The following is a 57,671-nucleotide window of genomic DNA, read 5'->3' as shown; positions in this document are numbered from 1 at the left end:
TTGTCCAAAATTGACAATCTATTTCAAAGGCAGTAAAATATAAGTCAATTGTTTCTCCTGATCTTCCATATCATCTGCATACCTTTCATATTTCTCTATGATAGGAGTATGTGAAAACTCAAGTCCGGAATTAAAAATCCATCGGGAATAAATTTTTGTATAAGTCTCATCTATTGTTTCATAGGTTCCGGAATGGATAAAACGAGCATATTGACCTCCCAATATGGGTTTTGAAGGGAGTTTTTTATTTTGAGCTTGTCTGGTTGAACAGGCGTCATATCGGCAGTTTATTTCAGTCTTGATTAAAGGCTCATCTGCTATAATTCCAAAATATTCTGCATCGGAACTGAGAAATTCATTGCGGATAAAGCTTTCCCAGAGCAATTCAATTTCCTCATTGTTATAATAGGTTTGAATACTCTGATAATAGACCTGTATTGGTTTAAGGTATACAATTTCGGGTTCCAGCAAAATGTCAGAGGTTACCGGAATCAGATCTGGTGCACAAAGTAACTGTTGCTTACTTCGTTTCGCTTCTTTAGGAGATATCCCAAAATGCTGTTTAAAAGCTTTTGAAAAGGAAGCGATCGTGGAAAATCCTACTTCAACCCCTATAGATGTAAGACTTTCTTGAGTATAAAGTATTCGTTTATAAGCATTTTCTACTTTCAGCCTTTGTTGAAAAGCGCCTATTGTTTCCCCACAACTATACTTAAAGATACGCTGAATATTTCTATAAGAATAATTTGATACATCTTCCAAATCTTTTACAGAAATCTGCTGATCAAAATTTTTCTCAATAAAATTGATGACTCTATAAATACAGTTCAGGTTGTCTTCCATAAACAATGGTATTTTGGGAGGTAAATGGTCTGAAATAAATTGCAAATAAAAGAAATAAAATACAATTATAATGGTATAGAAAATTTCTCCTTTACTACAAAAAAAGCCTTAAATTGTTTGATTTAAGGCTTTTTTACTAATGGTATACAAGCTATCAGCTTAATATATCACAGGGTGCTACACAATAGACCCAAGGACATCTTTTTATTCCCGGAGGAGGGCAACATGCTTCTGAGCAGCTTAATGCACCTCCATTGATGCTCTTCAGCTGATCTCTTGAAATTTTTTTACAATTTTTCATAGTCAAGTCAAATTATTAGGTTACACTTAGAATCTAGGGCTGATTTCCGCCGCCACATCCATCGTATGGCATACATTGCCATTTTCCGTTAATCAAACATATTTGGCCACCAGGGCAATTGATACCACCTTTAATTGTTTTCATTTCCTGTCTGTGGATTTTTTTTAAATTTTTCATACTATTTAGATTTAATGAAAATCTAAATTAATCAATTTTCCTCAGGTTAAATGAATTTATTTTGATAATATTTCTATAAAATTTACTTTATGTTGTGATTTTTTAATCATATAGCAACTTCTAAGAATGTGAAGAGGAAAAATTAAGTGTTCAATTATGGTCTTTCCATTTTCGTAAAAAAGCTTTAGAAAATCTATTCTAATGCTTTTCCTTTGTGGATAATCTTAAATGCCTTGCCTTATTTATACTCTTAAAATCTTGGTTTCTGACCTCTTCTCAACTATTAATACTATAAACATAACGACTACAAAAGCTGCATACACGTACTGAGTACGAGATACTCCTACGCCATACGGAAACCAGATCCCCTGAACATGAAGAGCTGATACTTCCTGCGAAAATAAGCCTATAGAAACCAGTACTGCAGCAGGCAGATAAATCCAGCCTTTTATTCCCTGCTTTTGAATACTCTTACACAGTGTGTAGATCATTAAGAATACAAAAAACAGCCTTATGTATTGAGAGATTTTTTGAAATGAACTATGAGGAACAGATTTGAACAGCCAGGGAAGACCTAAAAGCTGCGAACCTATATACATCAAGGTGAGCACTACACCAATGTTGGCAATCCAGTTTAATTTGGATAATCCATACCAATCTCTCCATGCCATTACCCAAGAAAAAAGGACTAAGGGCATCAGAATTACCGTTGTGACAATGTCAATTCCGTGGGCAGATTCGAATTGAAACCAATAGAAAAAAGCCTGATTAGCGCGTACCAAAGCTAACAAAATCAAAGCAATAATAAACCATAGATACTGTTTGACAGGTTTCAGAACAAAGACCATGATTGCTAATAAAATGAAAAGTATAGGTTCAATAACTTCTACAATATAGCCTTTTATGGTCTGTCCCCATTGATGTCTGTATTTCGCTTCGATACTCCTTTTATCACCAAGCTCCGGAACAATATGAATTCCTCCTGCATCAGGTAACTGGCTTAATGTAGCTTCACTCATCCACACTCTGAATACAATCGTCATCTGGTCTTCTTTCTTTACACTTTCCGGCAGCACAAACATCCGTGGCTGTATACTGTAAGCTGTGGGAACCGGATCTGAAAAATCTCCCGCACTGCCTAATAAGACTCCGTTAACGAATAATTGATACGCATCATCAACAGCAGGCGGGCCGGCTAAGGCCAGTATATTTCCCTTAACTTGTTTTAACGAAACTTTCATCCGATACCATGCATAGCCTGAATATCCCGAATGACCTCTATGAGTCCAGCCCGAAACGTAACCGGAAAGACCTACATCTCCATCATGTGCTCCAATAGGAGCTGTAAGGTCAACCGTTTCCCATTCCGAATCATCAAAATCAGGGGCAACCCATTCCATCTGGTCACCTGTCTTGAATTTCCATGGACCATTGAGGGTTATTATCGTTGGAGTTGAATCTTCTATTAAAGTGGCGCTAGCTTTATATAGGCTATAGGAGCATAACATAACCAACAAAAGCCACAATCTGACGGAAATGCAATTATTTTTAAAATTTGTCATCATCACTAGATCTAGTTTGTTAATTCTCAACAATATAAAAATACACAAATTGATAAATAATACATCAAAATAATGATTTCAACACTTATTTACAATATCATAATAGAATCTTGTGGAAATTGATTATACCAATCCAGAGATCTGATCTGATTCGATTCATAGCATCAGATTCCTGTTGTATGAGGTCGGAAATTCCTTTGTATCTTAAAAACCAATAACCATGTTGTCCTGTAAAATTAGCGTATCGAATTCTGCCAAATTTATGTACATTAGCCTCTTAAAAACATAGCCCTCCTGTAGCACAAATAACTTTAAAACTTTATTAAATGCTACTGGAAAATAATAAACTAATAATAAAATGAAACATGCTATTCTAAGCCCATTGACTCTTCTCAAAAATTCCATGTATACGAGACTTTTTTCAATGAACTTCCTTCTTGTGTTATTTCTTTTTGCAAACACTCCTTTATCAGCAGTTTTACCAAATTTCACGACTAAGAATATAACGTTCAGCAGTGAAGGGATATCGCTTTCAGGAACCATTTTCAAGCCCCAAAATGCTTATGCAGCTGTTGTAATTGTTCATGGGTCGGGGCAAGAAAAAAGAATGACAGAATTCGCAACACTTCTGGCAAACAACGGTATTGCTGTTTTAACTTATGACAAACGTGGTGTAGGTGAATCCGAAGGGGTGTATGCAGGACCTGAGGTGGGTACCAATAATGTAGATGCTTCAAATCTTAATCTATTGTCTTTAGATGCAAGTGCCGCTGTAAATACATTATCTAAGGACTTACATAATAATAAGATACAGATCGGTCTGATTGGTGCCAGCCAAGCCGGATGGATAATTCCTTTGGCCGCAAAAAAAAATAAGAAAGTTAAATTTATGACGATATTCAGCGGTGCCCTTATTACGGCGAAACAGCAACTTCGCTTTCAATTTTACACCAATGGAAATTCAAATTTTTGGGCTACACATACGGAAGATGATGCACGAAAGCATACCATGACTGATCCGGATAGATATGAGTTTACAGACACTGATCCCTGCACTACCCTTGCGGAAATATCAATTCCAGGATTATGGATTTTTGGCAGTAAGGACATACAAGTTCCTGTTAACCTATCCATAGAGCATCTGAATACATTAAAATCCGGTAATAAACAATATGAATATAAGCTATATCCAGCCTTAGGTCATAATACGGCATTTTCAAACTCTAGTGAACCTATTGATTACGCTATTAAGTGGATAGCAAATAGGAAATTATCGAAATAGAAAAATCTAAAATAAAATACTCAGATAATGCATTAGTATTTAAAAGTGAATTTCTGCTTTACTACTCTACAAAAAGTTAATAGAAATAAACAACGGCTATTCTTCTACTCTTTTGGAAAAAGCCCTCAAAACCAACAGGCTTATAATAATTAATATAGGTCCAAAGAAGATATTCCCGGCTGATGATCTTGAATTACTAACAAACTCTTCATAATGTTCTTCTGGATGGCTATTCGTTTTCATAGCAGCATAATGACAACAATAGTTCTTAATTTCAATGCAGCTTCTATTTACATGACTGCTCTCTTCAGCTATATCAATTACACTCTCAAGGGATCTCCCCTGCCCGTTAACAAGTTGGAATGTAAACGTTAGAATCAGAACAAAAATGAAAGATAGTCTGCTCATAAAAAAGATAGTCATGGTTATTCCTCTAAAATAGAAAATTTTATGATAAATAGCAGCATGTAAAAGAAGGTAAAAATATATTAAAATATTGCCTTACTGCTTCACCTGAAAATTTTTGAAATCAAAAGGAACTTTCTGTACAGACTTTTCATTTTCAATGAGCAGTTCAAGAGGAATATCCCCTCTTTCCTTGGTGGTCATTGATTTTTTAATTTTATAAAACTTATAGACAGTCCCCGTTTTAGGATCTTTCAGTGTCATATTGTTGTAGCCAAAATCCAGTTCATCGTTCATCATAGGCACCACAGGTACCATCTCATGCTCTTTATCATCTATTATTGCAATGATAAGGTCGTAGTCATTAAAGTCTATCTTTGTATTTTGATTGGCCTTGTAACTAATAAAGTCCTTAAATATCTTATTCGCTATTTCTATAGACACAAGACCAAAATAAAGTCCTGAATTTTTAGCTAGAATACTTTTATCAATAAGGTTCACATCTTTTTTTAAATCCTTTACGTTACCCAGGATAAAGTAGGAATTATTTTCCTTTGAGGGTTTAAAATATTTAACGATTCCTTTAGCATTTACAGTTTTTAGCTGTTCTTTTGGCAGTTCATAACGTATCAGTATGTTAGCTCTTCTATAGATATTCTTTGCATCATGGGTATCAATCAATAGGTTTCCTTTTTTATCCGTGGCTGTAAGGGTATCAAATTTTATTAAATGAAACTTATCACTGGGCTTATTATCCATTTCAAAGCTCAACTCTATAAAGTCAAAAAGCTGAGTAGCCCGTTCAAAAATAATATTTTGCTGAGAATATAAACTTGTGGAAAGAATGATCCCTGTTAAAAGAAATAGTTTTTTCATTTTTAAAATTTAGATTTATACATAGGATACCAATACTGCTGATATGGGTATCAATTTGCTCCAGAACCTGATAATCTTTACCTGTATTCCCCAACCTATTGAAAGTGAAAATATAACAGCTGTATACAAAAAAATATTAATTAAATTTGAGAAACAACTTTAAACTATAACCAGATGAATGATCTTCACAATATAAAAACATTAAATCCGGCTTATCAGTATCATAAATAAATTTACATTTTATGGATTTCAAAAAAATAAAATACTTCTTTATTACCTTTTTGATTGCAGGGTTTATTTTCACAAAAAACTGGCTACCTGTAACTTATCAGACTCGCCCCATCATTGGACTGATTTTATTAATAGCCTATGCTTATGGAATCTATACCCTGATTTATCGTCCTATCATTCCGGAAAACAAGCTTAAAAAACATTTATTCTTAAGACTGGGAATTCTGACACTTTTCCTGCTCAGTGCCACTATTTCTATGTGGCTTCTTAAAGATCAAAACTCTGGTATGGGAACAGCATATATACTCTTTTTGGGAATGATGGTCTTCGGCTATGCGATCCTGATCTATGGTATTATTGAATCCCTCTTACTATATACCAAGAAAAAATATGAACAAACCTCTATTAATCTGGCTTTGGCCTTAGGGATATATTGTTTTATAATGTTCAGTGGATTATTCGGATTTTAGTTTCTCTGTTCTATCCTTTTCTATAATATGAATATTTTTTTGAACAGCTCTAAAAATAAAATCGTAAAATTTCTATGGTCAATTAAAATAATATGTTGTCGTAAGATCGCCGTTAAAATCCGGTCTGTTTTCCTGTTTTTTTGCATTCAGCTCAAAGAGTTTTTCTCCATTTTTATTGCCGGCACGTATTCTTAGTGAAAACCATCCGTTTTCCAGATTCAGCTGTATGCTGTTCTCATCGTTAATTGTTGAAATATCTTTTAAATAACCAATACCTACAACTCTCAGTTCATTATTAGAAGTCTGAAATATCCAGCCATCAGATTGTGCAGCAACTTCTTCATTTCCTAATACCTGATCTTCATTGGCAGAAATACAGAATGAATAAAAACCTTCTTCTACACCTATCACGGGAATGGCAATTCCTGATCTTGTTATTTCATCTCCGTGCTCATTTTCCACAAAATATTTTAGGATATTGTTCCCCGGAAGATTATGATCCTGCAGATATTTCGCTAAAAGCTCAGGACTGTATATAACAAAGCCTTTGAGTTCTGAAAATATTTTCTTCATATTATTTTTATTAGATTGGTTTAAATATTGTTTACCAAAAATGGCTGTATTTCTTTTTCTATTAAAGCTGACAGACCTCATCTTCTGAAAGGATCAACTCCTTACGCTCAATAATCCATGATTATTGTTAAAAATCAATCCAGTTCTGCTCTTGAAAACAAATCTCTTATCACAGCTTCGTCTTCACAAACTTTTTTAAAATCCAGAATAAAATCTTTCAGCGGGCTTTCTTCAGAGGAATAGGCACAGAACATTCCGGCTTCAGGGTCAAATCGTATACTTTCGCTCAGATCCGGTCTTTTCTCATCCAGAAAGACCTGAGCTAACGAGCCCCAGTCATAGCCGTTTCCTTCAAAACCTTCCTCTGCTCTTACCTCAAAGATTTCCTGTTTATAACTTCCCACATCCAGACATACCGAAAAGCTGTTGGCATGTTCTACCCAGAAAAAGGGTTTAATGGTTTCCTTAAAATGATTACTGTCCATATTCTTAGTATTTTATAAGTTTTCTTTTTCGGCATTAACCAATACCCCTGAAACAAAAGTCTCAGAAAATATTAAAAATGAATTAGCTAATGGATAATGGCAAGCTTTATGAACTGCTGCGGACCAGATGGTACTTTAACAGCTTTTGTTCTTTTCCATTTTTGAATGTTAGGATTTCTCTTTAATTGCCGTCATAGTCTGTAAATTTTAATCGTTATTAATACTTTGTTATTGTGTGATGGTAAAACAAATATAAAACGGTTATTTATATTCAAAAAATTTTAAAGCACCAATCTGAAAAATTGTAGTAGTTCTACGACTTTTTGATAATAATTCCATCATTTTGGATATATTAAAACCAACAACTCCCTCTGTTTTAAAATAATACAAGCAACACAATAAATTGATAAAAATCTTAAATTTTACACTAATAAGAGAAATAATCAACCTTTTTATCTTTATTAAAAAAAATAGTTGCAAATCAACCTTTTGCAACTACTCTTCCTTTACTTATTAGTGGGTTTCTGAAGTTCCAGCACTTTTTTCAGATAAACATCAGACTGGTCCAAAAATTCCTGAAGGGTTGTCCGTATTTCATAATGAGGAATAATTCCCTGCCCTTTTTTCTGATCCGGAAGGTTTTGAGCATCCTGGATCACATGAACGATAGAGAAACCTGTTTGAATTCCTGTATTGGGAAGTTCATACACTAACGGAAGATGTCCATTATGTTCGTAATATCCACCAACCGTTTCTTTTCCAATCACAATCGCATTGGTATAAGATTTTATTAAAGAAGCTAAATGAGACGCAGCAGAAGCTACCCGTTGATCTACCAGAAGATAAATCTGTCCTTTAAAAGTTCTTTCATTAGGTAAGATCGAAGTATTTTTGTCATCTGCCCAATAATATTTTCCCTGGACCTGTTTGGGATAAAGCTGTTTCAGATAAGCATTGATTCCATTTTTATCCTTTACTCCGTTGGAAAGAAAAAGAGGAGTAATCACCAGTTTTTCTTCCATAGGAACTTCATTGAACCAGGTATAGGCGTAATGACTGTCACGAAAAGGTCTTTGAGTAAGGTAAGAGAAAACTTTTTCATAAAGTGCTCCGGTTCCGCCGGTATTTCCTCTCAGGTCAATGATAAGATTTCCTACCTTCTCATGCTCCAGAGTATCCATCATCTGATTAAGGAAAACACTGAATTTTTGGTAAGCCGGATCTTCCTTACCTGTTGCAAAATCAAAACCTCTTACTGACAAACGGTACCTATTATCACCTTCTTTGGTAAAACTGTATTTTTCAGCCATAAGCTTTTTATCAAGGGTAAGTGAATGCCTTGATTCTTGGAGTTTTTTAAAATTCTCCAATGATATTCCCGACATGGTTACCTCATCAATCCGGCCATTCCATTGATACTTGATATCATATTGTTTATGAGTACCGAATTCTATATAAAATTTATCCAGCATTCCCCTTTCAAAACCTGTTGTTTCCCTATAAGGCATAGAATATCCATCAGAAAAATAATATTGGGAAAAACGATTAATTATCTCTTTTGCAGAGATGCCATTAATAGAAATAATTTCAGCAGCAAGTGGAATTTTATTATCCTTTGAATCCTGCAATAAACGACCATCAATATTTTTCAACGTGATGGGCAGATATTCCGGCCCTTGTGTTAAATAGTAAGATGCATGATTAGGAAGGTCTGTATAATTATGGCAGCTGCCTTCAAAGCCTGTAACTTTAGCGATTATCTTATAAAAATCAAAAATATTTTTACTGTTAGCGGCTGCTTCCTCTGCCTTTTGATAGATACTGTCTATCTGTTGTTTGCTTCTGTAAACATATAATCCCGAATTCGCCTGTTCTCTGATGGAGCGAAAAATACGCAAATCTTCTACAAACTGAGCTGGCGTGAACTGCCCATTCAGAATAGGAACATTTTTGGACTCACTGATGGAAATTTTCGAGGCTTTACTTTTTTCAACATAAGATTTACCCCAAATCTTAATTTCATATTTCTTCCCTCTTTCAGGGGTATACAACAACCGTTCTATGCTTTTTATCCCTCTGGAATCATCCTGTTCCTTTATTTTTTTATTATCCATAAACAAAGCGACAGCAACATTGGCATCGCTTGACTGAACGGTTACCCATACCGGTTTCTGAGATTGTGGTGAATATTTTAGGGTATCTCCCGGTTTTAATTCAATATTACTCTGTGCATATACAGAATTTACCAGCAGTAATAAAGGGATAATAAAAGGTTTGGTCATTATTAATTTTTGGATGGCAATATACAAATTAACATTGCATCATTTTAATGACCGTAAATCATCGATTGTATTGAGAACTATAACTTAACACTCAAGTCCTGCACTTCTTCTGCTGAAAAGCCAAAAATCTGCGGGGTTTTAATATCTAAAAGATTAAGATAAATATAGAGTTCGGCCCTGTGATGGATTTCATGCTCTACCATCGCTCTAAGCCATTTCCATATAGAAATTGGATTATTTCCGGGGGGCAGGCATTTACGATTAAGATCCTCATCTGAAAGGCCTCTAATAATTTCCAGGGTCTGCCTGTGCATTTCATTGAAAAAAAAGATGATATTTTCATACCCGTCCGCCAGCTCTTTTCCACATCCCGCATAAGCACTTTTTCTTCCTGAAATGGTTTCACCATACATATACCTTTCTATAGAAGCGATATGTCTTATCTGGTCCCCAATAGTAAATTTCCCTGGTTTATAAGAAAAATCAAGATGTTCAGGGGGGACGATTTCAATAATCCGATGAGTTCTGGACCTGATTTTTTCATAATAATCAATAAATGATGCTACAGAGGTAATTTCCATTTCAAAAGGTTTATAATCTTTAATAATTATGATTTTCCGTATGGTGAATATAAGAAATCCAGGAACATTTATTTCGTTTCATAACACTTATTTATTAATGATATTAAAAAAATCCCTAATAAGTGATTACAAAACTTGCCAACCTAACAAATAACAAATATTTTAGTTATTAAAAAATGAACAATGATGAAAATATGGTTTTCTATCCTGCTTATTGGACTCAGTTTCAAAACGGTTGTGGCTCAGACTGTGAAAATTGATACTGAAAAACTGCTTGAATATTACGAAACTCAGCGCTACGCAGAGGCCGCTCAATACCTCCAAAGCCTCTACCCTACAGACACACAAGACGCAAAAGCATTAACTCAGATTGCTTATTGCCAGATGATGGCCGGTAAACTTCCGGATGCAGAAAAAAATTATATGAAAATCAACACCCTTCAACCCAACACTATTCCGGTTCTCTTTAGTCTAGCCAGCATTAGTTCAAGAAGAGGAAATAGTGCGAATGCAAAGACCTATCTTCAACAAATCATTCAACTAGACCGTAAAAACTTCAGTGCTTACAAACAAATGGCGACGTATGCAGATACTCCCGAATCAAAGCTTGAATACCTTAAAAAAGCCCATAGCCTGAATGCTACAGATCCAGATATCTCCTATGATTTGGCCACCGTTTACAGCGGACTCAAACAGTTTCAGCCTGCTTATGATGTATTGAAAACCGCCATCGCTGCTGATCCGGAAAATTTCACTTTACAACAGATTCAATTACCGATCACCAATCGATTGGGAAAATATGAGGAAGTGATTGAAACAGGTGAGAAATTATTAAAGGTTCATGCAGATGCCAATATCATGAACGAAATGGGACAGGCCTATTTTTATGTGAAGAATTACCAGCGATGCATTGACCTCTTTAAAATGCTGGAAGATATGGGAATGCAGAATGAAGGGACCTTATATTACATGGCTTTAAGTTACCGGGAACTGAAAGATTATGACAAGGCTGCTATCTATGCACAGAAAACAATTGATGAGGCCATTTCAGACCACACCACTCTTTATTATGCTGCACTGGCAGGGATTTATGAAGCTAAAAAACAGTACAACGATGCGGTAATAGCTTATAAAAGAGGTCTGACCTTTGGAAACAGCAATATTATTCATTATCGTTTGGGACTTTTATATGATATTAACCTGAAGCAGCCTAAAAATGCAGTTACTTATTATCGTTTGTATCTCAAGAACATTCCGGATCAGAAAAAGGAAAAAGAACAGATTGCTTATGCCAGAGACAGGATTACTTTGCTTGCTGTAAAATAGGGTTTCAGATTAAAATAAAATGTAAAGACCAGCCTTAATATACCATTTTCAATTCGTCAAAATCCTGGATTTCTGTAAGGTTCAGCAGTTTTTTGATTTTTAGAGTAGATTTACAGTCTTTGTAACTTCTGAATTACAGCCGGTATTTGAAAATTTTCAATCAATTGTTCCTATACTTTCACACACTTAAGATCAGTAGATGAAGTAAAATATTTATGATAATCCAGTTTTTGTATGCTCTTTTGTGACGATAGTCACAAAGATAACTGCTCTTTATACATTAATTTTGCTTTTATAAAACAATCTATATGAGCAATATAAACCAAAATGTGGCAGAACAGTTTATTCAGTACTTGAATGAAGAAGATTTCGATAAGGCAGAAAGCTGTCTTGATCCTGATTTTAAATTTATTGGAGTTTTGGGTACAAGAGAGAAAGCTTCAGTGTATATGAAAGACATGAGGCAGATGAAATTTAAATATCAGATTATAAAGACCTTTACAGCCGATGAAGATACTTGTCTCTGGTATACCATTGATATGGGAAACAAGACTGTAGAGGCTTCAGGATGGTATCAAATCATTGAAGGAAAGATCCATTCCTTTAAAGTATTATTTGATCCAAGACCGTTGCTAAACGATCAGTAATCATCTTTCAAATATCATATTAGCCATCAAACCCTGTTCAAATAAACAGAATGAGATGGGTAATCATTATTCTGAATTAAAGATTTTGAATCCAGAGTAGGTATCAAATGGGTTATAAAACGGGCTTTGGTCCGTTTTTTTTAAAAATATAAGCTAATATAAAGAGTAATCAAAAATGCCCCAATACCTTTAAAAACGTTAAGTTTTGAACTTCGAATATTGAAACTTATGTCCACCCCACTTTTTTTCTCCAGGATACATATTCCTGATCCCTTCCATCAATTTCCGGAATTTCTTCCGGATCAGGAATCTGATTTATTTCTTTTTCGGATAATGGCAGCAAATTCATTTCCTCCCGTTCTCTGTTCAGGTTTTCTTTATGTTCCACTGGAAATGGGATTCCTCCGGCAATAAGCTGAGTTCCATATTTTTGAGGTTTTCCCTGAAAAAACTGAATCCGGTCATACAAATAGGCTTTATTTTTTAGATTAATGTCATGACTGTATTCCGACATCATCTTGTAACATTCCTTCATAAATTCTGGTTCACCAATGGAATGCTGAATAATAAGCCATGCAGCATCACTTGCTGTTGCCCCAACTTTTGAAATCGTTGGAAACCCTATTTTATCCATTATTTCCCGAAGTCTTTTAGCATTGGCTTTATGAATACGCTCCATTTCCGGATGATATCCTCCTGTTAACTTTCCTTCAGCAGATAGTTTTTCCCTTACTGCAAGATCATGTTCTGCAAGATCTATTAATTCTTTTTCAAATTTGAATTCCATTCTATTCTCAACTAAGGTTAGCTTAGCGGTCTCTCAAAGCTACAAAAATGACTTTAAGAGATAAGCAACTTTGTATTTTATGAAATATTTTTAACAGTATCAAGAATAAACCTGATTCGTTTTTCTACCGTTACTTTGGGAACTTCAATGAGATGATAGCCAAATTCCCGATAAGTTTTATCCATGCATTCAAAGGTATATTGAGCCACTTCCAGCGTTTGCTTTCTTTCCGGATCATTTTCATAGATTTCTTTCCAGGGCGGAAGGATAAAAACGTTGCCGTTATAGTTCATTTTACGGGCTGCAATTTCCATTTCTTTAGGTACAGGAATCTTTTCCAGCTTCAGATAACCGATAGTATCTACTATTCCCCGATCGAAGAAAACAGGACCTGCACCAGCAATTGAATTCATTTTCTGAAAAGTTTTTACAGAAGCATCAAACATTAATTCAGCAAAAAGCTTTTTATTGAGCCATGGTAAACCTTCCCCATTGGAACTTTGCTGTTCTTTGATAATTCTCCGCCCTTCTTCAGGTACGGTAGTGAAACCAATATCATCTAGCCTGTTCAGCAAGGTTGTTTTACCGGCTCCCGGACCTCCCGTGAGGATATAGAAGTTTTGAACGGTATTATTATTTTTCATTTTTCAAATTGTATTGGGTTTAATCATTAGTAAAGATCAACATTTGATAGGGAGATAAAATCAGAAAAAAGATCTTGCTTTACAAGTCTGTAGATCGAGGAGTGATAAAAAGTAAAATCAGGAAGAAGTGAATGTCCGAACAGACAATGGTTATAGAAAACCAGAATATTGTAGAGGTAATATTATAGTTCCAATAGAAACTCAATAAAACCTTGAATCTACCGGAGCTTCTACTTGTAAAGATAATTTATTTTTATGAAAATGAAAACTGAAGGATTTATTATTTCTTAGGTGGAAAAGTAATTCCCGCATCCTGAATCAGATCATACCCATACGTCATAATGATTTCAATAACAGGAATTGCTTTTTTACCTTTTTCGGTAAGGCTGTACTCTACTTTTGGAGGAACAACAGGATATACTTCACGGTGAATCATTTCCTTGCTTTCCAGTTCCCGAAGCTGGCTGGTCAACATTTTATCTGTGATATGAGGAATATCCTTTTTCAGCTCACTGAAACGAAGCGGTTTTTCTTGTAATCGCCACAAAATAGGCATCTTCCAGGTACCGCCAATATGACTTAAAGCAAATTCAATAGGAGTATAATACAATCTTTTATCATGGAAAAACTGAGGCATATTATTATTTTTTATCATTACACTTTCTAAAAGGTACGTATATAACTTTCTAATAGTCTATTCTGCAAATTTGCACAAAAAATTATGAAATTGAAAAGCAATCTTTATGTGCTTGATAGGGAAGCTAAAAGAGGGAGCCTGGATGCTATTTTTCAGCCTGCAATTTCTAATAGACATACAAAACCCTCGCTTTGGCAAGGGTTTGTTTTTAGTATTGTATTTCAGTTAAAATGATTGGACAGTTATTTATTCCTGCATAATTTTTTTAACTTCATTAAATTCATTTTCAATGATCGTATCAGGCTTATAAGTTAATAAGGAAACAATAATATTGGTGATTAAAGAAAGAATAAATCCAGGGATTATTTCATACCAGTCTTTCAACGGATGCTGAAGATATACCCATGCTAACACCGTAATTCCTCCAACCAGCATTCCGGCCAATCCTCCCTGCCATGTTGTTTTTTTCCATAAAAGAGACAATAAAATCAACGGCCCGAATGCAGAACCAAAACCTGCCCAGGCATTTCCTACCAGATTAAGGATGCTGTCTTTAGGATCTAATGATAAAAGTACCGCAATAACGGCTACCAATAAAACGGAAAGTCTGCTGGCAACCAGAAGTTGCTTTGATGTTGCTTTTTTATTCAGGAACGCTTTATAAATATCCTCCGTTAAAGAGCTTGAAGTGACCAATAACTGAGAAGAAATAGTACTCATTACCGCTGCAAGAATCGCTGTCAACAGGAATCCTGCAATAAACGGATGGAATAAAACACGGGAAAAGTAAATAAAAATAGTTTCCGCCTCCGTTTTTGACCCATCGAACTTCATCATCGTTTCTATGTCAAACTTTTGCAGGTAAGCAATTCCTACCAATCCAATCGCTAAAGCTCCGGCCACAGTAAAAATCATCCAGGTAATCCCGATTCTTCTCGCTTTAACCAGGTCTTTTGGTTTATCAATAGCCATAAAACGAACCAAAATATGTGGTTGTCCACAATATCCTAATCCCCAAGCTAATAAAGATACAATGCTCACTGTAGTGGTTCCTCTGAATAAATCCAGATAATTTGGGTCTTTAGCCTCAATGAGTGACAGGGTTTCACCTACTCCACCAATCTGAGTTATAGCTACAATCGGTACAATCACTAAAGCCAATACCATGATGGTTCCCTGTACAAAGTCAGTAAGACTTACCGCTAGGAATCCGCCTAAGAAGGTGTATAAAACTACAACTAAACTTGTTAAAAGCAATCCAACAGTATAATCCATCCCGAAAGCGGATTCAAAAAGTTTCCCACCGGACACCATTCCTGCTGAAGTGTAAAGGGTAAAAAATACCAGAATAAAGATAGAGGAAGTGATCTTCAGCAGATGGTTTTTATTTTTAAACCTGTTTTCAAAAAATACGGGTAATGTGATGGCATTTTGAGCAACTTCAGTATAGATCCTGAGCCTTGGTGCAACAATAATGTAATTAAGAAACGCTCCAAGTGTTAACCCTATTGCGATCCATGAACTGGAAATCCCGGAAAGGTACATGGCTCCCGGAACACCCATCAGTAACCAGCCACTCATATCGGCTGCACCTGCAGAAAGCGCTGTTACAGCTGCTCCCATTTTTCTTCCTCCAATTAAAAACTCCTCCGAGTTGCTTGTTGATTTTCTATAAGAATATATGCCTATACCTATCATCAATAACAGATACAACCCCACAGAAATCCCTTCGTATACTTGCATATCATTTTTTTATGAAGCCGAAGATAACCATTTTTTAAAAAAATGAGAAGATTTTACCAACAAACAGCATTATACACCAAATACAAAATCTCTACCTAATCAGCCTTAATTCCTCAGCAGGATCTTAAAAGCACCATGCACCTGTCATGGGCTCAATTGCTTTGGAATCTAAATACGTTGTTAAATAATAATTATTTACATCTTCATAATACTTCATTTCTCTTCATTACGAATAATATTTTACTTTATCAGATTCTGAGCTCTTCGCAGGTTGTCGGTTGCCTGTAAAATTTTATTTTTCAGAATAGCATTATAATCAGGATTTTTAAGAAGAAACTGATTGACCACCTCCAGTGCTTTTGGATTCTGATAGCTGCTGAATGTGGAACGGAGCCAGTTATCCGGGAAAAAGATATCTCCTGTTTTCTGAATTTCCTGTAAGATCTCCAAAGTTTTAGGAAGATAATGAACAGATGTCTGTTGTCTTAACGGATGGTGCAGATAGCCTAATGCGGAACCAACAGCAGATTCATTGGATCTATTTTGTTTTTGCATCAATCCGTTAAAGAAATCGTCACGCACTTTCTGTTCTGATGAAGCAGCCTGCATAATGATCTTAAAACGATTCACCCGGTCCTGATTTTTAATTCTACCCAATTGTTCTTGCAGCAAATCATTATTATTTGAATTCCTTAATGATAAGGCAAGAGCAAGATTTGTAAAGTCTTCGTCATTAAGCGATACTCCTTGTGGTGGGGTCTGAGACTTCCAGATCGTATACAGATTATCATACGCCTGCTGAGACTGGAAAATACTCTGATATCCATCAAACACAATTTTTTTATTGTTTTTTGCTGTCTGCACCTGTAACGCTTTCCATAGTTTATCTTCCATATTTCCTGATTCTTTCAGTCTGGAATTTTCAGGCAGGAAGTTCCAATAAATAGAAGAAATATATCCGGTAATTAAACGAAGGTTCAGTTCCGTAGTTTCCTTGGGCAACTGTTCTGCAAAAAAGTGCAATAATTCCTGAGCCTTCACTTCTGAACCGTTCAGCATGTTTTCATATAACGAAATATAGGCACTGGCACGATTGATCGGATCTTTTACCAGGGAAAAGTTTGATATGATTGTTTTGTCTGTCCTGAAGACTCCATACCCTATTCCCGATGAATTTTGCAGAATAAACAGAGGTTTTCTTTTTCCTTTTAATTCAGAAATATCCTGTTGCTTTCCATCCAGTTTTATATTCACTTTCTCAATTCTGTCAGCGTAAAATAAACTGATCTCAAATTCCTGAGGCCACAATTTCACTTCTTTTCCATATTCCGGTTTTTGGGATATGGTAAAACGTTCTATTGTATTGCCTTTGTATTTTACATCATAGTCAATCACTGGCCTGCCGGGATCATTCACCCATACTTTATTCCAGCTTTGTAAATCTTTGGGGGTATGATTATCGAGAATGGTGATAAGATCCGGCCAGCTGGCATTGTTGTAAGCATATTTCGTAAGGTATTCATTGACTCCTTTTCGGAAGTCTTCTTCCCCGATCAGCAATTCCAGTTGGCGCATCATAATGGGTGCCTTATTATAAATAATGGGCCCATACATCATTCCTGCATTTTGCAGGTTATCTAAAATCTGACGGATAGGATTCGCTCCCAATGTACGGTCTACAGAATAGGCTGCCGGAAAATGGGTTGTTAAAAATTTCAGATCGTAAATGCTTTTATCTGAGGATACTCCGGTACTTTTATCTGCCATAAAATTGGCAAAAACCTCCTTCATCCAGACATCATTGAACCAATCCATCGTCACCATATCTCCAAACCAAAGGTGAGCCACTTCGTGGGCAATCAGGTTAGAACGGTTATTCAGCTGATTTTGTGTTGCATTTTTATCTAAAAACAATGTGGAGTTTTGAAATAGTATGGCTCCCGGATGTTCCATTCCTCCGAATTGGAAATCTGGAATAGCTGCCATTCCATGCTTTTGGAAAGGATGTTTGATGCCGGTCCATTTTTCATAATAAGCCAGAGAATTTCTATATAGCGAGAAAATAGAGTCCATACTGTTCTTAATTTTTGCAGAATCAGTTTCACGATATAAAATTCTGGAATCCTGCTGACTGATTTTTTCGGTATGGTTTTTAAAATCTCCGGCAGCAAAAGAAAAAAGATAAGTAGGAAGCAAATCCGACTGATTAAACTGCAGCGTTTTCTGTCCTTGTTGTACCGTGGTATCTTTCAGTTTTCCATTAGATATGGCACTCCATTTTTCAGGAATGGTTAAGGTCAGTGAATAATTAGCCTTTAGATTAGGCTGATCAAAACATGGGAACATGGTTCTGGCACGATCCGGTACAAATAAGGCATACAGATATCCGTCACGTCTGTTTAATGCTCCATTTCCTGCCAGAAAATTGAAATTAATCTGATTGGAACCTGATTTCAGGTATTTGGCATCAATCACCACATGTTCGTTTTCAAGAATCGGCTTTATCGTCTGGCCATTCACCGATACTGATAAAAGCGAAGCAGGGTCTTCTTTAAAATCTATTAACAATGACGTTTCATCCTGTTTTTTATAGTTAAAAGTAAGAACTTCAGTTCCGGAAATCCTTTCCGATTTGCTTTCAGGAATTTTCAGACTGAGTTCATATGTAATCTCACTTAATGTACTTTTTCTAAACTGAGCCAGTTCATATGACACTCCGGATTCAATTCTAGATAATGATTTCGTTTGTGCATGATACCCACTATTAAAAACGACAAGAAATAATGCTAATAGACGTACTTTTTTCATACATCAAATATAAGAATTGGAATCCAAGGGGAAAATTCCAATTATAAATTATACCTGTAAAATTTAAGGTTACTTTTTATTAATGTGCACGAGCGTGACGTTCGCACCAGCGATAGGATATTGATAGTAAGTAATGTGATCTATTATGCAATACTATTCTTTCATATAAGCAGTTTATTTTCCAACAAAAACATACAAATCCCCCTATTAATAAATGCTTTACAAAAAAGTCAGCCTTGTTAATTTTTCATCTATTTATATTAATTCCAGATAAACGAAATTATTTTCACTTACTATCATAAATTATTAATAATTTAGCAGGATAATTAAAAACGAATGGGCATACTCCTTAAACCAATTGATATTGTAGATGACATTTCACAGGAAGATTTCCGTGAGAAATACCTTAAGCCTCGCAAGCCAGTGGTAATCAAAAACATGGCAAGAAATTGGCCAGCATATCAAAAATGGACAATGGAGTACATGAAGGAAGTGGTTGGCGATGTAGTTGTACCTTTATATGACAGTGCTAAAGCCGATCCTGCAGCTCCTATTAACACGCCCACTACCAAAATGCCATTTGGTGAATACGTTGACCTGATCCAACGGGAACCTACAGATCTGAGAATCTTCTTTTTTGATCCTATTAAGTTTGCTCCTAAATTGTTGGATGATTATATCCCGCCAAAGAATCTGATGGGTGGATTTTTGGATAAATACCCGAGTATGTTCTTCGGGGGTAAAGGTTCCGTGACTTTCCTTCATTATGATATTGATATGCCTCATATCTTCCATACTCATTTCAACGGAAGAAAGCATGTTCTTCTCTTCGAATACAAGTGGAAAACCCGTTTGTATAAGCTTCCTTATGCAACGTATGCCCTGGAAGATTATGATATTTCCAATCCTGATTTTGAAAAATTCCCGGCATTGGATGGGATTGAAGGGATAGAATGTTATCTTGAGCATGGTGATACCCTGTTTATGCCTACCGGCTGGTGGCACTGGATGAAATATCTGGATGGTTCTTTCTCTCTTTCACTTCGTGCATGGGACAAAAGCTGGGCTGTAAAAGCTCATTCTTTATGGAATCTGACTGTTCAGCGAAATTTTGACAACTTCATGAAAGGCAGGTATAAAAAAAGATACATGGACTGGAAAGAAAAAAAATCTGTTGAAAGAGCCAATATAGCTTTGAAGAAGGGACTTCCAAAATAAATTACATCTTACTTCACTGGTTTTATGCGATATGCAATTTAAAAATGATTAAATTGCATAGTGAAGCCGTTCCCTTAATACCTGTGTATGTTCGAAAAATTGATTGACAGTTTCGAGAAGCTGTGTCTTCAGATTATTATTGAAATATTGCTGGTGCCGGTAACTATTTTTAAATTGTTTCAGGATCCCCGCCGTTGCTATGATCTGTCCGTTCATGAAATGGAGAAGGAAGAAACCGAACGGTTTCATGACTATCTATCGCCCATCAAACTCTCCGTATATACTTCAGTAATTGTATCAGTTCTGCTAATGGATTATGGCGGAGAACAAAATTTCCTGTCACAGATCAAGGGATTAAGTATGGTAGAAAAAGCTTTATTTATATTCCTGATGAACAATTTTACTGCTGTGGTGTTTAGTGTAATATTGTTGTGGTATAAAAAAGAAAAAGTGAATACTATAGCTTTCCGTACCTTACTCTTTTCTTTTATCTATACTACAGTTTACACTTCTACTCCATTTTTTATCCTGATTCTTTCTACCATGTTTCTGGGACATACTATCAATGTACAGTCTTACATAGATCATCTGGATAAAGTATCATTGTCTGGAGATTACAGTTCCGGAGAATATACATTTTTTGTCATTTTCTTACTCTTTTTTGTTATAGGAATGATTGGATTGTTTAAACTATTCAAAGCCCTTCATTATATCCTGAAAGAAAATTTCCGCTATCATCCTTATGTAGTATGGTTCTTTACCCTATTGTTTTTTCTTATACAACTTTATTATGCAAAAGGCTTTGTATAAATAACTATTCATAAAAAACAATGCTAAGCATATCAATACTATTTCATTTAAAACCTGCACTTTACCTATTAAATCTTTGATATAATTGCTTTATTTCTTCCATCTTTCATAGGAATATTGATGTTTTTTTAACAAACATACCAGTCTGTTCATATTTTGTTTAAATTTGTGAAAAACATAACCAATGTCCAAACCTCGTGAAAGAATATTAAGTACCACCCTGCTTCTGTTTCACAAGCAAGGTTTTAACAGTACCGGCATTAATCAGATCATTGAAGAAGCCAATGTTTCAAAGGCAAGCTTCTATCAGCATTTTAAGTCAAAAGATGAGCTGTGTATTGAATTCCTCAACAAAAGATATGATTATTGGGTCTCGGAACTGGAAAAGTTCATCTCCGGAGCTTTAGGCTCTAAAGAAAAGATTCTGAAATCTTTTGATTTTCTGATGTATATGAATGAAAAAGAAAATTTCAGAGGCTGCAGTTTCTGGAATATCTTATCTGAAATACCTGCTGATAAAGAGGAAATCCATTCCGTTCTCCGCTATCATAAGAATAAGCTGAGAATCTTCTTCAATGATGAAATGAAGGATGAAAAGGTAGCAGCCCATATCTATCTCCTTTTTGAAAGCTCAATACTTACCAGCCAGCTCTATAGGTCCAATGAGTTTATTGAAACCTCTAAAACTATTATTAAAAATATACTTCATTCCTCACACTAAGGAAAGATTAAACATACTCAAATAAAAAACAATTAAAAAAACTATGCAAAACTCTACTTTTGTGCAGAAGACTTATTCTGCAGTGTTCAGGCTATGCCTCATCGGAAGTATTTCCATCTCTTCATTATTTTATTCTCAGGCAGGTAGAATCGGGATAAACACCCCAGATCCTAAAGCTACACTGGATATTACCGCTAAAACAAATGGAAGTTCACAGGCTGAAGGGCTTATGATTCCCAGGCTTACCGGAGATCAGATTCAAACGATGACGGCAAGCATCCAGTCCGGAAGTGAATCTCTAATGATTTACGCTACTGCCACACCAGCTTCCCCTACTTCAAAAGTAGCCAAGATAACACAACCCGGATATTATTTCTGGAACGGAACCAGCTGGGAAAGTATGGGAGTTAATTCTAATATTTACACTTCAGATGGAGCTATTACAACCGCTTTGGCTTCAAGAAATGTAGATCTGAACGGTAAAAACCTTGTCTTTTCCGGCATTGGCAGTGTAGGGATTGGAACAGCTCCTTCTGCAACGGCAAAACTGGATGTTGCCGGAACGGTAAAAGCAAGCGCCATAGATTATAATTCTGATGAAAGATTAAAACAAAATATTACAGAAATAACATCATCCCCAGAAATCATCAATAGATTAAGACCGGTTTCCTATTTCTGGAATGAAACCGGAAAAAAGAAAGGCGGAAATGCCCAGCTTCAGTATGGTCTTGTTGCTCAGGAAGTAGAGAAAGTACTGCCCAACATCGTAAGTACCGATAATGATGGATATAAATCTGTCAACTATAATGAATTGATTCCCATTTTATTACAAACGGTTCAGGAGCAGGGAAAAAAAATAGAAGAATTACAAAAAGCATTGCAACACCTAAAAAAATCCAAATAATCTTCATGACGGATTGCCTCTAGTCAAAGAGGTATTATGTTTAGCAAAGGTTGAGACAGCTCTCTCTCAATCTATTACCAATTTTGTAATTCTAAGAACATGAAACATAAATTATATTTCATATTATTATTCCTTGCCTCCCAAATTATTTTTGCTCAGAATAATTATTACTGGGTAGGCGGTGCCGGTAGCTGGAGTGATCTGAATCACTGGCGTATAGGCTCAGCATCAGGACAGGCAGCTACTATTATTCCTTCACGGTATGATAATGTCTATATTACTTCAGGAAGTGGTTTTCCTATTAGTGGAGGTACATTAACGATCCCATCATCAGCTACTTGTAAAGATTTCATTATAGATGATTCATTTACTACTAAGCTAAGTTTTCCATCAGCAAGTGTTTTTAATATATATGGGAATCTGAAATGGAAGTCCAATGCCACGGCATTCTATAATCTTACAATGAATTTGTTTTCAGAAAGCTCCAATCCTACCCCCAATATGATTGACGTCCCCGATAATATGATTGATCCTTCATATATCAACGGTAGTTATCAATCTGCTATTAATCTTAAAGGAAACGGAGCCTTTAAACTGGTGAAAAATTTTGCCAGCAACGGGTTTTTCTATTTCAACATCAGCGACAGTGCTTTTTTAGATACGGATAATAAGAATATCAATTCTATGGTATTCAGCTATAGTTCTACAGCAGCTTCCAACTTCAGGTCCTCAACGGTGACTACCACCAGTACGATGACATTAAACTCAGCGGCTAATCTTACCCAGGCTACAGTTTCCTTTCCTACATTGAATATACAGACTACCCAGAATATCAAAAAAATACTTCTTACTTCCTCAGGTTACTCTCAGATAACAGGCGGAAATCTTCTGACAGTGGATGAGGTAACAGGAATAGGTGCCGCAGGAGGTAATTTTACCGGAACGCAGTTTAATTTTAACAAAGTTAATTTATATGCCTGCTACATTAATGCCAATTTATATAATGCCAATGATATGGTTTTGGGTGATGGAAGTGCTGAAATGATAGGAACCCGATTTGAAATAAAAAATATGACCCTTGGAAAGGGAAATAATATATTCAGAGCATCACAATTTGACATCAATAATCTTATCTTGAATGGCGGACAATACAGCTTCCGACAAACTTCATCCAATACATATTTTCAGGTTAATCAAAGTCTTACGGCCAATACTCCATGTAACGGAATTATCCCAAAGTTTGTAGCTGTAGAACCTTCATTACCTGTCAACCTGATTCTTCCAGGTTCTATCAATGGAAATGGAGCCGTTTCATTTAATGGTTATAATTTAGCTTCGGTAAAGCTTACAGGAGGAGCATCTGTAACAGCAGGCATAGATGGAGGAAATAATACTGGCACTATTACTTATCCAGGGATAGCCGCAAAAACATATTACTGGATAGGTGGCGGAGGTAACTGGAATGATCCTGCCCATTGGTCATTCACATCTGGAGGGCCTTCTGCTAACTGCATTCCTATCATGTATGACGATGTTATCTTTAATGAAAACTCAGGTTTTACTTCAGGAAATAACACTATTAATAATGGCGGGACAGTTGCCTTAATAAGGAATATGACCTGGAATAATGCTCCTGCCAGTCCTGTTTTGAATATTAACACGACTTTGTATGGTAATCTTTATCTTCAGAAGGACGTGTCTGCTCCTGTTAGCATTAGTTTTATTAAATATAATCCAGGAGATCCGGCAGCAAATCGTTATATGAATTTCGAAGGTCAGAAAGTAAGTCAATTGGTTATCTACGGAAATGATAATTTTTATCTTATGCCCTCTAATTCAGGAACTCCTTATGACGTAGAAGTGGCTGGCATTTTCAATTTTGACAACAATGCCTTAACAAGTAATCTTTATGCTGACGGAAGAAAAATAAAAGCCGGTGAGCTTTGGCTGGGAGGAAATAATGTTAATATAGATAATGCTTTGCTAAGTCAGAATCTTCTCAATATTTTAACAAAACAGACCATTACGGCTCCCAATACTTCTGTATACTTCCAAAACTACAACGGGCGTTATTCCGGTTCAGGAAATACCAATCATTTTTTTGGTAAAGCCTATAAAGAAGGCAGCAGTATTGGAAATATACAGTACCTTACTACTGACAACTTTCAGGTGAATGGTGGTGACATCAGATTTTTTGGAAACAACAAAACAAAAAATGCAGTTATTAATGCAGCTTCCAATATTACTATTTCTGATACTACTGTAAAACTTACCATCACAGACAGCTGGATTTTTAATCGTGCAGACTGTGATTTGGTTCTTACTTTTACTGGTCAGGGTGGAAATAATCTGATCCTAGGCAACAACATTAACGGAAATGGATTCGTTGAGCTCAACCGAATGAATATTTCAGGGATTAATGCAAGCTATGTCACTCCTGTTGCAGGTGCAAAACCTATCAATGCCAGCAATTCCGTAGACAGTGGGAATAATTCCGGAATTAATTTCAAGGCCAGCGCTTCTAAAAACTTTTACTGGAAAGGAGGGGCCGGAAACTGGAATGACCTCAGCCACTGGTCTCTGGACCCATCAAGTACCAGAGCAACAGCCAATTGTGGTCTTCCTACGATTAACGATAATGTTTTCTTTGACCAGTATTCAGGGTTCTACACTACTGGAATTACAGCTATACAGATGACCAATGATGTTTCAGTAAATGATATCACATTCAGTGGACTTACTCCAGGATCAAGATCTTATTTTGCAGGAAATAACAATTATTACAAAATGAATGTCAATGGAAATATGGTCTTACATGCTGGATATTATGATGCCGGATACTTCAGTGGATTTACGTTTGTCAACATTAACAAACCTACAGGTGCTTTAAAAAATGTAACTCCCAACGGAGCAACATCTGCTTTAACTTTCTCAGGCGATGCTCAATGGAAAATCAATAGAGGAACGTCACAGTACGACCTTATTGGATCTTCAAGCATCAGCCAAACCAATGTACCTGGTAACAGTTTAGATATAAGTGGTACGATAATGAATGTCAATGCTTTTAATCTCAATGGTTCACAGCTGGTGATGGACAACGCAGATCTTACCGTAAATAGCGGCTTCGCCATCAATACCAAACAACCCGTAGTAAACACGGCCAATAGTGTAATCAAATTATTCAGATCTACAGGAGGTTCCGATGCTGATATTGCTTTCAGCAATGTCAATCATTACTTTGAAAGAATAGAATATACCAATACAACATCTAATATGGATTATATTATTTCTTTTAGTTTCCCTGGCGGGGTTATCAATAATTTCATCATCCGCTCAGCGGTGGTTTCAAGAATTGATAAAGTAAACCCTTCCATAGTTCTTAAAACAACTATGTCAGTCAATAATCTGACTATTGAGAAAAATAATCATATTGCTTTAGAAGGTAATCTGCAGGTAAACCAATCTTTAAAAATGCTTGGAGATTGTTTGGACAAGCTTACTTTTGCAGGAATCAATGCACCATCAAGAACTTTAATCCTTCCTGATTACAGTACCAGTCCATCCAATTATATTATAGATAAAATACAATTAAAGTCGATCTCTTCCTCCGGCGGACAAATGTATACTGCTACTGGAAGTACAGACCTTGGCGGCAATACCGGAATTAATTTTCAGGATGCCATTCCTTCTACGTCAAGAAATCTTTATTGGATTGGAGGTCAGGGATTATGGAGAGATCCTCAGCATTGGTCACTAACCTCAGGAGGAGTTCCTGTTACAGGTTGTGATATCCCAACAGCCATTGATAATGTATTCTTTGATCAGAATTCAGGATTTACTGCTACTTTAAATAAAATACAAATTAGAGGAGCCTATCTTTCAAAAGCTAATAACATTACTTTCAACAATGCGCTCAACCAGCCGGTTCTTGATTTTACTACAGATGGTGGAAATCCTTATTATCTGTCTGTGTATGGCAATCTTACTTTGCAAAGTGATACAAAGATCATCGTTCCGATGTCTACTTTTGGGCTTACCCGAAATATTATTATGGCTCAGGGGACTGCTTCCGGGAAAACACGATATATTGATACCAAAGGAGCCTTCATTCACCTGAATGTTAATGCACAGGACTATTTTGAATTGAAAAGTCCATATCAGGGAGACCTTAACTTTCTGAATGCGGCAGGATTCAAAACTAATAACTTCCCTATGACACTGGTGAACTTTAGCTGGAACCAAAGTATCAACAATAACCCAGTGGTTGATCTTGGACAATCTGTCATTACAGGAACGAGGACGAATAGTGCAGGTATTGCAAACTATTATATGCCTTCAATTCCTTTCTATAATTTTTACAGTCCTTATTTTTATATCAGCACCGGAAATAATCCTCTCACCTTAAATGCCACTGAGGCAAAAGCCGACATGGGATATTTTACGACCAATACTCCGGCAGGTTTCAATTTTGGAGATCTGACCGTTTGGAAAGACGGAATTGTAAATACAGGAACAAGAATCTGGAATTTCAACAAAATGACCTTTCTTGGAAGTACTACTACCAATAGTGTAAGCACATTGAGTTCCGCAGGAAAATACAAAACACTGTATTTCAATCCCGGTTCTTATCAGGTAGACAATAACCAGACCGTCACTGAAAATCTCTTCATGACAGGAACTCCTTGCAACAGAATTTCTGTGCTGAGATCTACAGCAGGACAAAACACAATTAATCTAGACCCTGCAGCAATGTATACCATGTTCTATGCCTCTATCAGAGATATGAATTTCTCCCGTGCGGTAAGTGCGTACGGAAACAGCCAGGACCTTGGAAATACGGCTAACCTTTCGATTATTCCTACAGATGTTCAGGCCGCAGGATTTGGTGGTAACAAAGCAATTTGTGCTTCGGAATTCCCTAAAACTTATGATGCTTCTGCTTTATATGGTACAGATCCTAATGCTGCCTATACCTGGACCAAACTTAATAATCCTAATTCAGGAGTCATAAGTACCGGACGCTTAGTGACTTTTACACAACCGGGAAATTATAGAGTGAACGTAACCTATAGCCAGGATGGATGTAATATTACGGAGGATTTTACCATTTCCTCTATTGCTTTACCTGCTGACAATACCACATATTCACCCATAAGTGCGGCAAAACAAGCATCAGGAGATATACAGGTAAAGTTTAAAGGTTCACTTGCCCAAACCTATATTTTCACATATACCATAAATAATGGTCCGGATCAAATGATTACTTCTGCGCCTAACGGAGAGGCAATTGTACTCCACTCCAAAGGGCAGTCAGGAACAATGGTTTATCGTCTTAAAAATATTCGTTTTGCTACAGGAGAAGCTTGTCCGGTTGCGATCAATAAAGAAATTGTTGTGAATATCAATCCGGACTGCCCTACTCCAGGTGTTGTAATGCTAATGGATAATATTCTTAGAGGATGTACTTCTGATATGGGAGCAAGACGTCTGTCAGAGTTAAACCCAATAACCATATCTAATCCTCCAGCTGACGCAGGCGTAACAAGACTTATTTCAGGGACAGGAATAGTCGTGAAAGAAGGAAATGAGGTATTTATGATCCGAAATAGCAATGCCTTACCTGAAACTCTTACTCTTCCTGCCAATAAATCTTATATTCAAGGAGCAATTATTTATCACAATAACCATTTCTATGAAGGAGTAGAAAACGGAAAATGGATCAGAGTAGATAATGATTAAAAACAATCAGAAATTCATTCAAACCCACTAATAACCATGAGCCGCATTGATGTATTTTCAATGCGGTTTTTGTTTGAATACAATAGTTATTTTAGATTTAAAGTCAATGGAATTCTATCTTCAGGAAAAAGGGGCTGGAGCCCGATCCTATTGATCTTGATACCTCAATGGATAATAGATTTTTAATGACAATACTTTTTACTTAAACTTGTCACGTTTTCTTCACTAAGTTTGTCTTAAAAAGAAATACCATGCAGGAAAATTACAACAGACTCCTAACCTACGCCTATAATATTACCGGTTCTTATGAAGATTCTCAGGATTTGGTACAGGATGTAATCGAAAAATATATTTCTTTAGATAAATCTGAGATCAGAAATGAAACCAATTTCCTGATCAAAAGTACTATTAATCATGCCATTAATTTTAAAAACAGGCACAGCAAAAAAATGGTGTATGGCGAATGGTTGCCCGAACCTCTTTCTTTTGAAAATGCAGAAAATAAGCTCATTAAGGAGCAAACGACACGCTATACCCTACTCGTTCTTCTGGAAAAACTGAACGCTAAAGAACGTGCAGTCTACATTCTAAAGGAAGCTTTTGATTATTCTCATCAAGAGATCGCAGAAACGCTCGATATTTCAGTAGAAAACTCTCGAAAACTGCTAAGCCGTGCAAGTAAGCAATTGCAGCATGTAAAATATACACCGGATAACATCAGCCTATCTTCCGGAACTGATATTCTCCAGAAATACCAGCTGGCGTTGAGTGAAGGCAACATTCCCGATATTGAAAAACTGCTTATTGATGAGATCAGGCTTTCAGCAGACGGTGGAAAACGTGTTCGTGTTATCAAAGCTGTGGAAGTTGGAAAATCGGCTACCGCACAGCTTTTGGCTTATGTACAACAACAATTTCTTGGCAAAAAGCCTCATACCTTCCATCTCTTTAATCATCAACCGGCTATTTGTTTTTGGCAGGATGGTCGTATTTATAACTGTCACATCCTGGATATTGATGCAGAAGGAATGATTCGCGAAATTTATTCTATTGTAGATCCTGAAAAGTTAAAAAGGCTGCAATAAATCTGTCACATTTCAGAAATATAGTGTGTCTTTAAAGAAAAAGTATGAGCACACTCCTTAGAATCGACAGCAGTTTAAGAACAGAGAATTCCTATTCACGAACATTAGGTAACTATTTTATTCAGCAATGGATACTCCACAATCCGAATGGAAATATTCTGGAACGGGATGTTAACCAACAGCTTATTCCTCATATCACCCAACAGACCATTGATGCTTTTTTTAGCGAAAATCCTGATAAGAAAAGTATTCATCTATCTGATGAACTGATTGATGAATTATACCAGTCTGATGAAATCTTAATCACCTGTCCTATGTACAATTATGGAATTCCATCTTCCTTAAAAGCTTATTTTGACACGGTTATCAGAACAAAAAAAACGTTTACAGGAAATACTTCTCTGAAAGGTTTGCTTGAAAACAAAAAGGCTTATATCATTTCTTCTATGGGAGGAATAACTCTTGACCCTCATCATCGAAATCCGTTGGAAAACCATCTCACTTTTCTTTTAAATCATGTAGGAATCACCGATATCTGTTATTTTCCATTGAATGGTACCGTCATCGATGAGGTCAGCAATACAGAAAAAATAGCATTACAACAATCCAAAATTTTAAAACAATTCAATCAATGATGGAACAGATTAAACAAGCCATTGAAAAATTCATTAAAGGTGGCGACAATAGTGATCCGGTGCTTTTGGAAGAAATTCTCCACGAAAATTATCAGAATATTCAGGACGGGTTTTTTGACAAATCCGGAATCTTTATTATTCCCAAACAGGAATATATCAATCTGGTAAAGGATAAAATATTTGGTGGAAAACCTCGTAAAATTACTTATCATTCTTTGCAACAGAAAAATAACATTGCTTATACTCAGGTTTCGTTAGAAAGTTCAGCATTACGATTTTCATCCCTCATCACGTGTGTACAGGAAAACGGAAAATGGCAGGTTATCACCAATGTTCCTTCTATAGAAATTAAATAATTCATAGGCTACGAATGAACGGATTAACATTGCTCATGTATTTTTATCCGTGCATTCGTGGCTAAACTTTAAGATTATTTTTTCAATAAACTGTTTACAAATGTTATGGGTTACGCATACATATCAGATGTAATTTTGATCCATAACAATATATTTATGAAACACATTATTCAGCAAGTTTTCCATGATATTTTAGAAAACCCGGTATTTGATTTATCATCCATTGAGAAATATTTCTCAAAAGACTATATCCAATTTGTAGATCATCATCAGCTCAATTATGATGAGTTCATTCTTCATATTAAAAAACTCAAAGAGAAAGTAGCTGAGCAGAAGATTGACATCATTAATTATGCTGAAAACGGGAATATCATTTTCACCCATCACATGGCAAAATCAGTATTAAAAGATGGAAGTATAGTGGTACATAAAGTATTGGCAGAGTTTACCATTCAAAATGACAAGATCATACAATGTGATGAACTGACTTTATTATTGGAAGGAGATTTTTCATCTAAAAATTTAGGATCTGAAATCTAAAAAATGTCTATAGACCGCTTCTGTATTAACAAATCTTAAAACAACGTTAATTTTAACTTCAACCCATTTTCCAAACAGACGTTTAAATTTGTTCTGATTTTTATCTAATTAAAATAAAGTGAAGAAAATTTTTACATCTGTTTGGCTTTGTGCTTCCATTTTTTTCTATGCACAAACCGGTACTCTTTCCGGAAACATAAACGACGACGCTAAGATCGCCCTGCCTGGAGCCAAAATCTCCTTATATCCGGGAAACATATACACCACCTCTGATGAGCATGGAAATTTCGTTTTCCTGAATGTTCCTCCCGGAAATTACACCATGAAGGTAGATTACCTTGGGTACGGAATTCATCAATATAATGTAATTGTAGAATCTGAAAAAAATACAAAACAAAATATCATTTTTGATAAAAAGGAAACAAGTATTGGTGAAATTGTGGTTTCCGGAGCTACGTTGAAAAACCAGGCAAGAGCCTTAAACAAACAAAAGAACAATGCCAATATTACCAATGTAATCTCTGCCGATCAGATTGGACGTTTTCCTGATGCCAATATCGGAGATGCGCTAAAGCGTGTTCCGGGGATTACCATACAGAACGATCAGGGCGAAGCCAGAAACCTTATTATCAGAGGCCTTGCTCCCAATCTGAACTCTGTAACTTTAAATGGTGACAGAATTCCTTCTGCTGAAGGGGATAACCGTAATGTACAGATGGACCTGATCCCTTCTGATATGATTTCCACCATTGAAGTCAATAAAACGCTTACTCCTGATATGGATGCTGATGCCATTGGAGGTTCTGTTAACCTGATTACCAGAGCTTCCCCTAATGGACAAAGAATATCTGCAACATTGGCTGGAGGATACAATCCCATTCGAGAAAAAGGAAATTATACTGCAGGATTTGTCTATGGGAATCGTTTTCTGAACAAAAAACTGGGAGCAGTATTCAGTTTTTCCTATAACAATAATAATTTTGGTTCAGACAATATAGAACCTGTATGGAGCCAGGCTAATGACAAGGCCCAAACTGCTTATATAAGTAAAATGGGGATGCGTTCCTATAATGAACACCGGATCAGACATAGTTTTGACCTGAATATGGATTATGAGTTCAATTCTAAAAACAAGATCTATGCTTCTGCGATGTACAACTTCAGAAATGATAAGGAAAACAGATTCGCATTAGGATATAAAATAAAACCGGTTTACAATGCTGACGAATCCGAAATTATAGATTGGAAAGGCAGTATTACAAGACAAAATAAAGGTGGAGATGCCCATAATGACAATACCCGTCTTGAGAAGCAAAAAGTTCAGAATTATGCCTTAAGAGGAGAACATCTACTGGGGTCTAAAATAGATCTTGACTGGTCTATGAATTATGCTACAGCTAGTGAAGATAAGCCTCATCAACGTTATATTGAATTCGAAAACAGTAAAATGAGCTTCTCTCCGGACCTTAGTAATCCAAGAGTTCCCATGTTCAATCTTCTTGCAGCAGACAACCTGGGTAGCTATAAACTCAGTGACCTTTCAGATGCCAACAGCTTCACTCAGGAAAAAGAATTTGGAGCCAAGGTGAATGTACGTTTCCCTTTTTCTGTAATTGAGGGTCAAAAAGGAAGACTTCGTACTGGTGCACGAATTCGTTTGAAGGAAAAAGAAAGAGAAAATGACTTTTATACCTTCACCCCTACCAGCAGCATGGGAAGTCTTTTGTCTGTCCCCACTCAATATCTTGACGGACACAACTTTCAACCGGGGAATTATGTTCCGGGAGCATTTGTAGATCCTGCGTATTTAGGAGGATTAGATTTGTTTAATCCCGTTTTATTCAATGGAAAATCCAAGCCTTCAAAATTCCTTTCTAACAATTACAGTGCAAAAGAACAGATTTATGCAGGATATATCCGTTGGGACCAGGATTTCAATGATAAACTATCCATGATCGTGGGAGCACGTGTGGAAACTACCAAGATTGATTATACCGGAAACTACGTCATGAATGAAAGTAACCTGGTGGGAAAAATCAATAATACAAATACCTATACCAATGTACTTCCGAATATCTCATTCAAGTATGTTCCGGTTCAGGACCTTGTATTACGTGCGGCATTTACCACTGCCCTTGCCCGTCCGAACTATTACTCGTTGGTTCCTTATCTTAATGTTATTTCAGAGGATGAGATCGTTTCAGCAGGAAATCCTAACCTGAAGGCAACTTACGCTTACAATTTTGATTTCATGGCAGAGAAGTACTTTAAATCAGTGGGAATTCTTTCAGGAGGTATTTTCTATAAAAATCTGAAAGACTTTATCTATACTTTTTCCCGAAGAAATTATACAGCAAATGACTTTGCGAATGATTTTGCAGGACAATCCAACCCGATTCCGGCTGGTGAAAGCAATTGGAAATTTACCCAGCAGCGCAATGGAGATAATGTAAGTATTTATGGTTTTGAAGTGGCTTTGCAGAGACAATTGGATTTCATCCCCGGAGCATTCTGGAAAGGTATGGGGATCTACGTCAACTATACTTATACCCATTCAAAAGCAAAGGGAATCACTAATGATGACGGAATTGAAAGAACGGATGTAGGATTTCCGGGAGCAGCTCCTCACATGTTCAACGGATCGCTTTCATGGGAAAACAAGCGCTTCTCAGCAAGGGTTTCTATGAATTATGCTTCTCATTATATTGATGAGTTGGGTGGGAAAGCCTTTGATGACCGTTATTATGATAAACAGTTTTTTCTGGATGCTAATGCTTCCTACAAGATTACAAGCCAACTAAGAGTTTTCGCTGAAGCCAATAATCTTACAAACCAGCCGTTAAGATACTATCAGGGAATTCCAAGCAGAACCGCACAGGCAGAGTATTACAGACCACGATTTACCCTAGGAGTGAAATTCGACTTTTAAGACCATGAAAAAGATAATATATTATATATCAGCATTTGCCATTTTTCCTTTGGTGATAGGCTGTAAAGGACAGAATCAATTAGGAGAAAAATTAAAACCATCCGTTATTACAGAAACTGTGGTTCATGATACCGATGATCCGGCCATCTGGATCAATCCTCAGGATGCTTCAAAAAGTATCATCATAGGAACAGATAAAGATACGGATGGTGGACTGTATGCTTTTGATCTGAATGGTAAAATCATCCATAAAGTTTCAGGTCTTAAACGTCCTAATAATGTGGATATTGAATACGGTTTTGTTTTAAACGGAAAGGAAACAGACATTGCAGCCGTTACCGAGCGGGAAACGAATAAAATAAAGCTTTACTCTCTTCCTGAATTGAAGGAAGTGGGTGAAATTTCTGTATTTGACGGAGAAACAGAACGTGGTCCAATGGGAGTATCCATGTATAAAAATCCGGAAACAGGAGAAATTTATGTGATTGCAGGAAGAAAATCCGGACCAAAGGATGGCTATCTATGGCAGTATAAGCTTTCAGAAAAAGGAGGAAGAATCACTGGATATGTTGTCCGTAAATTTGGACAATACAGCGGATTGAAGGAGATTGAAAGTATCGCAGTAGATGATGAACTGGGATATATTTATTATTCTGATGAACAGTTTGGAGTTCACCAATATTATGCAGACCCGGAAAAAGGAAATGAAGAACTTCTTGTTTTCGGGCAAGGTGATTTTAAATCTGATGTGGAAGGGATCTCAATCTACCCTACCTCAAAAGGAAAGGGATACATTTTGGTTTCCGATCAGCAGAATGATACCTTCAATGTCTATCTAAGAGAAAATCCGGCTAAAGGGAGAATTGCCGCTATTCCTGTTTCTACCCTTGAAAGTGATGGCTCTGAAGTTACGAATGTTAATTTAGGCCCCAAATTTCCGAAAGGTGTGTTTGTAGCCATGAGCAATGGCCGGGTATTTCATTTGTATGACTGGAGGATGATTGAAGAAAGAATTCAGGCAGCTGTAAAAGCACAACAAACAAAATGATTTTTTACACATGAATAACACTCATGTTATCACCAATAATACAATGATTAACATTAGAGATATTTGTGGTTATAATATAGGTTTAAACCATTAAGATTCAATAAGGGTTTAAGGATAATTAAGAATCTTCGCTTTAAGTAGAGCTTATTTACAATCGCAGGATTTTCTTTTAATTATGCTTATTTTCTTTAAAATTTTAGTGGTTTAATTTTCTATTCAATATGTTTTCTCAGGAATTCCGCAGTATATGAGGTTTTATTTTTCAATAACGCATTAGGAGTTCCTTCAAACAAAACTTTTCCACCAAATTTTCCAGCACCAGGGCCAATATCAATGATCCAATCAGCCTGAGCAATAATATCCAGATTATGCTCAATAACAATTAATGTATTATGCTGGTCTACAAGATCATTAAAAAATGACAACAGTTTTTGGGTATCACTTGGGTGCAAACCTGTACTTGGTTCATCCAGAACAATAATCTGATGGGTATTTTTCAGTTCCCGGGTCAGTTTCAAACGCTGTCTTTCACCACCTGAAAAGCTGTCCAGACGTTGTCCCAGCATGAGATAATCTAAGCCCAATTTTACCAGCAAATCAAAGTTTCTGATGATATTTTTATCCGCAAAAAAATCTTGAGCTTCCAGAACTGTCATATTCATCACTTCTACAATAGTCTTCTGATGATATTGATATTTCTGAACTTTCGGGTCGAATCCTGAACCACCACATACTTCACAAGGCTGTTCAATATCATCCATAAAAGCTAAATCTATTTTTTCTACTCCCAATCCTTTACAGTTTTTACAGGCTCCTTCACTATTCCGACTGAACAGCTTTTCTGAAACATGATTACACTCTGAAAACAGTTTTCGCACCGTATCAGATATATTTAAATATGTCAGAAGATTGGATCGGGCACTTGCTGTAAATAAAGATTGGTCTATCACTGTTAAATCGGGATAAAATAAAGGTAAAATATGATTAATCAAGGTGCTTTTTCCTGATCCTGCTACCCCAGTAACAACAGTCATAAGGCCTGTAGGTATATTTACGCTTATATCTTTAAGGTTATGCAGACTGGCATTCTTAATTTCAAGATACCCATCAGGTTTTCTGAATTGGGTTTTTATAACAGGCTTTTCTTTAAAATAAGAGCCTGTTTTTCCTTTAGATTTTTTTAATCCGCCGAGATCTCCTTCATAGATAATTTTACCCCCGCTTTTTCCGGAGCCTGGTCCCATATCCACCACCCAGTCAGCCATTTTAACGATATCCGGATCATGTTCAACCACCAAAACAGAATTCCCTTTATCCTTGATCTGCTGGATAATGGTATTAATATTCTGTAGGTCCTTTGGGTGAAGGCCAATACTAGGTTCATCAAAGATATACAATAAATCTACCAGACTATTTCCCAGGTTCCTTACCATTTTTATCCTTTGGGATTCGCCTCCTGAAAGAGAATTTGTATTTCGGTCCAATGTAAGATACTGCAAACCAATATTAAAAATATTCTGAAGTTTTCCGGAAAGCTCTTTAATGATAACTTCATAAGCTTCAGATTTCAGGTTGTTAATAAATTCCAATAGCTCATCAATAGAAAGTGCAGTACAGTCTGCAATATTTTTACCTTTGATCTTACAGCTCAGAATCTTTACATTCAGCCGTTTCCCATGGCATGATGGGCAGGATTCTGTGATGATTACATTATTTAAAGCATCTTTTCGGGTACTATTTTCTTTGGAATCTTTTTTTAGAAATGTCTTTTCAATCCTCGGAATAATTCCTTCATATTTCACAGTTTTACCCCAGCTTTTATCAGGATGTTTAGGTATATGGTTACGTTCATATAACAGGATATCCCATTCTTTAGCTGTAAAATCCTTCAGCTTTTTATCGTTATCAAAATAGCCTGATTGTGTATATCTTGTTAAACGCCATCCTCCCGGTTGAAAAGTTGGAAATTTAATGGCTCCTTCATTTAAAGATTTCGTCTGATCAATCAGCCTATTAACATTTACCGTCTGTACAATACCTAGTCCTTCGCATTCCGGACACATACCCTGTGGATTATTGAACGAAAATACATTGGAATATCCTACGAAAGGATGTCCCATTCTTGAAAAAAGCAGCCTCAGAGAAGCATAAACATCAGCAGCTGTTCCCACCGTGGAACGTGCATTTCCTCCCAGTCTCTTCTGGTTGATGATAATGGGAACATTCAGATTTTCGATTTTGTCTACATCCGGAATGCCATAATGCTGTAACCGGTTTCTTATAAAACTGTTCTGCGTTTCATTAATCTGACGCTGTGCCTCTGCTCCTATGGTTTCAAATACCAGGGAAGATTTCCCTGATCCCGATACTCCAGTAAAAACTACGATCTTATATTTTGGAATTTTTATGGAAATATTTTTGAGATTATTCTGTCTTGCATTAGTAATTTCTATGTTTTCCATTTTAAAATCATTAACTTTGTTAATAGTTAACTAAGTTAATCAAAATTCATTCCATGAAACCTATTGAAAAAAAATTTTTTGACACATTTACAGATTTCCAGTGTCTTATTCTTGCCCATATGAACAGAGGAGATATTAACGGAATAACAGCTTCTCATTATAATATAATCGAATTTATTCTTCGTAAAAAAGGATTAACAGGAAAAGAGATCGCAACTGCTTTTAAAATCACCCCTGCAGCCGTTTCTAAGCAACTGAAGATCCTTATTAACAACGGTTTTATTACTCAGAAACAGGATGAGACAGACCGTAGAAAGTTCATACTGTCCGTCACTGAAAAAGGAAAATTTATAGTTGAGAATTCTGAAACCTTCCGGAAAAGCATGACTCAACAGGCTGCTTCTATACTTACTTCGGCTGAACTTAAACAGTTTAATTCCCTGCTGAATAAGATTTTGAATGAAATCAAGCTTTAATCCATCGGATTCCTTATAATTAATTGTATTTTTGGAAAGCACAGAATGCTGTAACACTACAATCATTTAAAAATTAATTTCGACTCCATGAATGAATTGATCAAACTATTTCCAGCCTATGAATAAGTATTTATGATGATCTGGAAAATCAAAAGAAATATTTTCTGCCTATCAATATTCTAAGTACACTTTAGTTTTTTGAACTAAGTCAAACTATTATTCTGGCATTTGTTGCTTTTATTTATATGTACCAAACAGCCTATCCCAGATGGAAGTATAAAATCCAAAATTCTTGGTTTCATCCAGATGATGGTGATTGTGAAATCTGGTGGTTCCTACAAAAAAACGATCAAAACTGGCGGGAAAAAACTCTCTGTTGAGATGCCCTATCGTTCCCCAAATAAGATTGATAGACAAATAAATGGAAATTGAAATAACAGAAAAATTATAACATAGTAATAAGACCAGCATTATGAGTCCAAATCCTATGGTTTCAAAAGGATGAAGAACAAAAAGGCTCAGATAATTGGTGCTCACATGCTCGTGGTGCTTTCCGTGAATCATTTTATATACAAGTGGTAAATGGGCAGCATAGTGAAAGAAGTACATACACAGATCCATTAAAAGAAGTAAAGCAATAACCTCCAGGCTGATCTTCATTCCTGACTGGGTAGTTCCCAACTCAATCCAGCCATTCTTCCATAAAAAAACACCTATCAGCATAACAAGGCTATTACAGACAACCGTAAAAAGACTGAGGTAAAAATCTGATGCTGAAACAGGATGATCTTTCTCTTGCAATGGGCTTTTACGACAGGTTTTATCAATGAAAACATACAGTCCTATTGAAAATAAATATAAAAGAAGATTGCTAATCACACTGAATACAACCCATTGTGGCCAGGAAAACTGCCAGAACATATTGATATAACCAGAAAGCGCTGTCTCATTAAAATTCATAAAAGCATCTTCTTTCAACTTGAAATCATAAATGTATGAATTTTGGAATAAAACAAGGTATGAAAGATAACTTGAACAGCATTTAGGATATAAATTTTAAATGATTTCTTCTTTTTTACAATGCTGTTTATCTGATGGTCACAATTAAGTAATAAAATAAATTATTTCTGTCTCGCTTTTCTTTTGATTTCACGAAGTCTCATCGTCAGCTTTTTTCTCAGGTCATTATGATAGTCCCTGTAGTTTTTTATACTTTGTTCAAGGTTCTTTTTGTTAATTAGGTATTCTTCATACAAATTTCCCAACTCGGAAATCTGTGTAATGACGTCGGATGAACAGGTTTCTGAATGATCTGCAGCTTCAATCAGGAGGCGGTAATATTCGATACGGCTGGTGAGGCTCGTGTGAAGTTTTGGTTCTATTCCCTGCATGGTTTTAATTTTAATTTTTAATGTCAATGCATATGTTATAAATCCTTGCCAACAGCAATAGGAGGAACATCACTCTGATATAAAATCTTAACTTCTTCGGAAGACCCTCCCTGATGGGCAGACTTAAAATAAGTTCCATTCAAAACAGAAGAAATTAAGGTTTCATTGGGATCACCTAAAGGCAATAAAGGCAACGTAACATACTCGTTCACTGAAACCTGCGGCAAAATTCCATTACTGTATTCACCCGTTCCATTTCCATTAAAAACTTTATAAATTACCGGATGCATCTGCCAACGGATCTTTTGAGGTTTCCGTTTATCTTCTATAGTGAAACCTGCCATATCTTTTCCCAGCGTTACATCTCCAACCTGGATCACCTGCATATAAGGTTTCAGATTATTGATGACTATTTCAGCTGCCGAAGCCGTACTGTTTGAAGTTAAAATATAGACTTTATTCAACCCTAAAGCATTGGTGCGTAAAGTATTAAAATCAAGTGCTTTCGGATCATAGGCGATCTGTTGGGAAAATGTTCTTTTCACCTCACCTCCGTTTTTATTTCCTTTAAAAATAATGAAGGGAGATGCCGATGATAGGCCTGAAGGAATCAGGGAACAAAGAGCAGCAGCTGCAGATACGGATCCACCATAATTGTACCTCAGATCAAGAATTAGTTCCTGTACTCCGGCACCTTTAAATTCGGCAAACTTTTGGCTGAAGGTTTGTGTCATCCCATCTGGAAAATCATAAACATATAGATACCCTACCTTTTTACCGTTTTTTTCAAACACTTTAGATAATAGAGGTTGCTCAAAAGATAGTCCATAATATACTTTGATCTCTTTTTCATCAATGATCTTTCCATTGTTCCAACCTCCTACGGTAAGATCCAGAACTGTGAGATCTTTCATGGAAGAAGTCATAGCCTCAGCATTGCTTGCTGTGACTGTTTTTCCATTGATTTTGGTGATAATCATTCCTCGTTCCAATCCCGCATTGAAGGCAGGTGAGTTTGTAAGAACCAGTTTAATGACGGTGACCACTTCTCCGTTAGCCTGCTGAATAACAGTATAATCAAAACCATACATATTCCGGATTGAACGTGGATAACTGGAAGGATCTTCTGTATTGACAATAAAAGAAAACCGATCCTGAGGAGCCAGCAAACTTTTAAAAAAATCTTTTACAGGAAGATGATAATCCGGCTTAGCAGGCATCTGATCTGCCCAGTAATAATATCGTTTCAGGCTGTCCTGTACCCAAAGGTTAATGGACTCTGTACTTCCCTCCGGAAAGACAGGTGCATTTTCATCATGATCCGAACAGGAGATAAAGAGAATGATGATCGCTATGCATTGAAGTGTAAAAAAATTTCTCATCCCTGATTATAAGTATTCTGCCACGTCAACATCTCCTTTTACAACCCATACTCCATTTTCTGATTTTTCCTGCAGGATGATCATATTAGCGCCCATATCCTGTTTTATTTTTACCTTAATCATTGCTGATCCGGCATAAGGCTCTGTAGTTCCCGGCTTGTACAACTCAAGGTAGACAGGAGCTGTAACACCGAAAGAGCTATAAATCTTAACGGGAGTAAAGCTGTTTTTTCCGATATTATCAAATTCTGCCAGTACAACACCATTTTCTCTTTTTAAAACTCCTTTGACATTTTTAAGGGTTGATCCTGAAAACTCTCCCAGATTCGGAAAAATAAATTCAAAACCTATTTTCCCAAGATTGACCTGTGGCTTTATCACCTCAGCCTGCAAAAAGATTCCCGGAAGATTGAAGAAGTATAATTTTTTATATTCCTCTATATTATCATAAGTAATTTTATATTGTATGATTTCTTTACCTGTTTCATGGTTATATATTTCCAGCTTATTGATTTCTCCCTGATCCAGTACAAACTGAAGTTGGGTTTCGATTTTACTGGTATAAGAGGTTTTCCCATCAATAGATACAGGTTCACCATTAAACCTCAACTGAAGCACATCAGGTTTAGAGTATCCTTTAATGGTCACTTCTCCCGGTTTTTGTATCTGGTCATATCTTTCCATCGCTGTATTGTCTGTACAGGAAAATAATAGGATTAATAATAGGAATGCAAAGATCTTATTCATCTTTTATATTATTTTAAACTTAAAAATATTGCCCCGCCCATTGTGCAGGGCAATACACAATTATAAAAAAACTAGTTGGATATGTTCTGGATAGCCTCTTCTTATCAAAGCGACCATCCATTATTGTATATTAAGATTTCATGTTTTGTCTCATGATCAGTAATAAAAACAGAATGTTTATTTTTTAATAAAGTTCAAACGTTCCGTAGTTTTTCCGTCAGTTACTTCCGCAATATATACCCCTTCTGATAAACCTGCTATATTGATTAATCTTGAGTATTGAGCTGTAAGAACCTTCTGTCCTGCTGCATTATAAAGGTGAATCATTGTTCTATTGTCTTTTAATGCAGGATTAAGCTGTAACTGTAAGTATTCTTTTACAGGATTTTCTGCAATTTTCGTCAGATTTTCTTTCTTTTTTACATCTTTTGTGCTTAGGGTCGTGGCTGTTGCATAGATTGCCATTTCATCAATATTGATATTCATGATATTATTCCCACTGGCATTTCTGTTGGCCCACATTCCTATATAAATTTTCTTTCCTGCAAAAGCTGAAAGGTCTACAAGGTTTTCTACAAATTGGGTAAGATCTGCCGGAAAAGGATTTGTGGAAGATCCTACCTGTATTTTATAGGGACTTTGCTGATAATTTCCAGATCCATCTATTGTCATAGCCTGAAAATCTGCTAAAACAGGGACTGCTTTTTGAGGAGTACTTACATAGATATAAAGATCTCTGCTCACAATAGTATGGGTTGCTCTCTGTCTTCCTATATAAGAAGCAAGAGTGATTGTTCCCGAAGCACTCGTAAGGTCAATCTGAGGAGAAATAATCCAGTCATCTTCACCTCCAAACCCTACTGCACTTCCCGTAGGAACCAGGTTGGTAGAATGTCTCAGAACGCCTGCATTTCCATAGGTTAAAGATGTACCGTTGTGATAGATATTAGGCCCCTGAATCCATCCGTTATTATTGCTGTTCAGATCATGGAATGTCCATCCCTGAAGGTCGGCAGGAGTATCAAAAGTATTTCCCCATACCAGAGATTGTGCTGTAGCCAGCTGAGATAAAAACAAAACAGATGATAAAATTATTTTTTTCATGATACTGATTATTAAGATTTTTTAAAGAGAAAAAAAGCAAGGAACAGCTTAGGCTGATTCCTTGCTTATATAGATTTTAGTTTACAATAGCGAAATTGTATTTTGTCCAGGTTCCCTGGAATCCGCCACAGTTTCTTGGAGATACATTCCAGCTTCCTTCGTTAAAGAATGGCTGGCTCATTCCCCATAATGCAGCTGTACTTCCTGTAAGAAGGTTAGCTGTTGGAATTCCTGCCGTACCCGCTCCTGTAACAGAAGTTGTAAAGCCATGTACCTGGATGGAAGCAAAGTTTGAAGCTGATGAAAGCTCAGATCCTGTATTTTCTACTTTGATTCCTACAGGATATCCTGTTACGACAGCATTATTTAAGGTTAATTTACCATATCTTCTGATGTGGATCCCATTTTCGTAAGCAGCTCCTTGTCCTGCAGTACCGAATTTAGGACCTACAATCGTAAGATTATTGATAACAGGATTTGTGATTAAAGAAGTAGCTGTACCTGTTGCATTGTTATCAAGCTCAATACCGTTAGAGTCAGGACTTCCACCGCTTACAGTGTGTGCTGAATTGTAATCAGCCAAAGAAAGAGCACATGTAATAGTTCCTGTATATCCGTTGTCAAAGTCAAAATTATCGTCTTCTGCTGCAAAAGAAATCAGGTTAGAAGCATTAACAGTTCCTCCGAAAAATTCGAAAGAGTCATCCTGCCCGTAAGATACCTGAATATGATCTAAAGTAGTTCCATTTCCAACACCTCCTAATGATAAAGCATTTACCTCGTTACCTGAGTTAGCTCCTACAAAGTCATATCCTGCAAACTCGATACGTACATATTTCATTGTTCCTGCATTATGAGAAGGATTTGTTCCTCCAAAATAATAATCATCACCCGTTAACCCTTCAATAGTTGTTGTAAAAGGTACATTTGTAGGTGCATCCCCAAGAAGGATAACCCCTCCGAAATCTCCAGGAGTAGCGGTAGTATCTTCATCACCGTCTAAAAGTCTGTAACTTGTAAAAACAATAGGCTGAGCTTCAGTACCTGTAGCATTGATTTTACCTGTTTTGGTAATCACCAGGATTCCTGAACCCTCTCCTATGGCATTAGGTTTTGCTTTGATAAAAGTTCCAGGCTGAATGGTAAGTGTTGCCCCGTTTTTAACAGCTACAGTACCATCAATTTCTATGACTCCGCTCCACGTTGTATTAGAAGTAATAGGCCCACTCACTTGAGTAACAGGAAGTGCAGAAGCTGTAAGATATTCAGCTGAAGTAGGTTTCATTTCAAAAGGAGTTGAAGAATCTGCTAAATGGTCGTTTTGGCAAGCTGTAAGAGATAATGCAGCAGCTGCAATTAGAGTTAATCTTTTCATTGTTATAATTTTTTGGTAGATCCGGTTATTTATTTTTATGACCGGAAATTTTTAATATTCAGAAATATCCGCCTCTATATTTCTGCGATTTGGTTATTGTTTTCATCCTACAGGCCAGGAGGAGCTGAGCTGTCTGAGTTCCCTGTTGATCTCCTATTTTCCGGGAAAAGATAATAGCGTTCGGATTTGTTTGGTTCGGTACTGCTGTGCGCATCATCAGTAGTATTCCGGGTTATTTTTCAGGATTCCGAAACCTGTACACATCTATATAGAGCTCTTTTTATCTTTACAAAAACTGAAGATTCTTCATTTCCGGGATCTCTGCATTTATTATTTATTCTACAATAGAGAAGTCATATTTTGTCCAAGTTCCCCGGAAATTTCCGCAATCTCTAGGAGCAATATTCCAGCTTCCTTCATTGTAGAAAGGCTGGGTCATTCCCCAGGTAGGTGAAGTGGCTGTAGTCAATAGGTTTGAAGTAGGAATTCCGGCAGTTCCCGCTCCGATAGCAGCAAGATTGAACGCATGTACCTGGATGCTGTTGTAATCAGAGTTGGCAGAAAGCTCAGAACCTGTTCCTTCTACTTTGATTCCTGTAGGATACCCTGTAATCAATGCATTGTTCAGCGTTAATTTTCCATTTCTTCTGACGTAGATTCCGTTGGCGTACATCCTGCTAAACGGTTCCTTCCATACTCCTATAATGCTGAGATTATTGAAGGTAGGATGAGTGATTAAGGATGTAGCTGTACCATGAATATTATTTTCCACCTCTATTCCCTGAGAATCATACGTCCCTCCAAGAACCCGATGTGGCGAATTATAATCTGCCAAACCAAGTGCACAGGTAATAGTTCCCGTATATCCCAGAATACAATCGAAATGGTCATCTTCAGCAGCAAAAGAAACCAGGTTGGAAGCATTGACATTCCCACCATAGAATTCAAATGAATCGTCCTGTGCGTGAGATACCTGAATATGGTCTAAAGTGGTTCCTTTTCCAACTCCTGCTAATACAAGGGACGAAACTTCATGAATTAGACCAGGAAGAATATCTGCTCCTCCAAATTCAATCCGTACATATTTCATAATTCCTCCATTATGATTGTTGTTGGTTCCTCCGTAATAGTAATCAGACCCGAAAAGCCCGTCAATTGTTGTTGTGGAAGGCACATTGGTCCATGCATCTCCCAAAATCATAACACCGGCAAAATCGCCACCATGTGGGACCGTATCTTCAGTGCCATCCAGCAGATTATAACTGGTAAAAACAATAGGCTGGGTTTCTGTTCCTACCGCATTAATTTTACCTGTCTTGGTAATAACCAGGAGCCCCGGACCTTCTCCTATGGCATTAGGTTTTGCTTTGATAAAGGTTCCCGGCTGAATGGTAAGTGTTGCTCCGTTTTTAACGGCTACAGTACCATCAATTTCTATGACTCCACTCCATGTTGTATTAGAGGTAATATGATAGTTTACTTTGGTTACAGGAAGTGCAGAAGCTGTAATATATTCTGCTGAAGTAGGCTTCATTTCGAAAGGGGCGGAAGAATCAGCTAGATCATCTTTTTGACACCCTGTAAGGGAGAGTAACGTTATTCCAATGAATAGTAGTTTTTTCATTTCTTAATAGTTTTATTAATTTTCTTTATGATTTCAATGCGTCATTAAAATGTATAGTTAACACTTAACCCGAAAATCCTTCCGCTATAAGCACGAAATAAGATCTTATCAATATCTTTATCATACCTGTTGGTGGCACCCGGCACAAGTTGCTGCAATTCTCTGGCTGTCTTATTTCCTGTATTGTCAGTATAGCCTAAATAAGAATTAAAGTTGTTGTAATATTCTTTTACCCTGTTGAAAAGATTCCTTACATTAAACTTCACTTCAAGATTTCTGTTTCTTAAAAGTTTATAGGATACCTGTGCATCTGCCACCGCGTAAGGACGTTGAATTTCTTCTGCATTATAAGAATATCCTACTGTCATATACTGATCTCCTTTTGCATTGTATAAAAAATTAAATCCCAGCCTTTTTCCATCATACATTAATCCTACATTATATGCATAAGGAGTCTGTCCGTAAAGAGGTCTATCCACTTCATAGGTTTCGTCATTCTCGCCTGTTTTATACTGATCTTTAAAAGCAATTACTTTCGTTGTATTGTAGGTGAAATTTCCACTTATAAAAAGTCTTTCAAATAATGATCCTTCCGCAATAAATCCGAGGTTTTTCCTTACCTCTACTTCTACTCCTTTCAGTTTTGCATTTTTTGAATTTCCATTGTACAAGGATAGATTTCCATCATTGGAAAGGCGGCCCTCACGTTCAATAGGTCTGTCAATATCCTTGTAATACAATCCGGCAGAGAATATCTCCCCCAATCCAGGAAACCACTCAAATTTGAAATCGTAATTATTCACTGTAGATGATACCATCTGTGTATTGAAAATCTGTCCATTCGCTATCGGGTCAAAATAAGGTAATCCGGTTCTCTCATTAAACTGAGGACGAATAACAGTTTTGTTGTAAGCAAGCCTCAGGTTTATTTTATTGGTGGGGCTATAAGTAAAATTGGCAGAAGGCATCCATTGCCATGGTTTATCATCAACTCCTACTCTGGCAAAATTATTGGAATCATTCTTAGACTCGATTTGCTGAGAAATAAGATCATATTGAAAATATTCCGCACGTAATCCCCATACTAACCTGAATTTATTGTTCCAGCGGTTGTCAAACATCACGTATGCAGCATGCTGCTCAACTTCACCCTCATACTTACCATCATCCATGTACAATGGTCTGGTCTCCCATCCAATTCCCCCAGGTACATAATGAGAGCCATCAAACCAATCGGCAAGAGATCCATACATTTCCAAAAATTTCGGATTCGGAACATCCCGGTTTCCATCTACTCTCAATAAAAATTTCTGCTGTTGATTTGTATTGGTTTTTGAGGCTCCTGCATATCCTATCTTAATATCATTTTTAAAATTTCCTCTGTCAAAACCCCATTTAAAAGATGCTCCATAATTATAATCTGTTTCTTTGCTGGTAATATACCCTCTTGCAAAATCACTTGCAGAATTATTGGCGACATGATAATTCATGATTTCACGTCCTACAAATTTGTATAAAGTCCTGTGCTGAGTATAATCCTTAGTGTCTGATGAAACTCCCGTTCGGGCAGCAAACCAGTTGATTTCCATATTCCCTATCTTATGGCTTCCTTCCAGCTTATTTTGTAAAAACATCTGATAAACAGGATATACTGTATTCTCCGTAAAAGGCTTATCTAATGATGGAATTTTTGATGGATCATTATTGGGAATTATCCCGTGATAAAAATAATTATAGGCAGCTTCTGCATTGGCTGGCGAACCACTTCCATTGGTGTTTTCATCCCATCCTGTAATTCTTGTCAGTGTATTATCATAGATATGGGTATATGAATTACGGAATGAAATTCTACTCTTTCCCAACTGTAATCCAAAATTCAGCATTCCTGCCACCGTCGAATTATAATTATAGGATGCTCCTGTATTCTTAAAATTATAAAAAGGCATTTTTCCATTGGCATCAAAAGCAGTCTCTGTAGTATCCAGCCAGCTTCCTCTTCCTGTATGATCTATATCCAGCTTATTCTGTTCATTTCTGATAATGAATGCTCCGGCAAAGCCCCATTTGCTATTATTTTTAAGAGCGTAAGTTCTTCCTAATGCCAATTGCCAATTGGACCCCATATCTCCCCTTGTCTTATATGTCGTGAAATTATCATTCCTGAACTGGCTGGACTGTTCAAAAAACATAGGATTGTTCCAGTTCATTGCTTTAAGACCCTGAGGAAAATCTCTTGTTCCGTCATCGTACCCGAAATAATCATACTTTCCTCTTTTACGGGTCAGAAATTCTTTGAAAGCAGACTGATCGTTATAAGAAGTTCCCATACTTACAGTGGTAAAATTTTCATTAGGAATATCTTTAGTTCTTACCTCTACAAACCCTCCTGCAAAATTGGCATTCATATCCGGCGTTGCAGATTTACTTACAACAACACTTTCCACCATTGCTGTAGGAATAATATCGAAAGAGAAATTCTGATTATAGGCTTCGGTACTGGGCAGGTTGATCCCATCCATCGCTGCGGTATTCCATCGTTCTCCCATAGACCTTACGACTACATATTTGTTATCTATAGTGGTGATTCCCGTTACTCTCTTCAAGGTTCCGCCCACATCATTATCAGGAGTTTTTGCAATCTGTTCGGCAGAGATTCCATCACTCAACTGGGCCGCTTTCTTTTGCTGGGCCAACAATCCTGCCTGAGTATCTGCTTTACGCGTTGCCGTTACCACCACTTCTTTGATGTCAGTAATTTTATCAGAAACCCTGTTCAGTGCAAAGGAAACGGTATTCGTTTCTTTATTGATGATTGATAATTTTTCTACCCTGAGTGTGTTATATTTAGACGCTTTCACTGTCATGTTATAAAGTCCTGAAGGAAGGTCTACAGAGAAATCTCCATTATTATCTGTTACTGCTGTTCTTCCTGCAATATTTATTTCTGCACCCACAACAGGATTTCCCACTTCATCCACTATTTTTCCGGAAATACGCCCGTTTCCCGGTACAGAAACATTAGAATTTTCATATTTTATTGAAATGAGATCCCCATGTAAGCGGAACACTACAGGAAGCCCATTGATAATATCTTTCAGGCAATTATTAATAGAAGAATTTTCACATTTTACCCCTTTTACCTTCAGCTCTTTAATATCATATTTTGAATAAGCCAGTCTCATTCCTGTTTTTCCTGCAAATTCTTCCAAAACTTCAATTAATGGTCTGCTTGCAGGAACAGAAAACGAAACTTTCTGAACCAATTCCTGTGCTTCTGCTGCAACAGTAAAAAATAGGGCTGCTATGGTAAAACCACATTTCAAACTTTTCATACGTAAGTGTTCTCTTTTGATTAAGGTTATCTGATTATTTAATTTTTTGATGGTTATTTTTTCAGGATGTAGATATTATCGTTTTTCTGAACTTCAAATCCCAGGATAAAGGCAAGGGCATCAATATTTTCACTGACAGTTCCTCCTGTAAAATCTGCTGTGATTTTTTTATCCTCCACTTCTTTTGGGTAATGAATTTTTGTACTATAATTACCTTCCAATACTGTAATTACCTCCTTTAAAGGAACATCGTTAAAGCTTAAAGACAACAGCTTAGGATGCTGTTTCCCTGATACTCTGTCAGGAGCGAATGAAATAATAGCTGTGGTACGGGCAACGCCCAGATTCGTCCATTTCTGATTCGGTTTCAGATAAGAAACAGGAACTCCAATGGAAGATACAGCCACCTTCCCTTCATAAAGATCTACTGCTTTTTTCTTCCCGGACTGAGAAACTTTAAATATTGTTCCCAATACTTTTGTACTGAAACCTTCTGCATGAACAATAAATGGATGAGATTTTGATTTTGCTACAGAAAAGATAGCATCTCCTTTTAAATCCACCATTCTCGTAGATGCAGGAAATGATTTTGCCACCGTAAGTTCTGCTCCGGGCAGTAAAGTCACTACAGATCCGTCTTCAAGATGAACAATTCTGTTTTCTGATACTGCTAGATAAACATCCGGCTTTATCAGTGTATGATACGTCAAAATCCCTCCCAGTGTTAAAAACAGAATAATGACCGCTGCAATTTTGTAGACATTCTTCAGAAGATGATTTCTGTATCCTATTTTTTCATAAGGCACAAAATAATGCTCCAAACCTGCCAATACTCTTTCTTTAGATTCCTGCAGATGAACTTCATCCAGACCTTTTTCTGCATGGGCTTTCCATTTCTTTACAATTTCCATTTCTTTTTCAGAGGTTTTTTCCCCTGAAACTTCACGTGTCCAAAGTTTGAAAACAAAGGCCTCGATATTTTTATAATTAAAACGTCTCATAAAATATTTCATAGTATTCACCGATACTTCTATCAATAAGACTATGAAAATGAGAAACTTCCCCAGCGCATTTTTAACGTTCCGTTCATATTAAGGCTAAAACTCAGATATTTTTCAACCTATTTTACATTTACTAAACATTAAATTCACAATTAAGGGATAATTTTCAGAAATATTTAACCATACCATAATTAAAGTTCACAAAAAGTTAATTTTCCTTTAGGTAATTTTGTTGCATTAATATGAATCTAACAGACTCTACTTTATTAAAGAAAATAAAATCAGGCGACCGCCCTGCATTTATGTTGTTGTATGACCGATATTGGGATAGTTTATACCGCTTTGTATTTGTAAGGACAAAGGATAAAGAAGCCTCTGAAGAACTGCTTCAGAATTTATGGATAAAGATCCTTGAAAATACAGAGATGATACAAACGGATGAATCGGAAAGTGCAAAAGGTTACCTGCTCCGACATCTGCATTATCGTATCCTTGATTATTATAATAGCTTTAAAAAAGCTCCCCCTACATTGAGTATTGATGAATTTGATATCCCTTCAGAAATAGATATTTCAGACACTGAGTATTTTGAGATTCTTGAGGAAAATGAAATCTCGGTCTTACTATCTATGATTGATGAAGTAGTTTCCCACCTTCCAACCACTGAACAGCAGGTCTATGATATGAGGATCCGAAAAAATATGTCTGTTAATGAAACAGCGGAAGCACTTGGAATAAGCAATAAGACGGTTAGTAATAAACTAAGCAAATCCCTTGGTGAAATTCGCGAACAGCTTAATCCAGATTATCAATCTTCTAAAAAATTAATATCCATTTTAATGCTGATGGAACTCCTCACAAAATATTGATAAAAGCCTGAAGATGAAAATAATTACTTTTTATTAATAAATAACATTTATATTAAAAGTCTTCAACAAACTTAGAAAACAGGCCACTGAGCTGATGTAAAGTTCAGAATTTTAAAATCCGCATGCTCAAAATCTATACTTTCATCATTATTGGTAAAAACAATAGTTTTCATTCCGGCTGCTTTAGCTGCTTTCAATCCTGAATGGCTGTCTTCAATCGCAATACAATGCTCAGGTAATATCCCTAATTGTTGAGCAGACGTAAGATATACAGCTGGATGAGGTTTCCCCTGTTCCTCAAATTCTGATGAATGAATGGTATCAAAACACTCACGAACCTGCAGTTTTTCAAGAACAGCATCTGCAACACGTAAAGGGGCATTGGTAGCCAGTCCTATTTTATATTCTTTGCCTTTAAGATCTTTAATAAATTCTTGTATCCCGGATATGGTACAATTCTCAGTTTGAATCAGTTCAATTACTTTAGATACAACTTCCTGTTCTACCGAAGAAACATCCAAATTTTTCCATGGAAATTTTCTGTACCAGAACTCTGTAACCTCTGTTGTAGTCATATATTTGGTCTGTGCAGCCAAATCATCAGTTATCTGAGCTCCATAAGACGAGAATACTTCCCGTTCTGCCTTTGCCCAGAAACCTTCAGAGTCTACAAGAACTCCGTCCATATCAAAAATCACAGCTTTTAAAACCATAGATAAAAATAAATTTAAATAATGAAGTCTATTACTGGCTGATTTTATACACACATCGTTGTCCCCCAGAAATAATATGATCTACCCTTTCTACATTGTATTCCTTACCAATCAATGACTGAAAGTTTGATAGTTCCGCCCTACAAAATCCCTGGCATTCTGTAGCCGCCGCACAAATCGGGCAATGATTTTCGATCAGGAAATATTCTTTTCCTTCTTTCTTCCATTCTGCCATATATCCTTCTTTGCTTCGGGCTTCGGCAAGAACTTCCAGGCGTTGTTCTAAATTTTTTGTCTTAGCAAGGTCCTTTTCATATCGTTCGTGGGTATTTTTTTCCCGGTCACTAATTAACAGGTCTAATGCATTTTCCCCTAAAATATTTTTTACAGATTTTAAAAGCTGAACCGTTACTTCAGCATGAGTGTCCGGAAATTGAGCCAATCCCTTATCCGTAAGGATATAATAAGTAGATGGCCGGCCTACTCCTTCACTCTTCATTGTCGGTTCAATCAATCCGGCTTCTGCAAGGTTCAGTAAATGCTTTCTCGCTCCCTCTTTCGTGATGGATAATTCTTTAGCAATCAGAAGTGAAGTAGCTTCCCCTCTCATCTTTAAAAACATCAGGATACGATCTGCTGCCGGTTTCTTCATTTGACAATATTTAGGTTGTTTTATTTTCAACAACAAAGATAGTCATTTTCTATAATCTTAAAATATTAAACACAAAACGATAATTATCAACACGTTACAAATACAAATCATGCCATCTATAAAACAACCAAAAAGTTGTTTTATTCAAATATATTGCTACCTTTGTCCAACATTAATCAAAAATAAATGCACATGAAACCATTTACACTACCTCAATTATCTTATGCTTATGATGCTTTAGAGCCATTTATCGATAAAAATACAATGACTATTCACCACCAGCGTCACCATCAGGCCTATGTAGATAACCTGAATGCGGCTTTAGAACAGACCCATGAAACCAATCCTGATCTTGATTCCTTATTACAAAGAATCAGTGAATATAGTCCGGCCGTAAGAAATAATGGTGGTGGACATTTCAATCATTCTTTATTCTGGGAAATCCTTTCTCCACAACCTAAATTAATCCCTGAGGGAAAACTGAATGAAGTCATTATCTCCACCTTCGGAAGTCTTGAAGAACTTAAGGCAGAAATGAAGAAGGCAGGACTTGGGCAATTTGGATCCGGCTGGGTTTGGTTGTATGTAAAATTCAATGGATCTCTTGCGGTAAGTTCAACTCCTAATCAGGACAATCCTATGATGGATATTCTTCCGGTGAACAGAGGATTTCCAATCCTTGGAATTGATGTTTGGGAACATGCCTATTATCTGGCTTATCAGAACAAAAGAGCAGATTATCTGGATTCTTTCTGGTCTGTATTAGATTGGGCATCTGTAGAGAAAAAATATGAAGAAGCTCTTTCAAAAATAAGATAGTAAATACTAATATTGCTAACAATGGATACCCAGACTTTCGTAAATAAAGCAAAAGCTTCCGGCATTATTGCTTTTGACTTTTTAGACTATAAACCCACTACTGAAATTGTGGAATTAGATATCAAGAATCATCTTTTTATGGGAATGATCGTCAAGGAAAAGGAATTTAAAGAATCAATTGCAGCAGTAGATTATTCTGTGTACAAAAACAAAGCTGTTGGAATTATTTGTTCAACCGACGCTATTATTCCGCCTTGGGCCTATATGTTTCTCATGGAAAAACTATCTCCTTATGCTGCTTATGTAGATTTAAACAACGCTGAAACCGTTCTCCTTGATCTCTGGAAACGTCGTTTAATTTATGCAGACCTAAGACATTTTAAAAACCAGAAAGTAGTTGTTAGAGCTAATACCTCCCATGACCCTGCTCTGTATTTATTAGCCACTGAACTTTTAAAACCATTAGTCAAAAGCCTGATGTATGGCGAAATAGGGTTACCCAAAGTAATTTTCAAAAAATAAAACAAAATGAAAGCAATCATATTCAATGGATCTTTGGAAAGAAGAACAGAATCCACTTCCGGACTGATCTCTGCTTACCTATCAGAGCAGCTGAAAGCGCTTGGAATTCACACTGATGTTTTTACGCTTGCAGATTCCGGAATTCCTTTATTTGATGTCACACTCAACAAAACACCTCTGGCTGTTGAACGGATGACACAAATGTTTCAGGATGCAGATCTTCATTTCTGGCTAGCTCCACTCTATCATGGAAGTATTCCGGGAGTAATGAAAAATTGCCTAGACTGGCTGGAAGTAACAGCTAATACCTATGAGCCTTATCTTACAGACAAAACCATAGGTCTGGTATGCTGGGCAGATGGTTTACAGGCCATGCAGGGAATCAATGCGATGGATGCCATTGCCAAATCATTACGGGCATGGCCTCTTCCTTTCAGTGTTCCGATTCTCAGAACATCATTATTTGACAACGAGAATCCAAAGCAGATCTCAGCATTCTATTCCGGTAAACTTGATAAGCTTATCAGCATAGCTACCACAAAGAAAATAGAAAAAACGATAATAAATCAATCATAACATGATAGAAACAGATATACTGATCATTGGTGCCGGCCCTGCAGGGTTATTTACGGTTTTTGAAGCCGGCCTTCTCAAAATGCACTGTCATATTATTGATGCATTGCCACAGATGGGAGGCCAGTTATCAGAATTATATCCCAAGAAACCCATTTTTGATATTCCGGGATTTCCGAGTGTATTGGCTGGTGACCTGATTGATAATCTTTATGAACAGATCAAACAGTTTGAACCCGGATTTACATTTAATGAAACCGCTGTACATCTCCTGAAACTGGAAGAAAATCTTTTTGAAGTAATTACAGATAAAGGAACAAAACATAGAGCAAAGGCTGTTGTAATTGCCGGTGGCCTGGGAAGTTTTGAACCTAAAAAACCACCTATTGAAAACATTTCCTTGTATGAAGACCGTGGTGTCAATTATTTCATCAAACGTCCGGAAGATTATGCAGGAAAGCGTGTGGTGATTGCCGGAGGCGGAGATTCTGCCCTGGACTGGACTATACATCTTGCGGAAAAAGCATCATCATTGACTTTAATTCACAGACGAAATGAATTCAGAGGAGCTCTGGATTCAGTAGAAAAAGTAAAAAAATTAAAGCATGAAGGAAAGATCAATCTGATGACTCCGGCAGAGGTTATTGGCCTTAAAGGCGAAAATTCTCTACAGGAAATTGTAGTGGAAAAAGAAGGAGCGATTCAAACCATTGAAGCCGATCATTTTATTCCTTTATTCGGATTGGTTCCTAAGCTTGGACCTTTGACTGACTGGGGGCTGGAACTTGAAAAAAACGCAATTAAAGTGGATAACGGTACAGATTTCCAGACCAATATTGGAGGCGTTTATGCTGTAGGCGATATCAATACTTATCCTTTTAAAATGAAGCTAATCTTATGTGGGTTTCATGAAGCAGCCATTGCTTGCCAAAGCATTTACCAGCGGCTGAATCCTAATAAAAAGTTTGTTTTAAAATACACTACCGTAAGCGGTGTTGAAGGTTTTGACGGAACGAAGAAACAAGCAGAAAAACAAGTAGTAGCAACGATTGACTAATATCCATGAAAGATGAAATAACAATTACAGTGACAGATCAGACCGGTATTCAACATACCCTGATCTGTCCACTGGAGATGGGACTTACTTTAAAAGACATCTGTAAAGCCTATGAACTTCCTATGGAAGCCATGTGTGGTGGTATGGCGATGTGTGCCACCTGTCATTGTTATATTCTGAATGGAGCGGCCTCATTATCTGAGAAAAATGATGTGGAAGAGGCCCTTCTTTCAGAATTATTCACCACCAAGGAAACCAGCAGATTGGCATGTCAAATCTATCTGACTGGTCAAATGGATGGACTCTCCATAGAAATTGCAGCAAATTAACAGATTCAAGATCAAGTTTGCACAGTTTATGATATAATAAATTGTTGGAACTGTTTTAATTAAGTTTAGTAGGGATTTCTAAAACAGTATGTTGAAGAAATCCCTTTTTTACAACATTTTAAAAATAAAAATATGGCAATTAAAATAACTGATGACTGTATCAATTGCGGAGCCTGTGAACCGGAATGCCCAAATTCAGCCATTTACGAAGGCGCCATCGACTGGCGTTGGCAGGATAAAACCAAACTTTCGGGTCATATCACCTTCCCGGATGGAACTGAAGCTGATGCAGGAGCTTATAATCAGGCGGTTTCGGATGAGGTCTATTATATTGTCTCTGGAAAATGTACGGAATGTAAAGGTTTTCATGAAGAACCTCAGTGTAAGGCTGTTTGCCCTGTAGACTGCTGTATTGATGATCCGGACCATCGTGAAAGTGATGAAGTATTATTTGACCGGCAGAAATTTATGCATGAAGTTTAATCTTTCATATATTATTCATTAATTTATTTTGTAACAATGACTTAACCTATTTCTACTAATCGGGAAACGAAATATCATCAATAATTTAAACCCAATACTATAAATTATGAAACCGGTATTATTTTTTCTCGTTATGCTCTCTGCTTTAATATCAGCTCAGACAGATGTTCCAAAGCTCAAAAAAGAATATATTCAGCTTTTAGAAAAATCCAATTATGGTAATAATCCAAAAGCAGGTAAATATTATGATATTAATGGAATCAAAATGTATTGTGAAATCTATGGAGAAGGCCAGCCCTTGCTTCTCATCCATGGAAATGGGGGCTCAATTGTAGATTTTTCTAAACAAATCCCCTATTTTTCCAAACATTATAAAGTGATTGTTGCCGATAGCAGAGCACAGGGAAAATCAATAGATAAAGGAAACGCTCTTACTTACGAAATGATGGCTGATGATTATGCGGCACTCCTTCAGACAATGAAAATTGATTCTGCTTTTGTGATGGGCTGGAGTGACGGAGGAATTAACGGACTTTTGCTAAGCATGAGACATCCGGAAAAGGTAAAGAAACTCATTGTTACCGGAGCTAATTTAAAACCGGATTCTACAGCAGTACAACCTGATGTATTTAAAAGAGTGAGTGATAATTATGCAAAATTTAAAGAGGTTTTTGCCAACAAAAAAAACAAAACAGATCTGGATGATATGGTTTTCAAGCTTAAAAGATTATTGAGTGAACAGCCCAATATAGATCCAAAAGCTTTAAAGAGCATTAAGGTTCCTGTTCTTGTAATTGGAGGAGATAATGATGTGATAAAACCGGAACATACCCTGGAAATCTTCAGAAATATCCCTAAAGCCAATCTTTGGATTTTACCCAACTCCGGACATGCTACTTTAGTGGTTTATACAGATGAATTCAATGCTAAAGCAGATACTTTTTTTAAAACAAAATTCAGAACTATTAAAGATCGGGATCGTGAGTTTTAATAATAGCCACGCTATAATCAACATTATATTTAAATTTCTTCAATCTATAAAGGCGGGTTTCAATCCGCCTTTTAGTATTTAATCCGGTTTTAGTCCAAACTTACTTTCCTTTAATTTCATGATATATCTTTTGAGTAAAAGGTGTATCAAGATGAACATCTGTTCCATATTTTAAAACCGCTCCGGCAAACAATTCCAGTTCGTTATCTTTCTTTCCGGAATGAATATCCAACTGTAAGGATGTTGGAGTTTCAAAAGGAAATGTAGATGCTTTTTCAAAGGTTCTTTCTATAATATCTTCCGAAAGGTGAATTTGTTTTTTATCTGCAATCTGTTTTATTTCCTTCATAATTTCCGTTGCTTCAGCTTTCTGCTGTTCATCAGTACATACGGTTCCTATGGATGAATTATGTTTGGCTGTTACCAGTCCAAAGCTGGCAATGAAAATAAACTTCGTCCAGATATCGGCTAAGGAATTATCTTTAAAGTCAAAGTCAATCTTGCTTTCTTCAAGCAGCTCTGTTACCCATGCAACATCACTTGAAAAATGTTCAGGATCTCTTCCTACAATCATTTTCCCAGCTTTTCCTTTATGTTCCACTGTCCCTCTTTCTTTGATATGAGACGCTACATAAATACAGGTTGGTAGAATAATGTGGTCTGGAATTATTTTTCGGATTCTGTCATAAATGTCTGCTCCATTCATCATGGGAAGTACTATTGTCTCTTTGGTAATAACCTCTTTAAGTTGTTTACAGACATTTTCAAGATCATATTCTTTTACACAGATCAAAACCAGATCGGGATTTTTAATATCGCTGATATTCTCCTCAATCGCATTAGGGCGAGTCCGGTCATTGGGATGCTCCGGTGAAAGTAATACTAATCCATTTTCTTTTACTTTATCATAAGTTTCTCCTCTAGCCACAAAAGAAACAGTATATTTCCCGGAAGTTTCGTTAATCTGATTGATTTTAAAACCAAAGTATCCCCCTACGCTACCACTAAGGTTGCCAATGCTACTACAAGAGTTTTGATATAAGTACTTTTCATGTCTATTTTATTTTAAGGTTTTACAATGTTTTAGAAGAAATAATTAGCGCCGAACTGATATCTGATTCCAT

52 protein-coding genes are annotated in these 57,671 nt (G+C 36.5%); 24 read left to right on the top strand and 28 right to left on the bottom strand.

Features of this window, described 5'->3' with window-relative positions; translation table 11 throughout:
• Positions 1 to 18: 18 nt before the first annotated feature.
• From NBX25_RS15295 to NBX25_RS15285, 4 genes are all read right to left on the bottom strand, one after another.
• On the bottom strand, positions 19 to 843 hold the full coding sequence (locus NBX25_RS15295) for an AraC family transcriptional regulator (RefSeq protein WP_250254265.1): 825 nt from the start codon (positions 841 to 843) through the stop codon (positions 19 to 21).
• Between the two features lie 154 nt (positions 844 to 997).
• The gene (locus NBX25_RS24915; protein ID WP_410493988.1) at positions 998 to 1,144 is read right to left on the bottom strand and encodes a bacteriocin-like protein; all 147 of its coding nucleotides are present in this window, start codon (positions 1,142 to 1,144) and stop codon (positions 998 to 1,000) included.
• Positions 1,145 to 1,177: 33 nt separating this feature from the next.
• Entirely contained in the window at positions 1,178 to 1,321 is a 144-nt protein-coding gene (locus tag NBX25_RS15290; RefSeq protein ID WP_164463846.1) for a bacteriocin-like protein, read from the bottom strand.
• 242 nt (positions 1,322 to 1,563) lie between these two features.
• Positions 1,564 to 2,886 carry a hypothetical protein gene (locus NBX25_RS15285; RefSeq protein ID WP_250254264.1) on the bottom strand — a complete coding sequence of 441 codons (1,323 nt, stop codon included), beginning with the start codon at positions 2,884 to 2,886 and terminating at the stop codon, positions 1,564 to 1,566.
• A gap of 355 nt (positions 2,887 to 3,241) precedes the next feature.
• Between NBX25_RS15285 and NBX25_RS15280 the strand changes: the two genes are divergently transcribed.
• Positions 3,242 to 4,165 carry an alpha/beta hydrolase family protein gene (locus tag NBX25_RS15280; protein WP_250254263.1) on the top strand — a complete coding sequence of 308 codons (924 nt, stop codon included), beginning with the start codon at positions 3,242 to 3,244 and terminating at the stop codon, positions 4,163 to 4,165.
• A 96-nt stretch (positions 4,166 to 4,261) separates the two neighbouring features.
• Here the strand turns inward: NBX25_RS15280 and NBX25_RS15275 are convergent, their stop codons facing one another.
• Both NBX25_RS15275 and NBX25_RS15270 read right to left on the bottom strand, forming a co-directional pair.
• A complete protein-coding gene (locus tag NBX25_RS15275) occupies positions 4,262 to 4,573 on the bottom strand; it encodes a hypothetical protein (protein WP_123908022.1) in 312 nt (103 codons plus the stop codon).
• 93 nt (positions 4,574 to 4,666) lie between these two features.
• Positions 4,667 to 5,446: a hypothetical protein gene (locus NBX25_RS15270; RefSeq protein ID WP_250254262.1), complete on the bottom strand. Its 780-nt coding sequence runs from the start codon at positions 5,444 to 5,446 to the stop codon at positions 4,667 to 4,669.
• A 242-nt stretch (positions 5,447 to 5,688) separates the two neighbouring features.
• Here NBX25_RS15270 and NBX25_RS15265 point away from each other — a divergent pair, with 242 nt between their 5' ends.
• Positions 5,689 to 6,147 carry a hypothetical protein gene (locus NBX25_RS15265; protein ID WP_250254261.1) on the top strand — a complete coding sequence of 153 codons (459 nt, stop codon included), beginning with the start codon at positions 5,689 to 5,691 and terminating at the stop codon, positions 6,145 to 6,147.
• A 78-nt stretch (positions 6,148 to 6,225) separates the two neighbouring features.
• Here the strand turns inward: NBX25_RS15265 and NBX25_RS15260 are convergent, their stop codons facing one another.
• The 4 genes from NBX25_RS15260 to NBX25_RS15245 all read right to left on the bottom strand — a co-directional run bounded on the left by NBX25_RS15260 (position 6,226) and on the right by NBX25_RS15245 (position 10,068).
• Positions 6,226 to 6,720, bottom strand: a complete 495-nt coding sequence (locus NBX25_RS15260) for a hypothetical protein (RefSeq protein WP_250254260.1) — start codon at positions 6,718 to 6,720, stop codon at positions 6,226 to 6,228.
• Between the two features lie 134 nt (positions 6,721 to 6,854).
• Positions 6,855 to 7,205 (bottom strand): immunity 51 family protein, encoded by a 351-nt coding sequence (locus NBX25_RS15255; RefSeq protein ID WP_250254259.1) that lies wholly within the window; start codon positions 7,203 to 7,205, stop codon positions 6,855 to 6,857.
• A gap of 506 nt (positions 7,206 to 7,711) precedes the next feature.
• The gene (locus NBX25_RS15250) at positions 7,712 to 9,487 is read right to left on the bottom strand and encodes a S41 family peptidase (protein ID WP_250254258.1); all 1,776 of its coding nucleotides are present in this window, start codon (positions 9,485 to 9,487) and stop codon (positions 7,712 to 7,714) included.
• A gap of 77 nt (positions 9,488 to 9,564) precedes the next feature.
• A complete protein-coding gene (locus tag NBX25_RS15245) occupies positions 9,565 to 10,068 on the bottom strand; it encodes a DinB family protein (protein WP_250254257.1) in 504 nt (167 codons plus the stop codon).
• Between the two features lie 183 nt (positions 10,069 to 10,251).
• Here NBX25_RS15245 and NBX25_RS15240 point away from each other — a divergent pair, with 183 nt between their 5' ends.
• Positions 10,252 to 11,394 (top strand): tetratricopeptide repeat protein, encoded by a 1,143-nt coding sequence (locus NBX25_RS15240; RefSeq protein ID WP_250254256.1) that lies wholly within the window; start codon positions 10,252 to 10,254, stop codon positions 11,392 to 11,394.
• A 308-nt stretch (positions 11,395 to 11,702) separates the two neighbouring features.
• On the top strand, positions 11,703 to 12,041 hold the full coding sequence (locus NBX25_RS15235; RefSeq protein ID WP_250254255.1) for a nuclear transport factor 2-like protein: 339 nt from the start codon (positions 11,703 to 11,705) through the stop codon (positions 12,039 to 12,041).
• Positions 12,042 to 12,267: 226 nt separating this feature from the next.
• On the opposite strand, the gene NBX25_RS15230 is transcribed toward NBX25_RS15235, so the two are convergent.
• From NBX25_RS15230 to NBX25_RS15210, 5 genes are all read right to left on the bottom strand, one after another.
• Positions 12,268 to 12,828, bottom strand: coding sequence for a DUF6624 domain-containing protein (locus NBX25_RS15230; protein ID WP_250254254.1), 561 nt, complete (start codon positions 12,826 to 12,828; stop codon positions 12,268 to 12,270).
• A gap of 77 nt (positions 12,829 to 12,905) precedes the next feature.
• Complete coding sequence (locus NBX25_RS15225) at positions 12,906 to 13,472, bottom strand: AAA family ATPase (protein ID WP_250254253.1); 567 nt, start codon at positions 13,470 to 13,472, stop codon at positions 12,906 to 12,908.
• A gap of 280 nt (positions 13,473 to 13,752) precedes the next feature.
• On the bottom strand, positions 13,753 to 14,109 hold the full coding sequence (locus tag NBX25_RS15220; RefSeq protein ID WP_250254252.1) for a winged helix-turn-helix transcriptional regulator: 357 nt from the start codon (positions 14,107 to 14,109) through the stop codon (positions 13,753 to 13,755).
• A gap of 246 nt (positions 14,110 to 14,355) precedes the next feature.
• Positions 14,356 to 15,852: a sodium/proline symporter PutP gene (gene putP, locus NBX25_RS15215; protein WP_123908035.1), complete on the bottom strand. Its 1,497-nt coding sequence runs from the start codon at positions 15,850 to 15,852 to the stop codon at positions 14,356 to 14,358.
• Between the two features lie 240 nt (positions 15,853 to 16,092).
• Positions 16,093 to 18,660: a M1 family aminopeptidase gene (locus NBX25_RS15210; protein ID WP_250254251.1), complete on the bottom strand. Its 2,568-nt coding sequence runs from the start codon at positions 18,658 to 18,660 to the stop codon at positions 16,093 to 16,095.
• Positions 18,661 to 18,996: 336 nt separating this feature from the next.
• Here NBX25_RS15210 and NBX25_RS15205 point away from each other — a divergent pair, with 336 nt between their 5' ends.
• From NBX25_RS15205 to NBX25_RS15155, 11 genes are all read left to right on the top strand, one after another.
• The gene (locus NBX25_RS15205; RefSeq protein ID WP_123908037.1) at positions 18,997 to 19,878 is read left to right on the top strand and encodes a cupin-like domain-containing protein; all 882 of its coding nucleotides are present in this window, start codon (positions 18,997 to 18,999) and stop codon (positions 19,876 to 19,878) included.
• A gap of 87 nt (positions 19,879 to 19,965) precedes the next feature.
• The gene (locus NBX25_RS15200) at positions 19,966 to 20,688 is read left to right on the top strand and encodes a hypothetical protein (protein ID WP_123908038.1); all 723 of its coding nucleotides are present in this window, start codon (positions 19,966 to 19,968) and stop codon (positions 20,686 to 20,688) included.
• 184 nt (positions 20,689 to 20,872) lie between these two features.
• Positions 20,873 to 21,409, top strand: a complete 537-nt coding sequence (locus NBX25_RS15195) for a TetR/AcrR family transcriptional regulator (protein ID WP_250254250.1) — start codon at positions 20,873 to 20,875, stop codon at positions 21,407 to 21,409.
• 61 nt (positions 21,410 to 21,470) lie between these two features.
• Positions 21,471 to 22,313 (top strand): tail fiber domain-containing protein, encoded by an 843-nt coding sequence (locus NBX25_RS15190; protein ID WP_250254249.1) that lies wholly within the window; start codon positions 21,471 to 21,473, stop codon positions 22,311 to 22,313.
• Between the two features lie 99 nt (positions 22,314 to 22,412).
• Positions 22,413 to 28,052: a hypothetical protein gene (locus NBX25_RS15185; RefSeq protein ID WP_250254248.1), complete on the top strand. Its 5,640-nt coding sequence runs from the start codon at positions 22,413 to 22,415 to the stop codon at positions 28,050 to 28,052.
• Positions 28,053 to 28,303: 251 nt separating this feature from the next.
• Complete coding sequence (locus NBX25_RS15180; protein WP_123908042.1) at positions 28,304 to 29,137, top strand: sigma-70 family RNA polymerase sigma factor; 834 nt, start codon at positions 28,304 to 28,306, stop codon at positions 29,135 to 29,137.
• Between the two features lie 44 nt (positions 29,138 to 29,181).
• On the top strand, positions 29,182 to 29,772 hold the full coding sequence (locus NBX25_RS15175) for an FMN-dependent NADH-azoreductase (protein ID WP_250254247.1): 591 nt from the start codon (positions 29,182 to 29,184) through the stop codon (positions 29,770 to 29,772).
• A complete protein-coding gene (locus NBX25_RS15170) occupies positions 29,769 to 30,128 on the top strand; it encodes a nuclear transport factor 2 family protein (protein ID WP_250254246.1) in 360 nt (119 codons plus the stop codon). Before NBX25_RS15175 ends, NBX25_RS15170 begins: the two co-directional genes overlap by 4 nt.
• A gap of 156 nt (positions 30,129 to 30,284) precedes the next feature.
• Complete coding sequence (locus NBX25_RS15165; RefSeq protein ID WP_250254245.1) at positions 30,285 to 30,668, top strand: limonene-1,2-epoxide hydrolase family protein; 384 nt, start codon at positions 30,285 to 30,287, stop codon at positions 30,666 to 30,668.
• A gap of 118 nt (positions 30,669 to 30,786) precedes the next feature.
• Positions 30,787 to 33,597 (top strand): TonB-dependent receptor, encoded by a 2,811-nt coding sequence (locus NBX25_RS15160; protein ID WP_250254244.1) that lies wholly within the window; start codon positions 30,787 to 30,789, stop codon positions 33,595 to 33,597.
• A gap of 4 nt (positions 33,598 to 33,601) precedes the next feature.
• Positions 33,602 to 34,645: a phytase gene (locus tag NBX25_RS15155; protein WP_250254243.1), complete on the top strand. Its 1,044-nt coding sequence runs from the start codon at positions 33,602 to 33,604 to the stop codon at positions 34,643 to 34,645.
• Between the two features lie 212 nt (positions 34,646 to 34,857).
• On the opposite strand, the gene NBX25_RS15150 is transcribed toward NBX25_RS15155, so the two are convergent.
• Entirely contained in the window at positions 34,858 to 37,107 is a 2,250-nt protein-coding gene (locus NBX25_RS15150; protein ID WP_250254242.1) for an ATP-binding cassette domain-containing protein, read from the bottom strand.
• Positions 37,108 to 37,160: 53 nt separating this feature from the next.
• On the opposite strand from NBX25_RS15150, the gene NBX25_RS15145 reads away from it, so the two are divergent.
• Positions 37,161 to 37,583, top strand: coding sequence for a MarR family winged helix-turn-helix transcriptional regulator (locus NBX25_RS15145; RefSeq protein ID WP_250254241.1), 423 nt, complete (start codon positions 37,161 to 37,163; stop codon positions 37,581 to 37,583).
• 237 nt (positions 37,584 to 37,820) lie between these two features.
• Here NBX25_RS15145 and NBX25_RS15140 read toward each other — a convergent pair whose 3' ends face one another.
• The 9 genes from NBX25_RS15140 to NBX25_RS15100 all read right to left on the bottom strand — a co-directional run bounded on the left by NBX25_RS15140 (position 37,821) and on the right by NBX25_RS15100 (position 49,539).
• Entirely contained in the window at positions 37,821 to 38,543 is a 723-nt protein-coding gene (locus tag NBX25_RS15140) for a sterol desaturase family protein (protein WP_123908050.1), read from the bottom strand.
• Between the two features lie 161 nt (positions 38,544 to 38,704).
• The gene (locus tag NBX25_RS15135) at positions 38,705 to 38,974 is read right to left on the bottom strand and encodes a hypothetical protein (RefSeq protein ID WP_123860354.1); all 270 of its coding nucleotides are present in this window, start codon (positions 38,972 to 38,974) and stop codon (positions 38,705 to 38,707) included.
• A 35-nt stretch (positions 38,975 to 39,009) separates the two neighbouring features.
• Positions 39,010 to 40,356 (bottom strand): S41 family peptidase, encoded by a 1,347-nt coding sequence (locus NBX25_RS15130; RefSeq protein ID WP_250254240.1) that lies wholly within the window; start codon positions 40,354 to 40,356, stop codon positions 39,010 to 39,012.
• Between the two features lie 6 nt (positions 40,357 to 40,362).
• Positions 40,363 to 41,103, bottom strand: coding sequence for a hypothetical protein (locus NBX25_RS15125; protein WP_250254239.1), 741 nt, complete (start codon positions 41,101 to 41,103; stop codon positions 40,363 to 40,365).
• Between the two features lie 177 nt (positions 41,104 to 41,280).
• A complete protein-coding gene (locus NBX25_RS15120) occupies positions 41,281 to 42,207 on the bottom strand; it encodes a T9SS-dependent choice-of-anchor J family protein (RefSeq protein ID WP_250254238.1) in 927 nt (308 codons plus the stop codon).
• A gap of 76 nt (positions 42,208 to 42,283) precedes the next feature.
• Entirely contained in the window at positions 42,284 to 43,582 is a 1,299-nt protein-coding gene (locus tag NBX25_RS15115) for a beta-helix domain-containing protein (protein ID WP_123860351.1), read from the bottom strand.
• A 334-nt stretch (positions 43,583 to 43,916) separates the two neighbouring features.
• The gene (locus tag NBX25_RS15110) at positions 43,917 to 45,206 is read right to left on the bottom strand and encodes a beta-helix domain-containing protein (RefSeq protein ID WP_250254237.1); all 1,290 of its coding nucleotides are present in this window, start codon (positions 45,204 to 45,206) and stop codon (positions 43,917 to 43,919) included.
• A gap of 44 nt (positions 45,207 to 45,250) precedes the next feature.
• Complete coding sequence (locus NBX25_RS15105) at positions 45,251 to 48,538, bottom strand: TonB-dependent receptor (RefSeq protein WP_250254236.1); 3,288 nt, start codon at positions 48,536 to 48,538, stop codon at positions 45,251 to 45,253.
• 53 nt (positions 48,539 to 48,591) lie between these two features.
• The gene (locus NBX25_RS15100; protein WP_250254235.1) at positions 48,592 to 49,539 is read right to left on the bottom strand and encodes a FecR family protein; all 948 of its coding nucleotides are present in this window, start codon (positions 49,537 to 49,539) and stop codon (positions 48,592 to 48,594) included.
• A 242-nt stretch (positions 49,540 to 49,781) separates the two neighbouring features.
• On the opposite strand from NBX25_RS15100, the gene NBX25_RS15095 reads away from it, so the two are divergent.
• Positions 49,782 to 50,408: an RNA polymerase sigma factor gene (locus NBX25_RS15095; protein WP_250254234.1), complete on the top strand. Its 627-nt coding sequence runs from the start codon at positions 49,782 to 49,784 to the stop codon at positions 50,406 to 50,408.
• Between the two features lie 71 nt (positions 50,409 to 50,479).
• Here NBX25_RS15095 and hxpB read toward each other — a convergent pair whose 3' ends face one another.
• Positions 50,480 to 51,121: a hexitol phosphatase HxpB gene (gene hxpB / locus NBX25_RS15090; RefSeq protein WP_123908057.1), complete on the bottom strand. Its 642-nt coding sequence runs from the start codon at positions 51,119 to 51,121 to the stop codon at positions 50,480 to 50,482.
• Positions 51,122 to 51,152: 31 nt separating this feature from the next.
• Positions 51,153 to 51,773: a helix-turn-helix transcriptional regulator gene (locus NBX25_RS15085; protein ID WP_250254233.1), complete on the bottom strand. Its 621-nt coding sequence runs from the start codon at positions 51,771 to 51,773 to the stop codon at positions 51,153 to 51,155.
• Positions 51,774 to 51,965: 192 nt separating this feature from the next.
• Between NBX25_RS15085 and NBX25_RS15080 the strand changes: the two genes are divergently transcribed.
• The 7 genes from NBX25_RS15080 to NBX25_RS15050 all read left to right on the top strand — a co-directional run bounded on the left by NBX25_RS15080 (position 51,966) and on the right by NBX25_RS15050 (position 56,547).
• Positions 51,966 to 52,592 carry a superoxide dismutase gene (locus tag NBX25_RS15080; protein ID WP_123908058.1) on the top strand — a complete coding sequence of 209 codons (627 nt, stop codon included), beginning with the start codon at positions 51,966 to 51,968 and terminating at the stop codon, positions 52,590 to 52,592.
• Positions 52,593 to 52,613: 21 nt separating this feature from the next.
• Positions 52,614 to 53,114 (top strand): DUF2480 family protein, encoded by a 501-nt coding sequence (locus NBX25_RS15075; protein ID WP_123860343.1) that lies wholly within the window; start codon positions 52,614 to 52,616, stop codon positions 53,112 to 53,114.
• A 6-nt stretch (positions 53,115 to 53,120) separates the two neighbouring features.
• A complete protein-coding gene (locus NBX25_RS15070; RefSeq protein ID WP_250254232.1) occupies positions 53,121 to 53,690 on the top strand; it encodes an NADPH-dependent FMN reductase in 570 nt (189 codons plus the stop codon).
• Position 53,691: 1 nt separating this feature from the next.
• Positions 53,692 to 54,744 carry an NAD(P)/FAD-dependent oxidoreductase gene (locus tag NBX25_RS15065; RefSeq protein WP_250254231.1) on the top strand — a complete coding sequence of 351 codons (1,053 nt, stop codon included), beginning with the start codon at positions 53,692 to 53,694 and terminating at the stop codon, positions 54,742 to 54,744.
• 5 nt (positions 54,745 to 54,749) lie between these two features.
• Entirely contained in the window at positions 54,750 to 55,073 is a 324-nt protein-coding gene (locus NBX25_RS15060; RefSeq protein WP_123860340.1) for a 2Fe-2S iron-sulfur cluster-binding protein, read from the top strand.
• Positions 55,074 to 55,205: 132 nt separating this feature from the next.
• A complete protein-coding gene (locus NBX25_RS15055; RefSeq protein ID WP_123860339.1) occupies positions 55,206 to 55,556 on the top strand; it encodes a 4Fe-4S dicluster domain-containing protein in 351 nt (116 codons plus the stop codon).
• A gap of 106 nt (positions 55,557 to 55,662) precedes the next feature.
• The gene (locus tag NBX25_RS15050) at positions 55,663 to 56,547 is read left to right on the top strand and encodes an alpha/beta fold hydrolase (protein WP_250254230.1); all 885 of its coding nucleotides are present in this window, start codon (positions 55,663 to 55,665) and stop codon (positions 56,545 to 56,547) included.
• Between the two features lie 100 nt (positions 56,548 to 56,647).
• Here the strand turns inward: NBX25_RS15050 and NBX25_RS15045 are convergent, their stop codons facing one another.
• Positions 56,648 to 57,565, bottom strand: a complete 918-nt coding sequence (locus NBX25_RS15045; protein WP_250254366.1) for a ketopantoate reductase family protein — start codon at positions 57,563 to 57,565, stop codon at positions 56,648 to 56,650.
• Positions 57,566 to 57,671: the final 106 nt, after the last annotated feature.

The sequence above is a fragment of the Chryseobacterium sp. Marseille-Q3244 genome (assembly GCF_940807095.1).
Classification (GTDB): domain Bacteria; phylum Bacteroidota; class Bacteroidia; order Flavobacteriales; family Weeksellaceae; genus Chryseobacterium.
Note: the sequence above shows the minus strand (reverse complement) of the source record. Positions and strands in the feature narration are given on the sequence as shown.

Bases quoted from the DNA above. Each gene is read 5' to 3' on its own strand.
- NBX25_RS15295 (WP_250254265.1), bottom strand. From the start codon at position 843: ATGGAAGACAACCTGAACTGTATTTATAGAGTCATCAATTTTATTGAG.
- NBX25_RS24915 (WP_410493988.1), bottom strand. From the start codon at position 1,144: ATGAAAAATTGTAAAAAAATTTCAAGAGATCAGCTGAAGAGCATCAAT.
- NBX25_RS15290 (WP_164463846.1), bottom strand. From the start codon at position 1,321: ATGAAAAATTTAAAAAAAATCCACAGACAGGAAATGAAAACAATTAAA.
- NBX25_RS15285 (WP_250254264.1), bottom strand. From the start codon at position 2,886: ATGATGACAAATTTTAAAAATAATTGCATTTCCGTCAGATTGTGGCTT.
- NBX25_RS15280 (WP_250254263.1), top strand. From the start codon at position 3,242: ATGAAACATGCTATTCTAAGCCCATTGACTCTTCTCAAAAATTCCATG.
- NBX25_RS15275 (WP_123908022.1), bottom strand. From the start codon at position 4,573: ATGAGCAGACTATCTTTCATTTTTGTTCTGATTCTAACGTTTACATTC.
- NBX25_RS15270 (WP_250254262.1), bottom strand. From the start codon at position 5,446: ATGAAAAAACTATTTCTTTTAACAGGGATCATTCTTTCCACAAGTTTA.
- NBX25_RS15265 (WP_250254261.1), top strand. From the start codon at position 5,689: ATGGATTTCAAAAAAATAAAATACTTCTTTATTACCTTTTTGATTGCA.
- NBX25_RS15260 (WP_250254260.1), bottom strand. From the start codon at position 6,720: ATGAAGAAAATATTTTCAGAACTCAAAGGCTTTGTTATATACAGTCCT.
- NBX25_RS15255 (WP_250254259.1), bottom strand. From the start codon at position 7,205: ATGGACAGTAATCATTTTAAGGAAACCATTAAACCCTTTTTCTGGGTA.
- NBX25_RS15250 (WP_250254258.1), bottom strand. From the start codon at position 9,487: ATGACCAAACCTTTTATTATCCCTTTATTACTGCTGGTAAATTCTGTA.
- NBX25_RS15245 (WP_250254257.1), bottom strand. From the start codon at position 10,068: ATGGAAATTACCTCTGTAGCATCATTTATTGATTATTATGAAAAAATC.
- NBX25_RS15240 (WP_250254256.1), top strand. From the start codon at position 10,252: ATGATGAAAATATGGTTTTCTATCCTGCTTATTGGACTCAGTTTCAAA.
- NBX25_RS15235 (WP_250254255.1), top strand. From the start codon at position 11,703: ATGAGCAATATAAACCAAAATGTGGCAGAACAGTTTATTCAGTACTTG.
- NBX25_RS15230 (WP_250254254.1), bottom strand. From the start codon at position 12,828: ATGGAATTCAAATTTGAAAAAGAATTAATAGATCTTGCAGAACATGAT.
- NBX25_RS15225 (WP_250254253.1), bottom strand. From the start codon at position 13,472: ATGAAAAATAATAATACCGTTCAAAACTTCTATATCCTCACGGGAGGT.
- NBX25_RS15220 (WP_250254252.1), bottom strand. From the start codon at position 14,109: ATGCCTCAGTTTTTCCATGATAAAAGATTGTATTATACTCCTATTGAA.
- putP (WP_123908035.1), bottom strand. From the start codon at position 15,852: ATGCAAGTATACGAAGGGATTTCTGTGGGGTTGTATCTGTTATTGATG.
- NBX25_RS15210 (WP_250254251.1), bottom strand. From the start codon at position 18,660: ATGAAAAAAGTACGTCTATTAGCATTATTTCTTGTCGTTTTTAATAGT.
- NBX25_RS15205 (WP_123908037.1), top strand. From the start codon at position 18,997: ATGGGCATACTCCTTAAACCAATTGATATTGTAGATGACATTTCACAG.
- NBX25_RS15200 (WP_123908038.1), top strand. From the start codon at position 19,966: ATGTTCGAAAAATTGATTGACAGTTTCGAGAAGCTGTGTCTTCAGATT.
- NBX25_RS15195 (WP_250254250.1), top strand. From the start codon at position 20,873: ATGTCCAAACCTCGTGAAAGAATATTAAGTACCACCCTGCTTCTGTTT.
- NBX25_RS15185 (WP_250254248.1), top strand. From the start codon at position 22,413: ATGAAACATAAATTATATTTCATATTATTATTCCTTGCCTCCCAAATT.
- NBX25_RS15180 (WP_123908042.1), top strand. From the start codon at position 28,304: ATGCAGGAAAATTACAACAGACTCCTAACCTACGCCTATAATATTACC.
- NBX25_RS15175 (WP_250254247.1), top strand. From the start codon at position 29,182: ATGAGCACACTCCTTAGAATCGACAGCAGTTTAAGAACAGAGAATTCC.
- NBX25_RS15170 (WP_250254246.1), top strand. From the start codon at position 29,769: ATGATGGAACAGATTAAACAAGCCATTGAAAAATTCATTAAAGGTGGC.
- NBX25_RS15165 (WP_250254245.1), top strand. From the start codon at position 30,285: ATGAAACACATTATTCAGCAAGTTTTCCATGATATTTTAGAAAACCCG.
- NBX25_RS15155 (WP_250254243.1), top strand. From the start codon at position 33,602: ATGAAAAAGATAATATATTATATATCAGCATTTGCCATTTTTCCTTTG.
- NBX25_RS15150 (WP_250254242.1), bottom strand. From the start codon at position 37,107: ATGGAAAACATAGAAATTACTAATGCAAGACAGAATAATCTCAAAAAT.
- NBX25_RS15145 (WP_250254241.1), top strand. From the start codon at position 37,161: ATGAAACCTATTGAAAAAAAATTTTTTGACACATTTACAGATTTCCAG.
- NBX25_RS15140 (WP_123908050.1), bottom strand. From the start codon at position 38,543: ATGAATTTTAATGAGACAGCGCTTTCTGGTTATATCAATATGTTCTGG.
- NBX25_RS15135 (WP_123860354.1), bottom strand. From the start codon at position 38,974: ATGCAGGGAATAGAACCAAAACTTCACACGAGCCTCACCAGCCGTATC.
- NBX25_RS15130 (WP_250254240.1), bottom strand. From the start codon at position 40,356: ATGAGAAATTTTTTTACACTTCAATGCATAGCGATCATCATTCTCTTT.
- NBX25_RS15125 (WP_250254239.1), bottom strand. From the start codon at position 41,103: ATGAATAAGATCTTTGCATTCCTATTATTAATCCTATTATTTTCCTGT.
- NBX25_RS15120 (WP_250254238.1), bottom strand. From the start codon at position 42,207: ATGAAAAAAATAATTTTATCATCTGTTTTGTTTTTATCTCAGCTGGCT.
- NBX25_RS15115 (WP_123860351.1), bottom strand. From the start codon at position 43,582: ATGAAAAGATTAACTCTAATTGCAGCTGCTGCATTATCTCTTACAGCT.
- NBX25_RS15110 (WP_250254237.1), bottom strand. From the start codon at position 45,206: ATGAAAAAACTACTATTCATTGGAATAACGTTACTCTCCCTTACAGGG.
- NBX25_RS15105 (WP_250254236.1), bottom strand. From the start codon at position 48,538: ATGAAAAGTTTGAAATGTGGTTTTACCATAGCAGCCCTATTTTTTACT.
- NBX25_RS15100 (WP_250254235.1), bottom strand. From the start codon at position 49,539: ATGAGACGTTTTAATTATAAAAATATCGAGGCCTTTGTTTTCAAACTT.
- NBX25_RS15095 (WP_250254234.1), top strand. From the start codon at position 49,782: ATGAATCTAACAGACTCTACTTTATTAAAGAAAATAAAATCAGGCGAC.
- hxpB (WP_123908057.1), bottom strand. From the start codon at position 51,121: ATGGTTTTAAAAGCTGTGATTTTTGATATGGACGGAGTTCTTGTAGAC.
- NBX25_RS15085 (WP_250254233.1), bottom strand. From the start codon at position 51,773: ATGAAGAAACCGGCAGCAGATCGTATCCTGATGTTTTTAAAGATGAGA.
- NBX25_RS15080 (WP_123908058.1), top strand. From the start codon at position 51,966: ATGAAACCATTTACACTACCTCAATTATCTTATGCTTATGATGCTTTA.
- NBX25_RS15075 (WP_123860343.1), top strand. From the start codon at position 52,614: ATGGATACCCAGACTTTCGTAAATAAAGCAAAAGCTTCCGGCATTATT.
- NBX25_RS15070 (WP_250254232.1), top strand. From the start codon at position 53,121: ATGAAAGCAATCATATTCAATGGATCTTTGGAAAGAAGAACAGAATCC.
- NBX25_RS15065 (WP_250254231.1), top strand. From the start codon at position 53,692: ATGATAGAAACAGATATACTGATCATTGGTGCCGGCCCTGCAGGGTTA.
- NBX25_RS15060 (WP_123860340.1), top strand. From the start codon at position 54,750: ATGAAAGATGAAATAACAATTACAGTGACAGATCAGACCGGTATTCAA.
- NBX25_RS15055 (WP_123860339.1), top strand. From the start codon at position 55,206: ATGGCAATTAAAATAACTGATGACTGTATCAATTGCGGAGCCTGTGAA.
- NBX25_RS15050 (WP_250254230.1), top strand. From the start codon at position 55,663: ATGAAACCGGTATTATTTTTTCTCGTTATGCTCTCTGCTTTAATATCA.